Annotated in this window: 41 protein-coding genes, 4 tRNA genes and 1 pseudogene (1 of these 46 running past the window's edge); 31 read left to right on the top strand and 15 right to left on the bottom strand. The window is 62.8% G+C overall.

All coding sequences use genetic code 11. From position 1 onward, the window contains the following. Nucleotides 1-247 precede the first annotated feature (247 nt). Nucleotides 248-1,450: a phosphoribosylaminoimidazolesuccinocarboxamide synthase gene (locus CKV91_RS00815; protein ID WP_021105087.1), complete on the top strand. Its 1,203-nt coding sequence runs from the start codon at nt 248-250 to the stop codon at nt 1,448-1,450. 2 nt (nt 1,451-1,452) lie between these two features. Continuing rightward, nucleotides 1,453-2,133: a phosphoribosylformylglycinamidine synthase subunit PurQ gene (gene purQ / locus CKV91_RS00810; RefSeq protein WP_021105086.1), complete on the top strand. Its 681-nt coding sequence runs from the start codon at nt 1,453-1,455 to the stop codon at nt 2,131-2,133. 144 nt (nt 2,134-2,277) lie between these two features. Here purQ and CKV91_RS00805 read toward each other — a convergent pair whose 3' ends face one another. Further along, nucleotides 2,278-3,231, bottom strand: a complete 954-nt coding sequence (locus CKV91_RS00805; RefSeq protein WP_036956949.1) for an N-acetylglucosamine kinase — start codon at nt 3,229-3,231, stop codon at nt 2,278-2,280. Between the two features lie 213 nt (nt 3,232-3,444). On the opposite strand from CKV91_RS00805, the gene CKV91_RS00800 reads away from it, so the two are divergent. After that, nucleotides 3,445-3,882, top strand: coding sequence for a hypothetical protein (locus CKV91_RS00800; protein ID WP_021105084.1), 438 nt, complete (start codon nt 3,445-3,447; stop codon nt 3,880-3,882). A 425-nt stretch (nt 3,883-4,307) separates the two neighbouring features. On the opposite strand, the pseudogene CKV91_RS10045 reads toward CKV91_RS00800, so the two are convergent. After that, a pseudogene (locus CKV91_RS10045) lies at nt 4,308-4,711 on the bottom strand (pyridine nucleotide-disulfide oxidoreductase); the annotation flags it as partial. A 591-nt stretch (nt 4,712-5,302) separates the two neighbouring features. On the opposite strand from CKV91_RS10045, the gene CKV91_RS00785 reads away from it, so the two are divergent. The 8 genes from CKV91_RS00785 (at nt 5,303) to CKV91_RS00750 (ending at nt 18,532) form a co-directional block, all read left to right on the top strand. Beyond that, complete coding sequence (locus CKV91_RS00785; protein WP_021105082.1) at nt 5,303-7,681, top strand: glycoside hydrolase domain-containing protein; 2,379 nt, start codon at nt 5,303-5,305, stop codon at nt 7,679-7,681. 18 nt (nt 7,682-7,699) lie between these two features. After that, on the top strand, nt 7,700-8,389 hold the full coding sequence (locus tag CKV91_RS00780) for a hypothetical protein (RefSeq protein WP_015582095.1): 690 nt from the start codon (nt 7,700-7,702) through the stop codon (nt 8,387-8,389). Continuing rightward, a complete protein-coding gene (locus CKV91_RS00775) occupies nt 8,386-8,823 on the top strand; it encodes a hypothetical protein (protein ID WP_015582096.1) in 438 nt (145 codons plus the stop codon). The genes CKV91_RS00780 and CKV91_RS00775 overlap by 4 nt, the downstream gene beginning before the upstream one ends. A 139-nt stretch (nt 8,824-8,962) precedes the next feature. Then, on the top strand, nt 8,963-11,527 hold the full coding sequence (gene pepN, locus CKV91_RS00770; RefSeq protein ID WP_197691354.1) for an aminopeptidase N: 2,565 nt from the start codon (nt 8,963-8,965) through the stop codon (nt 11,525-11,527). Nucleotides 11,528-11,948: 421 nt separating this feature from the next. Then, nucleotides 11,949-13,433 (top strand): amino acid permease, encoded by a 1,485-nt coding sequence (locus CKV91_RS00765; RefSeq protein WP_065860401.1) that lies wholly within the window; start codon nt 11,949-11,951, stop codon nt 13,431-13,433. Between the two features lie 9 nt (nt 13,434-13,442). Continuing rightward, nucleotides 13,443-14,447 (top strand): asparaginase, encoded by a 1,005-nt coding sequence (locus CKV91_RS00760; RefSeq protein ID WP_021104137.1) that lies wholly within the window; start codon nt 13,443-13,445, stop codon nt 14,445-14,447. 113 nt (nt 14,448-14,560) lie between these two features. After that, entirely contained in the window at nt 14,561-16,816 is a 2,256-nt protein-coding gene (gene purL / locus CKV91_RS00755) for a phosphoribosylformylglycinamidine synthase subunit PurL (RefSeq protein ID WP_036956945.1), read from the top strand. A 372-nt stretch (nt 16,817-17,188) separates the two neighbouring features. Then, a complete protein-coding gene (locus CKV91_RS00750; RefSeq protein ID WP_021105078.1) occupies nt 17,189-18,532 on the top strand; it encodes a dipeptidase in 1,344 nt (447 codons plus the stop codon). A gap of 322 nt (nt 18,533-18,854) precedes the next feature. Here the strand turns inward: CKV91_RS00750 and CKV91_RS00740 are convergent, their stop codons facing one another. Next, entirely contained in the window at nt 18,855-20,168 is a 1,314-nt protein-coding gene (locus CKV91_RS00740) for an anaerobic C4-dicarboxylate transporter family protein (RefSeq protein ID WP_065860403.1), read from the bottom strand. A 511-nt stretch (nt 20,169-20,679) separates the two neighbouring features. On the opposite strand from CKV91_RS00740, the gene CKV91_RS00735 reads away from it, so the two are divergent. The 6 genes from CKV91_RS00735 to CKV91_RS00710 all read left to right on the top strand — a co-directional run bounded on the left by CKV91_RS00735 (nt 20,680) and on the right by CKV91_RS00710 (nt 28,078). After that, on the top strand, nt 20,680-21,924 hold the full coding sequence (locus CKV91_RS00735; RefSeq protein WP_021104144.1) for an MFS transporter: 1,245 nt from the start codon (nt 20,680-20,682) through the stop codon (nt 21,922-21,924). A 736-nt stretch (nt 21,925-22,660) separates the two neighbouring features. Next, entirely contained in the window at nt 22,661-24,157 is a 1,497-nt protein-coding gene (purF, locus tag CKV91_RS00730) for an amidophosphoribosyltransferase (RefSeq protein ID WP_021104145.1), read from the top strand. Between the two features lie 6 nt (nt 24,158-24,163). Then, nucleotides 24,164-25,231: a phosphoribosylformylglycinamidine cyclo-ligase gene (gene purM / locus CKV91_RS00725; RefSeq protein ID WP_021104146.1), complete on the top strand. Its 1,068-nt coding sequence runs from the start codon at nt 24,164-24,166 to the stop codon at nt 25,229-25,231. Nucleotides 25,232-25,364: 133 nt separating this feature from the next. Continuing rightward, complete coding sequence (locus CKV91_RS00720) at nt 25,365-25,568, top strand: DUF3073 domain-containing protein (RefSeq protein ID WP_021105074.1); 204 nt, start codon at nt 25,365-25,367, stop codon at nt 25,566-25,568. A 100-nt stretch (nt 25,569-25,668) separates the two neighbouring features. Further along, a complete protein-coding gene (locus CKV91_RS00715) occupies nt 25,669-26,670 on the top strand; it encodes an alpha/beta hydrolase (RefSeq protein ID WP_065860404.1) in 1,002 nt (333 codons plus the stop codon). 100 nt (nt 26,671-26,770) lie between these two features. Next, nucleotides 26,771-28,078, top strand: coding sequence for an ABC transporter substrate-binding protein (locus tag CKV91_RS00710; protein ID WP_021104150.1), 1,308 nt, complete (start codon nt 26,771-26,773; stop codon nt 28,076-28,078). Nucleotides 28,079-28,097: 19 nt separating this feature from the next. Here CKV91_RS00710 and CKV91_RS09295 read toward each other — a convergent pair whose 3' ends face one another. Continuing rightward, nucleotides 28,098-28,235: a hypothetical protein gene (locus CKV91_RS09295; protein WP_155942650.1), complete on the bottom strand. Its 138-nt coding sequence runs from the start codon at nt 28,233-28,235 to the stop codon at nt 28,098-28,100. 215 nt (nt 28,236-28,450) lie between these two features. Between CKV91_RS09295 and CKV91_RS00705 the strand changes: the two genes are divergently transcribed. Next, complete coding sequence (locus tag CKV91_RS00705) at nt 28,451-29,347, top strand: carbohydrate ABC transporter permease (protein WP_065860405.1); 897 nt, start codon at nt 28,451-28,453, stop codon at nt 29,345-29,347. Continuing rightward, nucleotides 29,347-30,294, top strand: a complete 948-nt coding sequence (locus CKV91_RS00700; protein WP_095140902.1) for a carbohydrate ABC transporter permease — start codon at nt 29,347-29,349, stop codon at nt 30,292-30,294. The genes CKV91_RS00705 and CKV91_RS00700 overlap by 1 nt, the downstream gene beginning before the upstream one ends. A gap of 313 nt (nt 30,295-30,607) precedes the next feature. Here CKV91_RS00700 and CKV91_RS00690 read toward each other — a convergent pair whose 3' ends face one another. The 5 genes from CKV91_RS00690 to CKV91_RS00670 all read right to left on the bottom strand — a co-directional run bounded on the left by CKV91_RS00690 (nt 30,608) and on the right by CKV91_RS00670 (nt 35,307). Next, on the bottom strand, nt 30,608-32,089 hold the full coding sequence (locus CKV91_RS00690) for an MFS transporter (protein ID WP_157738694.1): 1,482 nt from the start codon (nt 32,087-32,089) through the stop codon (nt 30,608-30,610). 375 nt (nt 32,090-32,464) lie between these two features. Then, nucleotides 32,465-32,541, bottom strand: a tRNA-Phe gene (locus CKV91_RS00685). A gap of 58 nt (nt 32,542-32,599) precedes the next feature. Further along, nucleotides 32,600-32,673, bottom strand: a tRNA-Asp gene (locus CKV91_RS00680). A gap of 451 nt (nt 32,674-33,124) precedes the next feature. Continuing rightward, nucleotides 33,125-33,200 (bottom strand) — tRNA-Glu (locus tag CKV91_RS00675). Between the two features lie 322 nt (nt 33,201-33,522). Beyond that, nucleotides 33,523-35,307, bottom strand: a complete 1,785-nt coding sequence (locus CKV91_RS00670) for an SH3 domain-containing protein (RefSeq protein ID WP_065860406.1) — start codon at nt 35,305-35,307, stop codon at nt 33,523-33,525. 1,018 nt (nt 35,308-36,325) lie between these two features. Here CKV91_RS00670 and CKV91_RS00665 point away from each other — a divergent pair. After that, on the top strand, nt 36,326-39,172 hold the full coding sequence (locus tag CKV91_RS00665; RefSeq protein WP_157738692.1) for a vWA domain-containing protein: 2,847 nt from the start codon (nt 36,326-36,328) through the stop codon (nt 39,170-39,172). Between the two features lie 385 nt (nt 39,173-39,557). Next, a tRNA-Lys gene (locus CKV91_RS00660) sits at nt 39,558-39,633 on the top strand. Between the two features lie 87 nt (nt 39,634-39,720). Here CKV91_RS00660 and CKV91_RS09905 read toward each other — a convergent pair. Then, nucleotides 39,721-40,245, bottom strand: coding sequence for a methylated-DNA--[protein]-cysteine S-methyltransferase (locus CKV91_RS09905; RefSeq protein WP_021105065.1), 525 nt, complete (start codon nt 40,243-40,245; stop codon nt 39,721-39,723). A gap of 421 nt (nt 40,246-40,666) precedes the next feature. Between CKV91_RS09905 and CKV91_RS00650 the strand changes: the two genes are divergently transcribed. Continuing rightward, on the top strand, nt 40,667-41,446 hold the full coding sequence (locus CKV91_RS00650) for an HAD-IIA family hydrolase (RefSeq protein WP_021104161.1): 780 nt from the start codon (nt 40,667-40,669) through the stop codon (nt 41,444-41,446). A 91-nt stretch (nt 41,447-41,537) separates the two neighbouring features. On the opposite strand, the gene CKV91_RS00645 is transcribed toward CKV91_RS00650, so the two are convergent. Continuing rightward, complete coding sequence (locus CKV91_RS00645) at nt 41,538-43,157, bottom strand: patatin-like phospholipase family protein (protein ID WP_065860408.1); 1,620 nt, start codon at nt 43,155-43,157, stop codon at nt 41,538-41,540. Between the two features lie 268 nt (nt 43,158-43,425). Between CKV91_RS00645 and CKV91_RS00640 the strand changes: the two genes are divergently transcribed. Beyond that, nucleotides 43,426-44,346 (top strand): cation diffusion facilitator family transporter, encoded by a 921-nt coding sequence (locus CKV91_RS00640; protein ID WP_065860567.1) that lies wholly within the window; start codon nt 43,426-43,428, stop codon nt 44,344-44,346. 385 nt (nt 44,347-44,731) lie between these two features. Then, nucleotides 44,732-45,166 carry a deoxycytidylate deaminase gene (locus CKV91_RS00635; RefSeq protein WP_036903328.1) on the top strand — a complete coding sequence of 145 codons (435 nt, stop codon included), beginning with the start codon at nt 44,732-44,734 and terminating at the stop codon, nt 45,164-45,166. 7 nt (nt 45,167-45,173) lie between these two features. Here the strand turns inward: CKV91_RS00635 and dhaM are convergent, their stop codons facing one another. The 4 genes from dhaM to CKV91_RS00615 form a co-directional block, all read right to left on the bottom strand. After that, nucleotides 45,174-45,590: a dihydroxyacetone kinase phosphoryl donor subunit DhaM gene (gene dhaM / locus CKV91_RS00630; RefSeq protein WP_065860409.1), complete on the bottom strand. Its 417-nt coding sequence runs from the start codon at nt 45,588-45,590 to the stop codon at nt 45,174-45,176. 26 nt (nt 45,591-45,616) lie between these two features. Further along, complete coding sequence (gene dhaL, locus CKV91_RS00625; protein ID WP_065860410.1) at nt 45,617-46,267, bottom strand: dihydroxyacetone kinase subunit DhaL; 651 nt, start codon at nt 46,265-46,267, stop codon at nt 45,617-45,619. Beyond that, nucleotides 46,255-47,256 carry a dihydroxyacetone kinase subunit DhaK gene (dhaK, locus tag CKV91_RS00620; protein ID WP_065860411.1) on the bottom strand — a complete coding sequence of 334 codons (1,002 nt, stop codon included), beginning with the start codon at nt 47,254-47,256 and terminating at the stop codon, nt 46,255-46,257. The genes dhaL and dhaK overlap by 13 nt, the downstream gene beginning before the upstream one ends. A 343-nt stretch (nt 47,257-47,599) precedes the next feature. Next, a complete protein-coding gene (locus CKV91_RS00615; protein WP_065860412.1) occupies nt 47,600-48,886 on the bottom strand; it encodes an MFS transporter in 1,287 nt (428 codons plus the stop codon). A gap of 316 nt (nt 48,887-49,202) precedes the next feature. Here CKV91_RS00615 and CKV91_RS00610 point away from each other — a divergent pair, with 316 nt between their 5' ends. The 7 genes from CKV91_RS00610 to CKV91_RS00580 form a co-directional block, all read left to right on the top strand. After that, nucleotides 49,203-50,084, top strand: a complete 882-nt coding sequence (locus CKV91_RS00610; protein ID WP_065860413.1) for a 1,4-dihydroxy-2-naphthoate polyprenyltransferase — start codon at nt 49,203-49,205, stop codon at nt 50,082-50,084. Between the two features lie 266 nt (nt 50,085-50,350). Continuing rightward, nucleotides 50,351-51,679, top strand: coding sequence for an N-acetylmuramoyl-L-alanine amidase (locus CKV91_RS00605; protein WP_021105056.1), 1,329 nt, complete (start codon nt 50,351-50,353; stop codon nt 51,677-51,679). A 707-nt stretch (nt 51,680-52,386) separates the two neighbouring features. Next, complete coding sequence (locus CKV91_RS00600; RefSeq protein ID WP_157738690.1) at nt 52,387-54,072, top strand: SpaH/EbpB family LPXTG-anchored major pilin; 1,686 nt, start codon at nt 52,387-52,389, stop codon at nt 54,070-54,072. 310 nt (nt 54,073-54,382) lie between these two features. Then, the gene (locus tag CKV91_RS00595) at nt 54,383-55,189 is read left to right on the top strand and encodes a class C sortase (protein ID WP_197691353.1); all 807 of its coding nucleotides are present in this window, start codon (nt 54,383-54,385) and stop codon (nt 55,187-55,189) included. A gap of 38 nt (nt 55,190-55,227) precedes the next feature. After that, nucleotides 55,228-55,959 (top strand): isopeptide-forming domain-containing protein, encoded by a 732-nt coding sequence (locus CKV91_RS00590; protein ID WP_157738688.1) that lies wholly within the window; start codon nt 55,228-55,230, stop codon nt 55,957-55,959. Between the two features lie 125 nt (nt 55,960-56,084). Continuing rightward, on the top strand, nt 56,085-57,602 hold the full coding sequence (locus CKV91_RS00585; RefSeq protein WP_065860416.1) for a hypothetical protein: 1,518 nt from the start codon (nt 56,085-56,087) through the stop codon (nt 57,600-57,602). Continuing rightward, nucleotides 57,595-57,671, top strand: the start of a protein-coding gene (locus tag CKV91_RS00580) for a class C sortase (protein ID WP_021104176.1). It continues 754 nt past the right edge of the window; the window shows 77 of its 831 coding nt (coding positions 1-77); its start codon is at nt 57,595-57,597; the stop codon falls past the right edge of the window. Before CKV91_RS00585 ends, CKV91_RS00580 begins: the two co-directional genes overlap by 8 nt.

Here is a 57,671-nt window from a genome sequence, read left to right as displayed (position 1 = left end):
GTGGTTGGTCGCCCCAGATCACCGTGGTGACACGCGTGATGGGTTCGTGGCTGGGATCCGTGCGAGCGGCGGTTCTGCGCAGCAGCACGGGTTCTGCGCAGCGGTGGTGGGTGCTCACAGCGGCGAAGAACGAACCTGTCGAAGTGTCCTGAAACCGTTGATCTCCGGGGCTGCTCGCGACCTGACGGTTCGGCGTCCCCCGTGAGAGATTGAAACGTGACGGGGTGAAACGTGGCATGATTCGACCATGGCCACTTCTGTCGATGCCCTCGATCTGCCTCTCATCGCCGAAGGAAAGGTGCGCCGTCTGTACCGCCTTCCCGAGCCGGGGCGGCTGCTCATGGTCGCCACGGATCGCATCAGCGCCTACGACCACATCCTCAGCCCCGAGATTCCCGACAAGGGCAAGGTGCTCACCGGGATCTCGCTGTGGTGGTTCGATCAGCTCTCCGACATCGTGCCCAACCATCTCGTCTCCACCGACGTGCCACCGGTCGTGCAGGGCCGCGCGATGGTCGTCGAGGAGCTTGACATGTTCCCGGTCGAATGCGTCGTGCGCGGCTACCTCACCGGTTCGGGGTGGAAGGAGTACCAGCACAGCGGCACGGTGTGCGGCATCAGCCTGCCCGAAGGACTGCAGGATGGCTCCAAGCTCCCCGAACCGATCTTCACCCCGGCCACCAAGGCCGAGTACGGCGAGCACGACGAGAACATCGACTTCGCCCATCTGGTCGCCATCGTCGGGGCCGACGCCGCCGAACAGCTGCGTGACCTGTCCATCGCCATCTACACCCGGGCCGAGGGGCTGGCCCGTGACCGGGGCATCATTCTCGCCGACACCAAGGTGGAGTTCGGACGCCGTGCCGACGGGACCATCGTCCTGGCCGACGAGGTGCTCACCCCAGACTCCTCACGGTTCTGGGAGGGATCGACCTGGGCCCCCGGAGGTGCCAACAAGTCATTCGACAAGCAGTACGTTCGTGACTGGCTCACCGGCCCGTCGGGGTGGAGCTCGTTCTCCGACCAGGAGCCTCCTCGACTGCCCGATGACGTCGTGGCCGCCACTCGCGCCAAGTACATCGAGGCCTGGTCCCGGCTGGCCGGGGTGGAGGACCCGCTCGGTGACGCCTCCACGCTGTCCGATGTCGAGGGTTCCCGCGGCGCAACGATGGGGAGTGCGCCGCGCAGCCCACAAACCGATAGGATCGGTGACATGACACGTGTTGTGGTGGACGTCATGCCCAAACCCGAGATCCTGGACCCGCAGGGAAAGGCCATCACGGGTGCCCTGGGACGTCAGGGTCACGAGGGTCTGACGGTACGTCAGGGCAAGCGATTCGAGATCACTGGTGAGGGTGTCGAGAATCGGCTTGACGAGGTACGCACCGTCGCCGAGGAGATGCTCGCCAACACCGTCATCGAGTCCTACGACATCCACGTGGAGCAGTGATCATGGCACCGAGGATCGGAGTCGTCACCTTTCCCGGCACCCTTGACGACCAGGATGCCGTTCGCGCCGTGCGCATCGCCGGGGCCGAGCCCGTGAGTCTGTGGCACGCCGACGCAGACCTGCACGGTGTGGACGCCGTCATCCTGCCCGGCGGGTTCTCCTACGGCGACTACCTGAGGGCTGGTGCCATCGCGGCCCTGTCGCCGGTGGTCGGCGAGATCAAGAAGGCTGCCACCGCGGGGATGCCGGTGCTGGGTATCTGCAACGGCTTCCAGGTGCTGTGTGAGGCACATCTGCTGCCCGGCACCCTCATGCGCAATGAGCAGCGCCGGTTCCACTGCACGGTTTCCGAACTCATCGTTGCCAGCAACGACACGGTGTGGACCTGCGACATGACGGCCGGACGGGGCCTGCACATCGCGGCCAAGCACGGTGAGGGCAACTACGTCGTCGATGCCGAGACCCTTGCCCGGATCGAGGAGAACCATCAGGTGGTCTTCCGGTACCGGGACAATCCCAATGGTTCCGTGCACGACATTGCCGGTGTCACCAATGCCGCAGGCAACGTCGTGGGTCTCATGCCGCACCCGGAGCACTCGGTGGAGATGCTCACCGGCGGCTCGGTGGACGGTCTGACCTTCTTCGCCTCGGTGCAGAAGTTCTTGGCTGCCCAGTCCGCGTGACGCTGACCATCTGGGTGCACGGTCTCCTGGTGAGGTCGTCGCGGACGGACATCGCTCGACCGAAGTCGCTGGTGGCCTGACCAACGTCCTTGCGTGTCGGGATTCCTGCGTGTCGGGATGCCTGCGTGTCGATGATCGCGCGGCTCAGCTGACGTCTGCCCTGCTGACACGCCGACCCAGTGCAGACCGTGGATCCACGGCAGGCAGTGCAGCAGCTCCGTCCAGCCCCTCCCCGATCGGCTCGACGATCCGGGCTCGTGGTGCCAGCCGATCCAGCCCGATCTCGAGGGACTCGCGGATGAGTGCCGAGCGCATGACCCCACCCAACAGGGCGACGGGGGAGTCCTCGTCCCCAAGCCCCACGCGGCGCAGGCCGGTGGCCGTGGAGCAGGCGAGCTGTGCGCCGGCCCGACGACAGATCCCCATCGACACGTGGTCGCCTGCTTCGGCCGCCAGACTCACCTGGGCCGCCCAGCCTGCGATGCGTGCCACCTTGTTCGGGTCGGCGTGCAGCTGCAGGTAGGCCTGCTCGATGTCGTCGAACTCGGTGCCGATGGACTCGGACAGAACGGTGGCGGGGCCGCGTCCGTCATGGGCGCGCAACACGGCCCGCATTGCCTCGCGTCCCAACCAGAAGGCCGAACCGTCATCGCCCAGGAGCCATCCCCAACCGTCCACCCGGGCCGCCGCAGTGGGCCCGACGGCGAAGGTGATGACTCCGGTGCCAGCTGCCGTGACGACACCCAGCTGATCGCCCAGGGCGCCGAGGTACGACGTGATGGAGTCGTGGGCCAGCAGCACTCGACCGACTCCATAGGGCTTGAGGGCCGCAAGAACTGGAACGGGGTCTTCGTCGTCGCGGGCTCCCGATGACCCGATGGCCACTGTGCAGTGGGAACCGGTGACTTCGGGGTGCGCCGCCACGACGTCCGCCATGACGGCCGCAAATTGCGGGGCGAGGGGGAGAGCAGTACGTACACCGGATGAGGTGACCATCCACCCTGGCCCCCAGGGGCCAGGTTCGCAGCGGACTCGGGTGCTGGATTGTCCGGCGTCAACAGCCAGGAAGGGGGACTCACTGCGCACGACATCACTCATGGGTTCAAGATTATGAGGCAGATTCGAGGCAGCGTCTGATACGGCATCCCAGGCTTTCCACCTTCTGCGGCGATGTCACTCAGGCTCGAAGTCCTGGCTCGCAGTGACGAGGGCGTCGGGCAAACCAACGAGGCTGCCTGTTGACGAGGTGCTGGTACCATAGATGCGTACGGAGCGGTGTGCGGTTGCTCGGCGAGAACTGAGGGGGCGCCGATGAGGGGTCTTCGGTTCGGGGCCGTCATGACTTCGTGTGTGTTGCTCTGTTTCGGCGGGGCGGGTTGCAGCACGATCCAATCTGAGGCGGATGTGCAAGCAGCGGATAGCGCCGACGTTGCCGTGCCCCGTGCGCTGCGCAAAGAGTTGGACTCGCGGGGGCTTGCCTCCCCGGCTGAGCGTGCGGACGCCGCGCAGGTGTGGTTTAACGAGACCAGGCCGATAGACATCTCTCTTGGTGGCCATTGGGTGGTGCGTAGTCGTGAGGGGACCCGGTTGCGTGTCGACTTCTACGTCCGTGTGGAGTCAGGCTCTCTTCTGCCACCTGACGGGGGGAAATCGGCACACTCGGTTGCGTGTCGGGTTTACGACGTGGCCCATGGGGTGACGGTCCAGCAGGTCGATTGTCCAAAGGAATCGCTGGATGACCTACCCTGACACGGCTGCCCTTGCCCGGGCTGGGTCCTGAGACCCCCACCTGCCGTTGTGAGGCCAATCATCACGGCGACGCCTTGCAGGCGGGGGCAAACGTCGGTGCCAACGACGAGAAGGGGTACCACAACACTTTCACCGACGTGATATCCATGAACCCCGGTGGTCGATCGTCCCTCAACCCTCAAGGCGTACCGCGCACCCATGGCCTACGGTATGGACACAGCCTCCGTCCATGGTGGTTCACAGCTGCGGTCGTGCTGCCGGGCGCTGAGAAATTGCTTGGGACAGCGTTAACGACGCTACTCCAATGATCAGTGCTATCGGGATTGGTGCGTAGCTGGTCGTCGACGGTGATGTAACCGCGCTCGTCGGTTGCCACTCCGGCGGCCTCAAGATGGAGGTCCTCGGTGGCGGGGGATCTGCTAGCTGCCACCAGACACCTTCACGCTGTGAGGCCCGGTGAAGCTGGCCACCCCGTCAAGGAGGAGTACTTTGCCTTTCAGCATGACGTGGTTGGCGTGGTTCAGTCTGGCGATGAGGGTGTCCCGGTCGGCGACGGCTGAGGTGAAGTAGGAGACGGGGTCGCGCTGTCCCGCTTGGATGCCGAGTCGATGAGGTCCTTGGTGGGTACGTACGCGTCGTTGATGCAGCTGCCCCCGTACATCTGTGCTGATCTCTCGACGAGGGCGTCTTTGCGTTCCTCCGCCGCCAGACGTCCGGCGATCGTTTTGCCGGCCTTGCCCCATCCGATGACCAGAACATCGGCCGTGGACTCTTTATTCAACAATGGTTTGCCCTTTCGTATATACGCGATTGGTGACCGGTGGTTCATCAAAGCGCCGACGATGCTTTGTGAGCTGGTTCAGCAGGGCACTCGGCTTGCTGAAGCTCGACTCATGCTTGGGTGAGGCTTAGGGAGTCCCTTTTGGTCGATGATCACGGCTGGCTTGTTGTCGTTGTGATTACCGGCCTGACCACGGTATTGTGTGAAGACACACGGCTAAGGGCCAGTAGAATGATACGAGACTATGTCGGGTAGGCGTGATGTCCACGATGATGTGTTCTTCATGCAATATTCATTGACACCGATCATGCTTATGCCATCGAACCGGGCGAGGTCGTCGATCAAGACACGCTCGCCCTAGACAGTACTCTGTTGATCGCGGTGCGTTGCGCGATCGCGGGTGCCCCCGGGGATCGAGGTGATCCTCGGTTCCGAGTAACCATGACGATTTTGATCCCGCAGTTGTCTGGAAGGGCTTCGACTATGGGGGATCTTAGCTTCGTATCTGGGCAAAGATGCTATACTCTGATTTACGAGGGGCGTGTTTGTATTCTATCCGTGTTCGAGGGTTGGTTTAGAAACATGAAGATCGTAATAATTAAAATTAGGTAGCCTACGGCTAGCACAGATAGGGTATGTATGGACGAGCGGGTGCTGGATGCCCAGAGGTGGGTCAACACGACCTATTCGGGGGTTGCAGGGTATGAGCGTTGCCCCGAGAACGGCAAGACGAACTGGGCGACGATGTACTCGCTTACCGAAGGCTTGCAGCACGAGTTGGGAATCCAGAAACTGTCGCATGCGTTCGGTCCGACCACGATGTCCAAGGTGGATGCCCGTGGTGGTGTCGGGCCAGGTGAGCGGAACAAGAACATCGTCAATATCATCAAGTGTGCCTTCTACTGCAAGGGCTATCCCGGTGGGAATTTCGATGGGATCTGGAATAGTTCACCCCCTTTTGGGCCAAAGCAGGATGCAGTGGCGGGGTCCTTGTATACCATGACCGACAACATGGGTATTGGGAAGCAGGAGAGACTGAATGCCAAACTGTTCAAGGCCTTGCTCACAATGGATGCTTACGTCCTAGTCGCCGGAGGTGATCCGGAAGTTCGTAAGATCCAGCAGTGGTTGAATGGCCGGTATTGGCGGCGTAGTTTTGCAACGCTTATCCCTACGGAGGGACATTATTCACGTGACGTTCAGAAATTACTAATGAAGGCCCTTCAGTCTGAGTTTGGGATAGCGGACGCCTCGGTGAATGGGAATTTCGGGCCGGCGACCCAACGGCAGTTGGCAGCCCATAGTTTGAAGCCCGGTGATAGTGGCGTTCTTGTCGAGTTGCTGTCTGCGGCCTGCGTCTTCAACGGTGCTGTTCCAAGTGGTGAAGACATGGTTCATACGGTGTTCAAGGCTACGTTTGATGACAAGTTGGCCAAGTATATTCAGGCATTTCAAGCATTTAGTTTGCTGCCAGTTACCAATCGTGTGGACTACGCTACTTGGTGTCAATTACTGGTATCCACGGGCGACCCAAATCGCACGGCTCATGCATGTGATACGCGGTTCACAATCACTGAGTCTCTTTCACATTCGCTGGTCAAATCGGGTTATACGGTGGTAGGTCGGTATCTTGATGAACCCCCAGGCGGCACGTTAGACAAGAGACTTAAAGATGGTGAACTCCAGGCCATCTTCGCTGGGAACATGAGGATGTTCCCCATTTGGCAATACAATTCACGCCGGCTGATCGATTTCTCTTTCGACTCTGGGTGGGAGCACGGGAACAAGGCACATGACCGTATGGTCCACTACGGTTTCAACCCAGGTGCCATTGTCTACTTCGCGGTGGACTACGACGCGACCGATCCTGAGATTGACAGCAACATTATCCCCTATTTTCGGGGAGTTCAGGCGGCCTTGGCTAGCCGAGGCCATGCCTATCGCGCCGGCGTCTACGGTTGCCGCAATGTCTGCTCGCGCGTGTCAGAGCAGACCTACACGGTCAGCTCCTTCGTCTCGGGGATGTCGTGGGGCTACTCCGGTAATCTCGGATTCCCCCTCCCATACAATTGGTCATTTAACCAGATCCAGGAGATCCGCTACTCTGCTGACTTGGACAAGGAAATTGATTTGGACCGCGATGTGCACCGTACGAAAATTGATCCGGGGATTGGCCCGGATGGAGTGGGTGGGCATACACCGTCAAAGTTGGAGGACACCTTGGCTAAAGTTGACCAGGTCCATGACATGGCGGCGAAATTCGGTGGGGGCACCAGTGACGTCGCCCTTATCAACAAACGGGTGCTGGAGTTCCTTCGACACCCGAAGTACACCCGTCTCTACAGAGGTTGGAGAGTCTTGCTCGGGGCTCCCGATGAGGACTGGCTTGCGGCAGCTACGAGCGAATTCCACTGGCCTCTGATCACGTTCACGGATCCTATTTACAATGAGACCGTATCAATGGATCATCTCGCCGCGACTGCCAACGCCGTCATGCTTATGGGCTGGGGCGACGAGAAAAATGCGAACCGAGGCGATTTCGGGGGCTGGGGTGGTGACCTCTCGACCTTCTACGCCGACTGGATGAACAATGAGAGGAGTTATGCATCGGGCTATGCGTTCTGTATGGATCGGCTTGCTCATCGCGGCGTCGAGTCGTCCTTCGGTTTCTCGGACATGATCGAAGATGTGGATGGATATCTTCTGGGTCGGGCAATCCGGGCCGGTAGGCCCTTCAAGACAGTGCTGAGAGAATACGTGACTGGCCAGGCAATCACGACCCGCTTCCGCGACTTCTACCAACTGCGGTTCAACTCGTCGTCCGATTCTGTTGAGAAATCGGCTCGGGCTATGTTTTTCGATTCATCCGATTCCGTCCTACACAAATTGCAAGTAGCAGCGGTGGAGATGCAGATCAGAGATAAAGCTCTGTTGCCGGAAGTACTGCCGTCGGAGAAATTGTCCCCATTTTTTGAAGGTTTCGCCAAAATTGTCAGCCAGCTGGCGGAAAGCGCGTGAAAGGAAAGGAGCGCGGCGATGACACGCAATTCCCACAAGATTCCCCGTCGTGCCCTGCTGGGTGGTATGGCCGCAAGTGGACTAGCGGTCGCTCTGGCACCCGAAGCCTTTGCCCTGCCACAGGTCCCGGCATCGCCCATCCAGCCTTCCCGCGCGCAACGATGGTCTGGGATGCGCAGCGTCAACGACTGGCCGATCGGTGCCGCTGCTGCTGCGCAGACGGTCGAGGGTGCAGGGATCGACGTGACTCTGACGACCGGTGCACCGTCGGTCGTGCTACTGCACGCTTTGAGGCGCATCAACTACGAACTTGTCTCATTGCGTCCCGGTGACGTGGCAGGGCTCCAGCATGACCGGAATGTTGCCTCACCGCAACGCTCCAACCTTCTGTCCGGGACGGCCTTCCTGTTTCGTGAGAGCTTTCTTCCCTACGGGTCAACGGGTGATCTTTTCCCCGATGAGATCGTTGTGCTGGAGGATATCGTTGCTGAGTCTCGAGGGGTCCTGGCCTGGGGTGGACATCTCAAGGTGCCTGACCAGTCCTTGATCTACCTCGCGAAGGGGCCGACTTCACCCGAGGTGGGACGGTTGCAGAGCCATTTCGACATGGTCGATCACGTGGATGCTTCAGGAGGAGCTGGTACCATAAATGCTTACTTACCTGAGCGGCGTGCGGCTGCTGTGCGAGAACTGAAGGGGCGCCGATGAGGGGTCCTCGGTTCGTGGCCGTCATGACTTCGTGCGTGTTGCTCTGTTTCGGTGTGGCGGGTTGCAGCACGATCCAGTCTGAGACGGATGAGGATGCCGCGAAATGCGCCGACTATGCCGTGCCCGATGCGCTGCGCAAGGAGCTGGGTTCACGGGGGCTCATCTCTCCTACTGCGCGTGCGGACGCCGCGCAGACATGGTTCAGCGAGACCATGCCGACAGACATCTCTATTGGCGGCCATTGGGTGGTGCGTTGGCGTCGGGGGACTCGGTTTCGTGTCGACCTGTATAGGCATATGAGGTCTGGCTCCCTGCTGCCACCTGACGCGGGAAAATCGGCATCCTCGGTCGCGTGTCGGGTTTACGACGTGGCCCATGGGGTGACGGTCCAGCAGGTCGATTGTCCAAAGGAATCGCTGGATGACCTACCCTGACACGGCTGCCCTTGCCCGCCGGCTCGTACCCGTCAACAGCGGACATGAGACACCCTGATCGGTTCGAGGTACAGCTTCATCCGGAGGAACTGCTCGGTTTGGATGCTCATGGCACGCGCCACTGCCATACTCTGGTGGTGTGAGTACGAAGAATCTGACCCGCGACGAGGCCCGTCACCGCAGCGAGAACATCGCCGTCCATCGTTACCACGTCACCCTGGACATCCGGCAGGCTACCGATCCGCACACCAGCCGGTTCCGCAGCACCACCAAGGTGCGGTTCAAGTCACAGGTCACCGAGACCTTCCTGGACCTGCTCGACGCCGAGGTCGAGTCCGTCGTCATCAATGACCAGCCGGTTCCGGTCGAGTACGACGGGGCTCGTGTCATGCTGCGCGGGCTGAATCGGGGCAAGAACGTCGTCCAGGTCACGGCGAGCCTGCCGTACTCCCACTCCGGGCGAGGACTGCACCGATTCGTCGATCCCGCCGACGGCAACACCTACCTCTACACGCATTTCGAACCTGCCGATTCCCGGCACGCCTACGCCGTTTTCGAGCAGCCCGATCTCAAGGCGCACTTCGACGTCGACGTCATCGCCCCTGAGAACTGGAGGGTCATCGGAAACCAGGTGCACGACGACTCCGAGACCCTGGACGATGGCAGCGTCCTGCACGACTTCCGCCTCACCCCGCGCATGGCCTCCTACCTCACGGCCATCGCCGCAGGACCCTATGTGCGACGCACGAGCTCGTGGACCTCCTCGGACGGGGCAGAGACCATCGAGCTGGGCCTGCTGTGCCGCGCGTCGATGGAACAGTACCTGGACGATCATGACATCTTCCACATCACCCGCAAGGGGCTGGAGTTCTACCACCGGGCATTCCACTACCCCTACCCGTGGGGCAAGTACGACCAGATCTTCGTGCCGGAGTACAACCTCGGAGCCATGGAGAACCCGGGATGTGTCACCTTCACCGAGCGGTACCTGTTTCGTGAGAAACCGACCCGCGCCGAACTCTCCCAGCGTGCCAACACGATCCTGCACGAGATGGCCCACATGTGGTTCGGAGACCTCGTCACCCCCAAGTGGTGGGACGACAACTGGCTCAAGGAGTCCTTCGCCGAGTACATGGGGGCCCATGCCAGCCAGGCAGCCACCGAGTTCACCGACGCCTGGGTGAGCTTCGCAGTGGGACGCAAGGCGTGGGCCTACACCGCCGATCAGCTCTCCACCACCCATCCGATCAGTGCCGACATCACGGATCTGGACGCTGCCAGTCAGAACTTTGACGGCATCACCTACGCCAAGGGCGCAGCGGTGCTCAAACAGTTGGTGCACCACGTCGGGGTGGAGAAGTTCTTCGGTGGGGCACGCAGCTACTTCCGCGAAATGGCCTACGGCGCGGCAACTCTCGACGATCTGCTGCGCCACCTGGAGAGGTCGTCGGGTCGGAGCCTGAGCGACTGGAGCGACGCTTGGTTGCGCACCTCGGGTCTGGACACCGTGTTGCCCGAGTTGCACGTCGACGACGGTCGGATCACCGATCTCACCATCGTACGGGACTCAGTGGATGCCCGTACCGGGCAACCCGCCAATCGTCCGCACACCTTGGCAGTGGGGCTGTACAACCTCGATGACGACATGCTCACCCGTAGCGAACTCGTCGAGGTGGACATCACCAGTCCACGGACCCCCGTCAAGGCGGTCACCGGCCATCGTGTTCCCGACCTCGTGCTCATCAATGACGAGGACTTCTCCTACGCCAAGGTCCGGCTGGACGAGGGCGGTACCGATGTCGCCCTGGACCATCTCTCCGATCTGGACGAGCCGTTGACCCGTGCCCTGCTGTGGTCCGTGCTGTGGAACGCCGTACGCGATGCCAAGCTGTCGGTTGACAGCTATCTCAAGGCCGTGGCCAGCCATGCCGGCAAGGAGACTGATCCTGCCATCCTCGGTCAGGTCCTCGGCCAGGCGCGCCAGGCCGTGTCCAGCTACCTGCCTCAGCAGGCCGTGCCACATGCCCGCCATGAACTGGCTGAGCTGGCATGGCGGGAACTTGATGCAGCCGAAGCTGGTTCCGACGTCCAGATCGTCTGGGCCCGCCACGCCCTCGTCGTTGCCGCTGGGGATCCGGCCAGTGCGGCACGGGTCCGTGCCATGGTGGATGGTTCCACGCTGCCCGACGGGTTGAGGATGGGTCCCGATCTGCGATGGGACGGCTGGATCGCCCTGGCGGCCGTGGGGCAGGCCAGCGAGGAGGAACTGGATGCCGAACTTGATCGCGACCACACCAAGAACGGCGTCAACTCCCACCTGTGCGCCATGACAGCACGTCGTGACAACGGTTACGTCCGCGACATGTGGCGCCGACTCATGACTCCCGGCGAACTCACCAACGAACACGTCGACGCCGTCATCGCCGGACTGCGCAAGCCACTGGGCGCAGACCTGTTCTGCGACCTCGACTCCGGCTATTTCGACGATCTGCAGCGGATCTGGGAGCAGTTCCCCATCGAGATGGCGACTCGTCTGGTTGTTGGTCTGTTCCCCTCCGATGATCCGGAAACCAATGCCGAGCAGGCTCAGCAATGGTTGCAGGACCACCCGGAAGCCCCTGGTGGGTTGATCCGCTTGGTGCGGGAACGCCGTGACCTGGCTGCCAGTGCCGCCACGGCTCGTGCCTTCAACGCCGCCTGCTGAAGCTGAGGACGAGGTGTCCTGGCCCCAACTTTCTGGGAGCCGCGCACCGTCCGAGGCCAGAGAGCTTCTGGGCCACACGCCCTTCTGGGGTTCGCGTCGCCGGGCCTGCTGGGAACTGGACCCTCTGAGTCCGCGTCACCGGGCCTTCCGGGAATCGCGTCGGGCTGGCGTGAGAACCTCTGATACCTGACAATGGTTTTCGCACTGGGCGATGATCCCGTGCCGAGCGATGACGCTGGAGCTGACGATGGCTCCAGATGACGGTGACTCGCACTCACCGCGATGCTTGGTTCTGCCGTCCTGCGGCTGACCAGCAGGTCGGCAGGGGGCTGGTGAATTTTTCGTTCTCAGGGAATTCGCCGTAATGTCTACTCAAATGTACCGGCGCACCAGTGCGGCTCGTGACCGGTGAAAGGAGATCATGGTGGATGCACCACAGCCGAACAGGCACACTGGCACCCATCTCGTCGACGCAGCTGACGAGGGTTATCACAAGGGGCTGAAGAATCGCCACATCCAGATGATTGCCCTGGGTGGTTCGATCGGGACCGGGTTGTTCCTGGGTACCGGCGGTCGTCTTGCCCTCGGAGGCCCAGCCCTGGCGTTCTCCTACGCCATCTGCGGCCTGTTCGCCTTCGTCATGGTGCGTGCCATGGGGGAGCTGTCCATGCATCGCCCCTCATCGGGCGCTTTCGTGTCATATGCACGTGAGTTCATGGGTGAGAAGGGGGCCTACGTCACCGGGTGGTTGTTCTTCATCGACTGGGCCACCACCGTCATGGCCGACATCACCGCCGTCGCCCTCTACCTGCACTTCTGGACGTTCTTCCAGCCAGTGCCGCAGTGGGTGCTGGCCACGATCGCCCTGGCGATCGTCTTCTCCATCAACATGGTCTCGGTGAAACTCTTCGGAGAGGCCGAGTTCTGGTTCGCCGCCATCAAGGTGACGGCCATCCTCCTCTTCATGGTGGTGGCGATCTGGGCCGTCGTCACCGGTCACGCCGTGGGCAACTCCCATGCCGGATTCTCCAACATCTCCCAGCACGGTGGCTGGTTCCCCAAGGGCGTGGCTCCGATGCTGACGCTGTCCTTGGGCGTCATCTTTGCCTTCGGTGGCACCGAGATGGTCGGTGTGGCTGCCGGTGAGGCCGAGGAGGCCCGCAAGGTGCTTCCCAAGGCCGTCAACTCAATGATCCTGCGTATCTTCGTGTTCTACGTCGGCTCGATCGTCCTCATGACCCTCGTCCTGCCGTGGACCGCCTACTCGTCCACCGAGTCGCCGTTCGTCACCTTCTTCGCGGGGATCGGCGTGCCCTACGCCGGCGACATCATGCAGATCGTCGTGCTCACCGCAGCACTGTCCTCGCTCAATGCTGGCCTGTACGCCACCGGACGCACACTGCGTTCCCTGGCGGTCGCCGGTGAGGCCCCCAAGGTCGCTGCCAAGCTCAACAAACACGGAGTCCCCGCCGGTGGCATCGCCATCACCGCCTCACTGGGCCTCATCGGAGTGTTCATCAACTACCTGTACCCGTCGAGGGCCTTCGAGGTCGTCATGAACCTGGCTGCGATCGGCATCGCTGGTACGTGGATCTCGATCCTCGCCTCCCACATGGTCTTCGTGCTCAAGGCCCGCAAGGGGGAGGCCACCCGCCCGTCCTTCCAGCTGCGCGGTGCTCCGGTGGCCAATGTCGTGACGATCCTCGTCCTGCTGGGCACGATCGTCGCCATGTGGTTCGAGCCCGAGGTGGGTCGCCCGACGATCTTCCTGTTCCTCGGGGTGTGTGTCCTCATGGTGCTGGGATGGTTTGCCGTGCGCAACCGTATTCGTGGCGATCTGCTCGACGAATTCCTCGACGACGAACTTGACGACGTCAACGATTCCGCGGACCACGGCGAGAGGTGAGGAGGCCAGATGCGTATCTCGGTGCTGTACACGGGTGGCACGATCGGCATGGTGGAGACTCCCCAGGGGCTGGCCCCCGGGGCTGATCTGCAGGGTTGGCTCACCGACCTGCTGGCCGGCACCGATCTGGCCGGACAGGTGGCCGTCACCACCATGGAGCCGCTCGTCGACTCCTCGAACGTCACTCCACTGCTGTGGCAGCGTATCGTCGATCAGATCCGCCGGGACGACGAGTCCGACGGGTTCGTCGTCCTGCACGGTACCGACACCATGGCCTACACCTCGGCAGCCTTGTCCTACGCCCTCACCGATCTCGACCGGCCGGTCGTCGTCACGGGATCGCAGCTTCCGCTGGGCACCCCGAACTCCGATGCCGATGCCAACGTCATGGGGGCACTCGAGGCTGCCAGCAGTGGGAGGCTGCACTCGGTGGCCGTCTTCTTCGACCACGAACTCCTCGACGGTGCTCGGGTGACGAAAGCCTCCTCGTACGACCTGCGGGCCTTCACGTCTCCGAACGTCCCCCTGCTGGCTCGGCAGAGCCCGACGTGGCAGTGGCTGCGTACCCCACAGTCCGGGCAGGGTTGGGGCGAGCCGGGTTCCAGCCGCCCTGCACCATATCGACGCTGTGACGTCCCGGTGTTCTCCATGGTGCCCGGCATGGGGACTGACCGGTTGACGTCCATGCTGCGTCCGCTGCCCCAGGCAGTGTTGCTGCGCGCCTTCGGGGTGGGCAATGTGCCCACTGAGGAACCGGGGCTCATCACAGTACTGGAGCGCACCATCGCTGCCGGGGTACCGGTCGTCGTCGCCTCCCAGTGCTACCAGGCCGACGTCGACCCCAACAGGTATGCCGCCGGTCGTGAGCTGGCCGAGGTGGGAGCCGTTGGTGCACGGGACATGACGGTGGAGGCGGCCTATGCCAAGATCTGTTTCCTCATCTCCCAGGGGTTGCGGGGCGGTGAGTTGGCACGGTGGATTGGTGTCAACATTGCCGGGGAACTGACGAGCTGAGTCGTCGTCCCCATGCCCGCTCGGTGCGACATCTGATTCTTCCCCGTGCATGAATGCATCGGAAAAGCACCCTGCCTTGTGCCAGTGACGTCAATTTTCGATAGATTTGATCCGTGGTAGACACAGTGGATAACGCCGTCGCAACTCCTGACGAAGCTCAACCTTGGCAGGAACTTGGTCTCACCGGTGACGAGTACACCCGTATTCGCGAGATCCTGGGCCGCCGTCCCACCGGTGGCGAGTTGGCGATGTACTCGGTGATGTGGTCCGAGCACTGCTCGTACAAGTCGTCGAAGATCTACCTCAAGAAGTTCGCCGCGCTGCCCCAGCAGACCCCGCGCGGCCCGTTGTTGGCCGGTATCGGCGACAATGCCGGCGTGGTCGACATCGGCAACGGCCTGGCCGTCACCTTCAAGGCCGAGTCACACAATCACCCCTCCTACGTCGAACCCCACCAGGGCGCGGCCACCGGTGTGGGTGGCATCGTGCGCGACATCATGGCGATGGGTGCCCGCCCGATCGGCGTCATGAACGCCCTGGCCTTCGGGCCCCTGGACGCTCCCGACACGGCGCGGGTGCTGCCCGGAGTGGTGTCCGGCATCGCCGACTACGGCAACTGCCTGGGTCTGCCGACCATCGGTGGCCAGACCCTCTTCGACCCCACCTACTACGGCAACCCACTCGTCAACGCCCTGTGCGTCGGTGTGCTGCGTCACGAGGACCTGCAGTTCGCCAAGGCGTCCGGAGCAGGCAACCTCGTCGTCCTCTTCGGAGCTGCGACCGGTGGCGACGGCATCGGCGGCGCATCCATCCTGGCCTCCGACTCGTTCGCCACGGAGGGGGAGTCCAAACGTCCCAGCGTGCAGGTCGGCGACCCCTTCATGGAGAAGCTGCTCATCGAGTGCACCCTGGAGCTGTTCAACGCCGGGGTCTGCGAGGCCCTGCAGGACTTCGGTGCCGCCGGGATCTCGTGTGCCACCAGTGAGCTCGCCAGCGCCGGGGACGGCGGCATGCACGTCGAGCTGGACCGCGTCCCGCTTCGTGACCCGAACCTCGCCCCCGAGGAGATCCTCATGAGCGAGTCCCAGGAGCGGATGATGGCCATCGTCACACCGGCCAACATCGACCGGTTCATGGAGATCTGTGCCCGGTGGGAGGTGCAGGCCACCGTCATCGGCGAGGTCACCGACTCCGACCGGCTGTTCATCGACTGGCACGGCGAGCGAATCGTCGACGTCGACCCGCACACTGTCGCCCACGACGGCCCGGAGCTTCACATGCCCACGGCCCGCCCCGACTGGATCGACGGGGTCAACGCCAATGACGCGAACGCCCTGCCGCGCGACAACTCCGGTGCGGCGATTGCCCACGCCATCACGGCTCTGGCCGCCTCCCCAGCCCTGTGCGACCGGTCCTGGATCACCGACCAGTACGACCGGTTCGTACGCGGCAACACCGTGCTCGCCCAGCCCGAGGACGCTGGCATGATCCGCGTCGACGAGAGCACCAACCTGGGCATCGCCCTGTCACTGGACTCCAACGGACGCTACAGCCTGCTCAATCCGTACCTGGGGGCGCAGCTGGCGCTCTCGGAGGCATACCGCAATGTTGCCGTGAGTGGCGCCTGCCCGATGGCGATCACCGATTGCCTCAATTTCGGTTCCCCGCTGGACCCGGCGGTCATGTGGCAGTTCTCCGAGGCGATCCTGGGGCTGCTGGACGGCTGCCGGGAACTCGAGGTTCCGGTCACCGGAGGCAACGTCAGCCTGCACAACCGTACTGGCGATGAGTCCATCCGGCCCAACCCGTTGGTGGGTGTGCTGGGCGTCATCGACGACGTGCACACTCGTATTCGTGCGGGATTCAGGCACACGGGCGATGCCGTGCTCGTGCTCGGTGAGACCAAGTGCGAGTTGGGTGGCTCGGTGTGGGAGGACGTCCTGCACGACGGCCATCTCGGCGGAATGCCTCCGATGCCGAACCTTGCCGCCGAGAAGGCTCTGGCCACGGTGATGGCCGCTGCGGCGCAGGAGGGGTTGCTCTCCTCGGCACACGACCTGTCCGAGGGTGGCCTCGCCCAGGGGCTGGTGGAGTCGTGCCTGTACGGCGACCACGGCGTCTCGCTCACCTTGGAGGGTGAGCCCACCGTTGAGCTGTTCTCCGAGAGCCCGGCTCGTGCCGTCGTCTCACTGCCCGCCGCCAGCTATGGCCGCTTCGTCGAGCTCTGCCATGACAACGACGTGCCGGTCAACCGAGTGGGCGAGGTCGTCGCCACCGACAAGATCGAGATCCAGGGGCTGTGCACCGTCGATCTGGACGAGGTTCGCGAGGTCTGGGCCGCGACGATTCCTGCCGCGATGGAGCACTGATCTTCCGAGGCCACCGATCCTCGACGTCTCGGGGGATCACGCCCTTTCGGCTCTGGTTTCCGGTGATTCGGCCCGACAGGTTCAGGTTTTGCGCCGTGACGTCTTGAGGATGCACCCGGGACTCGTGTCGCTCCTTCATCGAGTCGAGCATGCGGTCCCCACGTGCAGCGGACGTCAGTCGTAGCCCTCAGCCATGATCAATGTGGCAGACAGTGAGTCGGTCGATGCCCCAATTCCCGTTGCGGTGCAGCAGTTCTTCGTGCGTGTCATGTGTGGCAATCGGTTCAGACTCCTCGTCCCACACCTGCATGCCAACGGCGTAGCCCCTGCGATCAGGTCGTGCAGCACATCGCGGACAACTAAGCTGGCGGCATGGATTTCACTTCTGATCTTCCCGTTCTCCGGGCCAAGGTGGACGAGCTCGCCGACGGGGCCGTCGAGCAGCTGAGCCAACTCATGGCCATCCAGTCCGTCAGCTCCCTCAACCCCGACGGGGTGAACGAGCATGCCCAGGCAGTCGCCGATGCTGCTCGGGCCGCCGGCGCTGCCGACGCCACCGTCGTCAGCGAGGCCGGGGGGTTGCCTGCCGTCATCGCCCATTGGCCGGCCCCCCAGGGTCAGCCGACCATCCTGCTGTACTCCCACGGTGACGTCCAGCCCACCGGGGACGTCTCCCAGTGGCACTCCGAACCATTCGTCGCCACCAAACGCGGGGAGCGCCTGTTCGGGCGCGGAAGTGCCGACGACAAGGGCGGAGTCGTCTCCCATCTCACGGCGCTCAAGGCCTTCGACGGCAACCCGCCGGTGGGTGTCACCCTCTTCGTCGAGCACGAGGAGGAGATCGGCTCGCCGTCCATGACCTCCATCATCGAGGCCCACAAGGACGAGCTCGCCGCTGACGTCATCGTCGTCGCCGACTCGGTGAACTGGGACCAGGGCGAACCCTCGGTCACCACCACCCTGCGTGGAGTGGCCGACTGCGTCGTCGAACTGCGCACCCTGGACCATCCGCTGCACTCCGGGCAGTTCGGTGGTGTCGTGCCCGACGCCCTCACCGCCATGTGCAAACTGCTGGCCACCCTGCACGACGAGAACGGTGACGTCGCCGTGGCGGGCCTGCACAGTGCGGAACCGGCATCCGTGGAGTACCCCGAGGAGCGGCTGCGCACCGAGACCGCGATCCTGGACGGCGTCGACTGGCTCGGCACCGGCAACCCCGCCGACAAGATGTGGACCCGCCCCTCGCTGTCCGTGCTGGCCATCGACGCCACGCCGGTGGCCGAGGCCATCAACATCCTGCCCTCGGTGTGCCGCGCCAAGGTGGGCCTTCGGGTGGCCCCCGGTGGCGATGCCACCCAGGATCTTGAAGCTCTCATGGACCACCTGCGCACCCACGTCCCCTACGGCGCCCAGGTCGAGGTCACCCCGGGGGAGGCGGGCGCTCCCGGCGTCGTGCCGTTCGAGGGGCCCTACGCCGAGATCGCCAACCAGGCATTCAAGGCGGCCTGGGGAACCGAGCCGGTGCAGATGGGCACCGGAGGCGCCATCCCGCTCATCACCGACCTGCAGCACGCCTTCCCGCAGGCCACTGTGCTCGTCACCGCCGTCACCGACCCGGACTCGCGCATGCACGGACTCGACGAGTCACTGCACCTGGGCGACTTCCGCAAGGCGATCCTCACCGAGGCCCTCATCCTGGCCGGCATGGCCAAGTGATCCTGCCCGGGTGATTCTGGATCAGGCTGATCCTCTGACGATTCTGACTCAGGCGGCTCTGATCCAGACGGCCTTGGGTCGCGTGTCACGCGACGAGGTGGCCCAGTGGACCCGCGGGGCCACCAGCCCGGGGCAACAGTGCGGAAGGTCGTCGAATGCAGATGACCTACGACCCCACGGGATCATCGGTCCGACGTCCGTTCTCGACTGGCACCAACCCCGCGACGGGCGTGTCCCATGACTCGTCTCGCTCTTCGCAGGGTGGGGTCCTCGGCACTGGCTGATGATGGTGGTCACACCCGCGTGATGTGTTCACCGGTCGTCACAGCACCAACGGCGCCAACAGGAACCCCAGGATGATCGTTACGATGATCGACACCGTTCCGGGGATGACGAACGGGTGGTTGAGCGGGAACTTGCCCGCCCGAGTCGACCCGGTGTCATCCATCTCGATCGCTGCGACCGTCGTCGGGTAGTTCGGCAGGAGGTAGTAGTTGGCCACGGCGGGGTAGCAGGCGACGAGGGCCACTGCCGGCAGGCCGAGCTTGACCATGAGCGGCATGAACGCCGCCGTCGTCGCCGCGTGGGAGAACATGAGTGGGGCGGCGAGATAGAAGAACACCCCGAGCAGCCACGGCTGCGCCTGCAGCGGACCCTGCAGGGCGGACTTGATGGTGTCCATGTACGCGGTGACGAAGGTGTTGCCCAGCCACGCAAGGCCCATGATGCTGATCGCCGCGCTCATGCCCGAGCGGAAGGTCGACTGAGTGGTGATCGTCGAGGTTGGCTTCCTTGCCAGCAGGCAGACGACGACGGCACATGTGAGCATCATGAGCATGATGGCGGGGCTGGAACCCATGGGCGGATCCTTCACGAGACCCACCTCGGGGCTCGTGAACGTCGCGTAGAGCACGACGAGGATGAGGGTGACGAGGAAGGCGACGAGGCTCGCCACGGCCCCCTTGGGAGCCTTGTAGTCGGCGTTCCCAGTGCCGGGATCCCTCACAAGTCCCTTGGCCATGCGGTCCTTGTATACGGGATCGTCGGCGAGCTCCTTGCCCATGTGTCCGGCGACGGCGGCACCTACGATGGTGCCGATGAAGGTCGTCGGGATGATGATGGCCAGGCACTGCAGGTACCCGACGTGGATCGGTTCGAGGATGGTCGTCAGGGCGATCATCGCCGCGGAGATGGGTGAGGCGGCCACGGCCACCTGGGAGGCCACGACAGCGATGGACAGCGGTCGTGACGGACGCACACCGTGCTGCTTCGACACGTCGACGATGACTGGGATGACGGAGTACGCCGTGTGGCCCGTCCCGCACAGCAGGGCCATGAGGTAGGTGACGACGGGCGCGAGGAAGGTGATGTGCTTGGGGTGCTTGCGCAGGAGTTTCTCGGTGAGGTGGACGAGGTGGTCAATTCCTCCGGCGAGCTCCATGGCGGCGACGGCGCAGATGACGGTCATGATGATCCCGATGACCGACCACGGAATGGCCTTGGTGGAGTCGGTGTGTACTCCCGTTGCGGCCAGTACGAGCACACCTGCCCCGCCGGCGAGGCCGATTCCGATGCCTCCAAGTCTTGACCCGAAGACGATGAACGCGATGACGATGAGCAAGTGGACCCAGAACACGGTGAGTGTCTCCTGACCGTTCGGACGTAGCAGGTGAGAAGCTTCGCAGTGGTGCAGCTCGGAGGTGCCGGGTCTGGCTGCAACCGAAGCAAGTTTCGCGTATAGATACTAGTGGTAGGTACCTGCAGTGCGGCAAGTTGGTTTCGCGCGTTGCCAAGTACGCCTCCCAAGTCGGCTCAGCCCCGCAGGGGGGAAGATGCCCACCTTTGCCACCGATGCCTCGGGACGATTCCGTGTCATGAGTCGGGGCGATCCGCCTCATGGTCTGGGAGATCTACCACGACCGTGGCGGGTGTCCGCGGGGTGTTCGGCGTCAAGGACGATGGCGGGCTCCTCGATTCCAGCGGAGGCGTGTCGGCAGCTACCATGACGACGTCGCCGTAAATTTTGGCGGCAGGGGTGCAGCTGCACATGCGCCAGATCCTCAGCAGGGCGCGGGCAGCAGACTGCACGAGGACGTCAGCAGGGTGGGGAGACGTCGTGCCCACCTCGTCGTCTCGAGAGGACTGCTGTGACCTCCCTGTCGTACCCTGACCTGTTTCGTCTCACTGGCCGTGGATTCGTCGTCACCTCGTTACTGGCTCGGCTGCCGTTGGCCATGAGTCAGATGGGAACCATGTTGCTGGTGTCCAGCCCCTTGGTGGCAGGGCGCATGGGTCCCGGGGGTGCTGCCGCCGGGGCCGTTGCTGCTGCCATCGCCGTCGGTTCCCCGATCGTGGGGGCACTCACCGATCGGCACGGGCAGCGCACCACCCTGCTCGTCCAGTCGATCGTCGCGGGCCTGGGCCTCATCGGTGAGGCCGGGGCCGCCCTGTACGGGGCGGCCTGGCCGGTGATCGCCGCGATCGGCGTCGTCATCGGCCTGTTTCTGCCCCAGGTGGGCACGATGGCGCGCGTGCGGTGGCGTCAGGTCGCAGCACACCATCCGCCAATTCGAGCTGGGGTGTTGGAGACCTCGTTCGCCTGGGAAGGAGCAGTCGACGAGGCCTCCTTTGCCCTGGGGCCAGCCCTGGTGGGCATCCTCGGAGTGATCTTTGGACCGGTACCCGCGCTCATCACCGCCGGTGTCATCCTGCTCGTCTTCGGCAGCTGGTTCGCGGTGCATCCCACCGTTCGGCTCGTCGCACCGCACCCTGCCACCACCGAGCACGCCCAGGGGCGTCTGCTCACCCTCGGCACCGTGCAGACGACGATCGGCATCCTCTTCATGGGGCTGGTCTTCGGCACCGTCCAGACCGGTACGACGAGCTTGGCGACTCAGGCGGGCCAGCCCGGGTATGCCGGACTGCTGCACGCCCTGCTCTCGATCGGGTCGGCCAGTGCGGGTCTCCTGCTTCCCCGGCTGGCCAGGCGTCTTGACATGGTGCGACGCTGGCAGATCTTCGCCCTGGGGCTGGCCGTGCTCTCAGTGCCGCTGCTGTTCGTGCACACATTGGGCAGTGCCGCCATCGTCATGGTGATACTCGGTCTGGCGGCCGCTCCCTACATGATCACCCTGTACTCCAGCGCGGAACGGGTGACTCCGGCCTCCCGGCTGGGCACGGTGATGACCCTGCTCGCCGCGACGACCTCGCTGGGATATGCGGTGGGGGCGGCAGCAGCCGGCCGAATGACCGACCTGCACGGCCCCATGGGCGGCTATGGCCTCACGGTAGCCGTGGGTGCGATGGCATTCATCCATGCCTTGTGTGCTGCCCGGCCGGTTCTGGCGCGGGCCGAGTCCCCGGTGCACATCGACGTGTCGGCGCAGGATTGATCATCCTCGGGCGCAGGCGCCACTCCCGTGCCCGGCTGCGTTGGGTGACGATTTTTGTCAGCTGGTCCCTCGGTTCCTCACTGTGGTGCCTGGCCCCGCTGTCTGGTGTCATTTTTGTCGGTTGAGGTGTTGCATCGTCGCTCATGTGGTCCGTGCTGGAGCGTGGCGTCATTTTTGTCAACCCGTGAGTAGGGGGTTGGCGTGGTGCGCCCTGTCTGGCCGATCCGAGGTCTGGCTGCCCCGGGGTGCGACAGTGGTCCGGGGGTGCGACAGTGGTCCTGAGGTGACGATTTTTGTCGCCACGGGCTCTGTGCTGCTGTGGTGTGTCGAGGCTTCTCGGGCTGACATTTTTCTCATCACGGGTCTTGTGTCGTCGCTGCAGTGCCGAGGTACTTCAAGTTGACATTTTTGTCAGTTCGAGGACCTGTACCGCTGCTACGGTGCAAGACGGCCGTGGGGTGACGATTTTTGTCACAGGATGTCATGAATCATCACAGGTGTGGCTCGGCCGTGTGTCTGGTGACAAAAATGTCGCCAGACACACGAACCTCTGCCTCGTGGTGTCCAGTTGTTCCAGGCAGGGGCTGCTTCAGTCAAGACTGCTCCAGTCAGGGGCTGCTCCGGAGCCGGGCAACTTCCGACAGGGCTGATCCGGAGCCGGGCCCGGTCGTGGCTGTTCATCGGTGGCTCGCGGCCTACCGGCGCGAGAATGGTGCAGGTGCGATAGGGTGGACAGGTGAACCGTGCTGACGGAAGGCTCACTGCAGACCTCGATCCCTTCGACCATGGCCCTCAGGACGAGTGTGGTGTCATCGGTATCTACGCCCCCGGTGAGGACGTTTCCAAACTCGTCTACTTCGGCATGTACGCCCTGCAGCACCGCGGGCAGGAATCTGCCGGTATGGCGGTCTCGGATGGTAGACGAACCATGGTCTTCAAAGACATGGGGTTGGTCTCGCAGGTGTTCGACGAAGCGACCCTGAACTCCTTGGCGGGGCACCTGGCCATTGGCCACACCCGCTACTCCACCACCGGCTCGAGCGTGTGGGACAATGCCCAGCCAACGTTCCGGTCCATGCCAGACGGCGGTGGACTGGCTCTGGCGCACAACGGCAATCTCACCAACGCCGATGAGCTCGAGCAGCTCATCGCCCAACGCAATCCGGAGGGCACCGTCCCGCACAAGGAGCGCATGGACTCCTCCAACGACACCTCCTTGGTGACGGCACTCATGGCCACCTACGACGGTTCGGTCGAGCAGGTGGCCGCGCAGGTGTTGCCCAGGCTGCGTGGTGCCTTCAGCCTCGTCCTCATGGACGACAACACCCTGTACGCCGCCCGCGACCCCCAGGGCATCCGCCCGCTCGTGTTGGGGCGTCTGCAGAACGGCTGGGTCGTCGCCTCCGAGACGGCAGCCATCGACATTGTCGGCGGCACCTTCGTGCGTGAGATCGAACCCGGCGAGATGGTGACGATCGACGAGGCCGGGCTGCGCACTCGGCGATTCGCCGAGGCCCGACCCAAGGGCTGCATCTTCGAGTACGTCTACCTGGCTCGCCCCGACACGGTCATCTCGGGGCGCCGGGTGCACAACGTGCGCGTCAAGGTGGGCAAGATCCTTGCCCAGGAGGCTCCGGCAGACGCCGACCTCGTCATCCCGGTGCCGGAATCGGGCACGCCGGCGGCGATCGGGTATGCCGACGAGTCGGGCATTCCCTACGGCATGGGACTGGTGAAGAACAACTACGTCGGGCGTACCTTCATCCAGCCCTCCCAGACCCTGCGCAACCTGGGTATTCGTCTCAAGCTCAACCCGCTGCGTGACGTCATCTCGGGCAAGCGCCTGGTCGTCGTCGACGACTCGATCGTGCGTGGCAACACCCAGCGTCAGCTCATCCGCATGCTGCGTGAGGCCGGTGCCAAGGAGGTGCACGTGCGCATCTCGTCCCCGCCGGTGCAGTGGCCGTGCTTCTACGGCATCGATTTCGCCACCCGGGCCGAACTCATCGCCCCCGGCCTGAGCATTGACGAGATCTGCCGGTCCATCGGCGCGGACTCCCTGAGCTACATCAGCCTGGACGGGCTCACCCGTGCCACCCACGTGCAGCCCGACGAGCTGTGCCGGGCCTGTTTCGACGGCGTCTATCCGGTGGACGTCCCCAAGGGATCGCAGGCCATGCTCGCCGACGCCACCCTTGACCCCCATCAGCCCACCCCGAAAGACGAGGACTGACCAGTCATGACCCACGAAACCGCGTATGCCCGCGCCGGCGTCGACATCGCTGCAGGTGACCGCGCCGTCGAGCTCATGAAGGAGCATGTGGCTGGTACCAGGCGCCCCGAGGTGCTGGGCGGTCTGGGGGGATTCGCCGGCTTCTTCGATGCCGCGGCGTTCAAGGACTACCGACACCCGGTGCTGGCCACCTCGACGGACGGGGTGGGCACCAAGGTGGACATCGCCCGTCGGATGAAGGTCTACGACACCATTGGTTTCGATCTCATGGGCATGCTCGTCGACGACCTGGTCGTGGTGGGCGCCGAGCCGCTGTTCGTCACCGACTACATCTCGTGCGGCCACGTGGATCCCGAGGTCATCGCCTCGGTCGTCAAGGGGATCGCCCAGGCCTGTCAGAAGGCTGGATGTGCCCTGCTCGGCGGAGAGACCGCGGAACATCCCGGGTTGCTCGCTCCCGATGAGTTCGACGTCGCTGGAGCCACCACAGGTGTCGTGGAACGCGACGAGATCCTCGGCCCCGAGCGTATTGCCGAGGGCGACGCGCTCATCGCGGTGGCCTCCTCGGGGCTGCACTCCAACGGCTACTCCCTGGTGCGTCACGTCCTGCTGGAGCAGGCCGGCTGGACGCTGGACCGTCACGTCGACGAGCTGGGACGCACCGTGGGTGAGGAGCTCCTGGAACCGACGATCGTCTACGCCGCAGACCTGCTCGCCCTGGCCCATCACAGCGAGGTGCACGCCATGTGCCACGTCACCGGCGGCGGACTGGCCAACAACCTGGCCCGCGTCATGCCCAGCCACCTGACGGCCACGATCGAACGATCCACCTGGTCCCCGGCCCCGATCTTCCGGCTCGTCCAGGAGGTCGGAGCCGTCTCACAATCTGATATTGAGGAAACCCTCAACATGGGCGTCGGAATGGTCATCGCCCTGCCGGACGATCAGGTGCCCGAAGCCCTGGAGTTCCTGGCAGGACGTGGCCTCACCGCATGGCAATGCGGCACCGTGGCCTCCCGCGAGAGCTCCGACGTACCTGCTGTCTCGCTGCTCGGTGGGTATTCCATGGACTGATGCGTCAACCTTTTGCGCTCAGGTGAGGGGTGTGCTTTGGCACTGACCCGTCGCCTCCGGTAGCCTGTGTCTCACGACAGTAATAGGACCTACGGCGGCAATGCCGCGATGACAAGCGAGGGGGTCGACCCATATGGGGCGCGGCCGTGCAAAGGCGAAACAGACCAAGGTCGCTCGCGATCTGAAGTACCGTTCGGTGAACATGGATCTGGAATCCTTGGAGAGAGAACTTCGAGGTGATCGAACCCATGAACAGACTCACCACGACGATGACGGATTGTCCGACGAGTACGCCGATCTTGCCGAGAAGTACGCACACTACGGTGAGGACGACTGAACTCAACCAGCCATGACTGGTGCTCAGCAGCGGTTGGCCCGACAAGGCCAACCCTGCTCTTTCACTGTGGTGAACCTATTCCTTCAAGTGGGTGAGCGTTGTGGACTGGCACCCGGATCGTGTTGTTCCGGGGTTCCACTGCGCCGTCATGGGTCTGCCCCATGCGCGCAAGGTCCCCGGTGATCCGGACGGTGAACTGACGGCCACCATGGTGGCCAGATGCTCCCAGCCACAGCAGCAGCGTGCAGTGCTGTACATCCATGGCTGGTCCGATCTGTTCCACCAGGCCCAGCTGGCAGCTGAGGTCGAGTCATGGGGTGCAGACTTCCATGCTCTCGACCTGCGTCGGTACGGACGCAACATCGTGGCGGGGCAGCGCTCTGGCTGGATCGACGACCTCGGCGAGTACGACGAGGAGATCGACGCAGCGATGGGCGCCATCCTCGCCGATCATGACTCCGTGACCCTCATGGGACACTCCACCGGCGGCCTCATTGCCTCGCTGTGGGCAGATCGACACCCACACACCGTCGACGGGCTCATCCTCAATTCCCCGTGGCTCGACATGCAGGGGTCGGCCATCACCCGATCAATGATCAGTGCCGCGAGCAGAACCATGTGCCGGGCAGATCCCGATGCGGTGATCAGACACTCCGAGCGCGACAACTTCGGCCGGTCGATACGCAGGGCCGATGGGGGAGAGTGGGACATTCCCGAGCTGAAGAATCCCCAGGACGCGCCATTCAAGGTACGAGCTGGGTGGCTCGCCGCCATCGTCTCCGGGCAGGAGCGAGTACGTGCCGGGTTGAGCATCGACGTACCGGTGCTGTGCCTCATGTCGGCGCGCAGCGACCTGTCGACGACCTGGAACGAGGACATGCGGCACGTTGACACCGTTCTGGACGTGGAGCGGTTGGCCAGCGCAGCGGTACATCTGGGTGCCCACGTCACCGTGGCACGCATCGACGGTGGCCTGCACGACCTCGTCCTGTCCGAGGAGCCTGTCCGCGCCGAGGTGTTCGAGCAGATGCGCACCTGGCGAGACGCCTGGGTGACTCCCCATTCTCGGACCCGCGCTGTGGACCATTGCAAAAAGGATTGAGCTCTGCGAGAGTTGATCTGCTGGACGCAGGGGTTCAGAGGCCGTCCGTGTGCGTGGATGCTCACGATGAGGACGGTCCCACTGCTGATGTGAGGTAACGATGAACGGTAAGAAGATCGGGGCACTGGCTACCGCGGCAGCCATTCTGCTGACGGGTTGCGGCTCCAACGGCGACGGGAGTGCTGACGACAAGTCGTCGGATCAGGTGGCGTCGTCCCCCAAGGCAGGCGGTGCCGGCGGCGAGGTGGGCGTGTTCACCTGGTGGGCCGACGGATCGGAGAAGAAAGGCCTGGACGCTCTGGAGAAGTCGTTCAAGAAGCAGTACCCGAACGACACATTCGTCAACCTGGCGGTTGCTGGTGGATCCGGGTCCAACGCCAAGGCCAAGCTGGCCTCCGACCTGCAGAACGGCAACCCGCCCGGCTCCTTCCAGGGACACGCTGGTGCCGAGCTCACCGACTACATCGACAACGAGCAGATCGAGCCGGTCGACGACCTCATCAAGGAGCTGGGTGGCGACTCCGTGCTCCCCAAGACCCTTCTGGATCGTCTCACGGTGGACGGCCACATCTACTCCGTGCCCGTGGACATCCACCGCTCCAACGTCGTGTGGGCCAACACGGCGGCGCTGAAGAAGGCTGGCATCAAGGACACCCCGTCCGACGTCAAGAGCTGGCTCGCCGACCTGCAGAAGGTCAAGGATTCCGGGGTGGCCACTCCGCTGTCCATCGGTGGTACGTGGACCCAGACCGAGTTGTTCGAGTCGATCCTCATGGCCAACCTCGGTGCCGACGGCTACTCGGCACTGTTCACCAAGGACGGCAACTGGGGCAGCCCGGAGGTCAAGGCCTCCATCGAGGACTTCAAGAAGGCTCTGAGCTTCGCCAACACCGCCTCTGACGGGGACGACTGGCCAGCTGCCACCGACATGGTGTCCGACGGCAGCGCTGCCTACAACATCATGGGCGACTGGGCGGTGGCCGAGTTCGACTCCAGGAACAAGACCTTCGGCAAGGACTACACCGCCTTCGCCCTGCCCGGCAAGGAGGACGTCTACGGGTTCCTGGCCGACTCGTTCACCCTGCCCACCGGCACCAAGAATCCGGAGGCCACCAAGGACTGGCTGCGGTTCGTGGGTTCCAAGGACGCTCAGTCCACCTTCAACCAGATCAAAGGATCGATCCCCGCTCGTACCGACGTCTCCCCAGATGGTTTCAACGCGTACCAGCAGAAGGCCATGAAGGATTTCAAGGAGAAGAAGATCGTCTCCTCGATCGCCCACGGGGCTGCCGTTCCCCTGGCCTGGAGCTCAGAGATCAACACGGCGATGAGCAAGTTCCACCAGGACAAGAACACCGACAACTTCGTCTCGGCCCTGGTGGCTGCGCACGACAAGTACGCCATGTGAGTCTGCTCGCTGGACAGCTTCAGGCAAGAGCCAGGCCACGTGAGGCGGACTCGTCACACATGGGTGAGTCTTCGCCCCGCAACCAGTCGATCTGCGGGCCAGCCTCGTGGTTGACGGTTGCCTGCCAGCCACCGACCGGGATCCCGTGGCGATTCACGCTCTGGCGACCTCGTCACCGGGGCAGTGGGAGAATCGATCTGTTGGTGGTGCCTCGGGCATCCTCGAGGCACCACCTGATGAGTTCTCAGCCCGGCTTGGCTGGTGCGGGTTTTGCCGATCCATGACGGTGCCGGTCCAGGGTGCCCGAACAAAGACGTTCGCAGGGTCCGTGATGTGTTGTGGACGCAGGTGTCCACGAGGGGAAAGAGTGTAATGCAAAGAGTGAAACGTTGGTTGCCCAGTTTCCTGTTCGTTCTGCCATCGATCATTCTGGTCGGTGTCTTCGTCTATGGATTCATCGGCAAGAACATCGCCACCTCGCTCGCACGAGTGACGACGCGGTCAGGTCGGGTGAAGGCACCAGGGGGTTGGGGCAACTACGCTGCCCTGTTGTCCGATGATCGCTACCTGCACTCGTTGTGGAACCTGTTGGTCCTCACCGTGGTGTTCGTCGTGGGAACGATGATCTTCGGTCTGCTGTGGGCCTTGCTCCTGGAGAAGGGAATACCGGGGGAAGGGCTGTTCCGCTCGATCTTCCTCTTCCCCATGGCAGTGTCATTCGTGGCGGCCGGCGTCATCTGGCGGTGGCTGCTCTCGCCGGCCCAGGGGGATCAGGCAGTCGGACTCAACCAGTTGTTCCAGATCATGGGACTGCCCGGACTGCAGTCCACGTGGTACTCCGCCGGCAAGTTCAACATGGCGGCCATGGCGATCCCGGCCATCTGGCAGCTGTCGGGTTACATCATGGCTTTGTTCCTTGCCGGGTTCCGGGGAATCTCGGAGGATCAGCGTGAAGCGGCTCGCGTCGATGGAGCCAGCGAGTTCAAGCTGTACTGGCACGTACTCTTTCCGCAGCTGTCGCCGATCGCGTTGAGTGCACTCATCATCGTCGGCCACATGTCCATGAAGATGTTCGATCTCATCTACGCCATTGCCGGGCAGAGCTCGTTCACCACCGAGGTGCCCGCCACCTTGATGTGGGTGCAGATGTTCCAGCTCAACAACCCGACGATGGCGGCCGTCAATGCAACGCTTCTGCTGCTCATCGTCGCCGTGGTCGTGGTGCCGTACCTCGTCTACACCAACCGCACCGAGAAGGGAGGACGCTGATGAACACCGCCGCTGTGGAATCTGAGACGCTCAGTCCCGCGTCTGACCGGCACACAAGCAGCAAGGCTCATGGTAAACACAAAAACCACGGACCGGGCAGGGTACGCAGCTCCACCACGGCGCACCGAGCATGGACCGGGCTGCGGTACGTGCTGCTCGTCTTCTTCTCTGTGCTCGTGCTCACACCGCTGTACGCACTACTGGTGACGAGTTTCAAACGACCATCGGAGTATTCCCAGTCCACGGCCTGGAAGCTGCCCTCGACGTGGTCGGTGGAGGGCTGGCAGTCTGCTTGGCACGTCCTCGCCCCGGCGTTGGGACGTTCCCTCGTGCTGGCAGTCGTCGCTGCCGTGCTGTCGGCAGTCCTCGGCTCCCTCAACGGTTACATCTTCGCGAAATGGAAGTTCCCGGGATCGCACGTCATCTTCGTGCTGTTCCTGTTCGGAATGTTCATCCCCTACCAGGCGATCATGATCCCGCTGTCCGGCATGATGCTCGACGTCCAGGCGAGTGCTCCGTGGTTCGCAGGTATCCCGACGTTGATCCTGGTGCACATCGTCTACGGCATCCCGATCTGCACGCTGATCTTCCGCAACTACTACGCGACAGTGGTGCCCACCGAGATCATCGAGGCGGCTCGGGTGGATGGAGCCAACACTTTCTCGACGTACAACAGGGTTGTGCTGCCGGTGTCGGTTCCGGGGTTCATCGTGACGTTGATCTGGCAGTTCACGAGTGCGTGGAACGACTTCATCTTCGCGTTGTTCCTCACCAACCAGAACAATGGCCCGGTGACGTTCGGGCTCAACGCCCTGGCATCGGGCCAGAACCCCAACTACCCGCAGATCATGGCAGGTGTGCTGGTGGCGTCGTTGCCCACCCTCATCGTCTACATCGCCCTGGGCAAGTACTTCGTGTCCGGGCTCATGAGTGGCTCGGTGAAGTGATGTGGACGAGTTTCATGTTTTCCAGCACGGTGAGAAGATCGTAGCGGTGATGTCACATGTCTGGCAGATTGGATTGCGCAAACCATCGGTGAAGAAGTCGGTCAGGGCACGCACCACGGGACGCGTCAAAAGGTCTGTGAAAGGCGCTGTCATCCCGTGGTACGGCAAGAAAGGCGTTGGGTTCGTCAAGAGTCCCAAACGATCGGTGAAAGGTGCGATCTACCGTCGCACGACGTTCGGGTGGCGCGACCCGTTCAGGTGAGTCGAGTCTGAGCTTGATGCAATGTGTCTGCCTGCGTCGATCCCACGGTGCTCACCGGGTTCTTCTTCCGTAGTCGTTGAAGAAGAGTGTTGCCGAGAATGCGATGAGGGCACCGATCATCGGCACAAGCATCGACTGCCCGAATCCACGGGCGAGGTTCGGAGCTGCCGAGGTGCGCCAGTCGAGGGTCGTGGCAATGATCGCTGAGCCGATGACCTGTCCGATCTGCCGTGTCGTGTTGTAGACGCTGGAGCCTGCCCCAGCGTCCTCGTGAGCCAGATCATGGCTCGTCGTCCACGAGATCGGTGGCCACACGAAGGCGCTTCCCACTCCCATGAGGGTGGTGACGAGTAGGAACACCCGCAGGGGCGTCGCATCCGTCATGAGAGCCAACCACAGCAGGCAGACGGTGGCCACGGCGCTCGTGCCGAACGCCCCGACTCGCCCGGAACTCCTGCGCTGGACGATACGTCCGGCCACGGGGGAGAGCAGTACTGAGAACAGCGAGGCCGGGATGAGCAACAGAGACGCCTTGGTGGGCGTCAACCCACGTGCCTGCTGCAGGTACATGGTGGGGACGAGGGTGACGGCTGGCACGTAGGTGCCCACGAAGGCCACCGCCAGGATCCCCAGACAGAAGTTGTGTTCCCGAAAGAGCCGCAACGGGATGAGTGGCTGACCTGCAGTTCGCCCTAGGTGCCCCTGCCAGAGGAGGAAGACGATCATGGTCACCACTCCGAGACCAATGAGCAGTGGTACGGAGATGACGCCACGGATGGCTCCCCAGTGGTAGGTGCGTCCTTCCTGGATGCCGAAGACGATGAGGGTCATGGCGATGCCCGACAGCGCCACTCCCACCCAGTCGATGCGGGTGGTGGTGTGCGGCAGTCTCGGCATGGCGCGCATCGTCTGCCACAGTCCGATGGCGGCGATGGGCAGGTTGATGAAGAAGATGGAGTGCCAGCCAAAGTGGTCAATGCACACCCCGCCCAGGATGGGGCCGATGAGGGTGGCCGCCCCCGACGTGGCGCTCCACAGCCCCAGGGCACGGCCGCGCTCCTGGGGTGGGAACAGCTGGGTGATGAGCGTCATCGACTGCGGTGCCATGAGCGCCGATCCGAGCCCTTGGCACACCCGGAAGGCGATGAGCATGCCGACGTTGACGCACAGCCCACTGCCCAGGGAGGCGAAGGTGAAGACGAGCATCCCGATGACGAAGATACGACGGGTGCCGAATCGATCACCGAGGCGTCCGGAAATGATGAGGGGGATGGCATAGGACAGTAGGTATGCGGTGTGTACCCACATCGTGCCGACGAGGCTGGCGTGCAGTCCCCGCGTGATGGCAGGCATGGCTGTCGCGACGGTGCTGAGATCCACCAGACGCATGAACAGGGCGATGAGCAGGGCGCTCAGGGCACCCCAAGCTCTGTGGGTGGTGACGACGTCGCCGTTGACGTCATATGGTCTGGATCCCGGTGCAGAACTGTGTGCCTGGGTTGAGGATTCTTGCTGGGCACAGGTCATGGCCATGTGAAAAACTCTTTCAAAGAGGCGCGGTACTGGCGTGGCGCACTTGCCAGGCTGCTCACCCGTGTGAGCAACGCGCATCAGCATACACATGGTTGTGCGAATGGTGCTGGTCGTGGTGCGCACCGGATGATGGTGCGAGCGGTGAGTGTGGTCCGCCGCTCACCGGGGTGGGGCTCGCCGGAACTTGCCAGGGCTCATCCGGTTGGCATGTTCTGACAGCCGTCATTGATGTTCCGAGATCGGTGTCTCTCGGCTGGCGGCACCTTTTTGGGCCGGTCCTCCTTCGGACTGCTCTTGGCGCCTTTGCTTCGCAAGTGCACATTCCTCGTCACGTCGGGGCGTGCCAGACACGAAAAAAGCCCCGACACGGGGCTGTGGTGGCCGGGACCGGGATCGAACCGGTGACCTTTCACTTTTCAGGCGAACGCTCGTACCAACTGAGCTACCCGGCCATCTGCATCTCGTGGAGACCACTCAACACAAAAGCGGTGACTCTCATCACCGCTTCCGCGACCCCGATGGGACTTGAACCCACGACCTCCGCCGTGACAGGGCGGCGCGCTAACCAACTGCGCTACGGGGCCTCATCTCTCCGATGTCCACGAGGACTTCGAGGAGTTTCGACCGCTGCTCTCCAGCAGCTCGAATAGCTTAGCAATAGGGAGGCGTAAAAGTGAAATCGAGGGAACGTGTTGATAAAAAATTGCTCTGACTAGGCACTTTGCTCTCCTGGAGCGAGTCTCGTGGCGGCCGCGCAATTCGCCAGAAGCGAACTTCCTGTATCGGCGCATCTCGGGACCGAACAGTAGGGAAGGTGCAAACATCGTCAGATGTCTGGGTGAGCCGCATGGCCACTGGATGGGGGCGCACCGTCATCACCCCATGCCCTGAGGTGGGTGGCACGGTGCAGCGAGGTGGGTGGCACGGTGCAGCGAGGTGGGTGGCACGGTGCAGCAAGTTCTGGGTGCATGGCCTGCCGGGGCAGTCCCACCCTGGTCAATGTGAGAAAAACCGCAGCGATCGTGGTTGCGGCAGTGGTATCCCGAACGGGATTCGAACCCGCGTTGCCGCCTTGAAAGGGCGGTGTCCTAGGCCTCTGGACGATCGGGACAAGGCGCAGGACCTCATACTAGCGGTCGCCGAGCATCCGTGCGAAATTCCAGACGATGGTCTCCTCGTGGGTCTCGTCGTGCAGCATCATCGTGGCCGTCGAGGTCCTGGCTCTGTGGGGTGTCGCTGAGACCCATGTGTCCGGCCGACCATTTCCATGGGGCTCTGGGCTGTGCGAAGGCTGTGCGGGGCTGGTGGCGCGCTCGCAGCCTTCGCGAGTGACGAGCATGGGAACGGTCGGCTCGGCCAAGCGCATTCTCACGGCCAGTACGGGGGCAGTACGGGGGTGGGGGCACGAGTCGTGCCTCCACCCCTGCGAGGCATCAGTCCCAGATCGTCGTGATGTGTACGTGATCCATGTGGTTCGCGGTGTCCCCACCACGATCCTCCATGTGACGCCATCCCTCGGAGTCGCGGGCGACACTCCAGATCTGCTGGTGGAAGATGATGTAGCTCACTCCCAGCTCACTGGCGTGAGCCTGGTAGTACTTGGCCATCTTCCAGCCCAGCGCCTCATTGCTCTTGTAGTTGGGGAGCATGAGGTCGATTGCGTGACCACTGGGATGATCCGGGTAGGGATCGTGGGGCCGCACACCGTAGATCGTGGTGATCTGCGAGAAGTTCTGGAGCACGTTGTTGACGATTCCCTTGGCGCTCGGACGCAGTCCCGACAATCCCTCGGATCCACCGGCCATGAGCTTGTTCCAGTTGCCCGGGCTGCTCGGGGTGCTGGCTTTGCCGGACTTCGCCTTCTTGGGGGCAGCAGGTTTGGTGGCGCTGGGTTTGCTGGCCGTGCCGGGCTTGTTGGCGGACAGCCACTTGCTGGTGACCCAGCGGGTCTGCCCCCGGTAGACGATCTGGGAACGACCATTGGCGGTGACCCCCGTGATGCTCAGGGCAGTGCCGGTTGCCACCTCGCCCACGGTCCGGGAGGAGGATCCCGAAGCGGTGCGGATGTCCAACGCAGTGGTGGCGTAACGCACACCAGTGACCTTGGGGGTGGCAGGGGTGCTCGGTTTTGCCGGTTTGGCCGGTGTGGTGGGACGTGCGGGCTTCGCGGGGGTGCGCGGCTTGCTTGGTTTCGGCTTGGAGCTGCCGACCGGTGTCAGGTATTTGGCGTTGACCCAGCGGGGGCGTCCTCGCCAGATCACCTCAGCCATCCCGTTGGCCCTGCGGCCGGTGACGTCGAAGATGGTGCCGGAAGGAGCGTCACCCTCGGTGCCGAAATGGTTGGTGAACGACGTGCGGATCATGAGAGCCGTCGTGCCGCGGGCCTGCCCGACCACTGGACGTACCACGGGTTTGGCCGGGGTGCTCGGCTTGGTCGGCGTGGCGGGGTGTGCGGGCTTCGCTGGTGTGCTGTGCTTCGCAGACTTGGTCGGCGTGGGCTTCGCTGGTGTATTGGGCTTCGCAGGTTTGGCTGGTGTGCGTGGCTTGGCCTGCCTGTTCGGCTTCGTCGACTTTCCAGGTGTACTGGGTTTGGTCGTTCTGCCGGGCTTGGCCGGAGAGTTGTGCCTGGCTGGACGGTGGGCATTGACGGACGTCAGGTATTTGGCGTTGACCCAGCGGGGGCGTCCCTGCCAGATCACCTCGGCAAGACCGTTGGCGGTGCGGCCGGTGACGTCGAAGATGGTGCCGATGGGGGCGTCACCCTCGGATCCGAAGTGGTTGGTGTAGGAGCTGCGCACCATGAGCACTGCCGTGCTGCGCTTCTGCCCGATCACCGGACGCACCACGGAGTTCGACACCGGGGCAGCCTTGGGCACTCCGGGTGATGGGCGCAGGGTGACGTGGGTGTTGCTTGGGCTGGCAGCAGAGGAGTCACGCAGGTACCGGGTGGCGACGTAGGCAGTGTGTCCTTTCCATGTCACCTGGGTCCAGCCGTACTTGGTACTGCCAATCTGCCGGGCAGTGTGTCCTGGGTACAACACTCCCAAGATCTTGTAGGAGGTTCCCGGGCCGGATCGCACGTTGACGGCCGTGGTTGCCATGACGGTTCGGCCCTCGGCGTGTGCCAGTTGGGATGTTGGGAAGCCGAGCCCAGTCGTGACGAGCCCTGCAGATGCAAGTGCGGTCGCGCTGAGTCGGACGGGGCGAGACAAACCCATGAGCGTGCTCCTCCTTCATGTAAGGGCGTGGATCCTGTGTCGCGATGCTCCTTGGGTCTTCCTCGGGTACACGACCCACCCAAGGTGTGTGTCGTCGGCGGGACCAAATGTAAATCGTGTGTTGCGCCATGGGGAGTCGAGGTTGAGGGTTGTGGGCAGGTTGTCAACTTGACGCGCCGTGGTCTGACGTGACGGTTGTCCAGATCATGCTGCTGACTGGGCGGGGAATGTGAAAGCCGCTGACTAGGACAGATGTCAGCCGAATGTCGCGCAGGGTGTGCTCCAGCGGAACATGGAGAGGCAATGACACGAAGATATTTCGCTATTAGAGGAATGCGGTTGTGGTTGAGGGTTTGTCGAGTCGAGGGCGTAATCGGGCAGGTTCTCGTGTCACCCATCCCCCGGGCTGGGCTCTGTGTGCGGTGGGGCTGGGGGCCGTGGTGAGGATGCTCCTGCTGCTTTCGTTCGAAGACGTGATGTCGTCTCGTTGCTCGCACGATCCGCCGGTGTGTATCCACCTGCGGAGGGAGGCAGAGGTGTCACACGCGTTTCGCCGCGCGGAAGATCTCGAATACTTGTCATATTTTGTTAGGAGACTTGAGTACTTCGATGGTTTTGAGGCAAACTATGCTCCGGGAGGTGCATCGTGGACATTCAGAAAATCTCACACCGAGTACGCGGTGCTGGTGCTGGAGTGGTGGCGTTTGTCGTCGCCATGGCGGGAATCACGACGAGCGCCGCATACGGGCAACAGGCTGACACCGGTGAATCGGGATCTGCAACATCGAATGCCGTGACCAGCGCTGCGCCATCTGCGAGTGCTGGTGTGTCATCCCATGAGCTCGACGTGACGCCAGCGCAGGCTGACCGGATGCTCAATCCCGATTGGTCGACCACCGGGGCGATGCCAACTCCGAGGGGAAGGGCGAGTTCCAAGCCCTTGGTGAGCACGAGCAGTGCTGGGGCATCTGCTTCCTCTACGCCCCCCGCGTCTGCGCGTAATGGTGCGGAAAGATCGGTGGCAAGTCACCCGAGCACTTCCCCGGTGGCCGGGATGCGCGCTGCAGCCAGCCCAACCGAGGAAGTGGAGCACGTGGTTGCGGCAAATGCGTATTTCGGTGGTTACCGCTCCCAGGACAGGAACGACGCCTACAGCTGTGATACCGGATCATGGCAGATACAACCAGTCGAGCAGAACACGTCAAGGATTCCCGAAGATACCGATGTCCGGGCGTTCTCCATGGTCGTCTACGACGCATCCGGCATCTCCTTCCCACAGATCGATGGTGCCTCCGTGCGCGTTGAGGGCAGGGGAGCCGATATCGATTCCCACACCACCGTGACGGTGGAACGTAAACACGATGATCAACTGAAGGCTGAGGTCATTACCTTCAGGTTCAACCCGGCATTCCAGCTCTCCGGTACCCGACTTACCCCCGAGAGCAAACTTCGGATGTACTTGGATGTCAAGGCACCGTTGTCCGGTTCGTGTGCGCAGCAGAGCGCGGCAAGCAAGGCAATCGTCGACAAGGCCACGTCTGGTGCGTCCGCCGAACAGGGGATCGGGGCCTACTGGGCCTACGTTGATCACCCCGCTTCACCTGTGGATGGTATGGATCCCGATGACGTCCCCGCCGGCCAGACGGCTACGTTGCGGGTACACGTCGCTGGGGTGCGTAGTGCAGGTGGGGATGCACAACCACTGGCGGGTGTCAAGTTGCATCTGTACCGCAACGACAACCCGAAGGTCATCCAAGATCCCGGGGTAGTCCAGCAGGCTCCGGGCAGTTACCACTGGGGAGTCCCCGGGGCACGTCTTGAGCGTCCGTACGCGAGTTGTGTGTCGGACGCCAGCGGATACTGCACCTTCACTGTGCCCGCCCCGGCTGAGGGGGGACAGGGCACCTACTACTGGGTGGGCCAAGAATCAGCTCCGGACGGCTGGCACACTATCGACACCTTGCGGGTGGGCTTCTCGGGCGGTACTGTCCCCGGCTGGCTCGGTTCCCATGGACCAAGTGAGCTCTTGGACTATGCCTATCGCACACCGGAGATGTTCGCAGGCATGACGGCCACTTCGGGCGATCAGAAGAAAGGTCTGGATTCGTTCGAGAACAGGAACGGATTCATGAATTACGACTCGGCGTCGTACGTGAATCCACTCATTTTTGGTGACGGTGCAGAAGGCATCACCAATGCGCGATCGTCCTCCACCCACATGGTGGTGGTCAAGGACAATCCCGAGCTGCGTTCCAAGTGTGGGTTGAAGATCCAAGTTCTTGCGGACTACTCAACGAGTCTGGACACCAACAAGGCGATAACCAGATACAAGGACGAGTTGGAGACGTTCGTCAATTCGTTGGTGGGTACTGGAACCCAGCTCAGCTTCATCCCCTTCACAGGTAGCGCGCACACGGGACCACAGGCCGTAGTAGATCCCGTGGAGGTCAATGAGGCCAATGCCAAGAAGATAAGTGGGAAGATCCAGGGCCGTGGGACCTCTGGTGACACGAACTGGGACGATGCGTTGCGTCAGACGGTTGACTACAACTCGTCCCACCCCGATGCGCCCTACGACGCCGTGTTGATGATCACGGACGGCAATCCGACGCGTTCATCCGAGAAAGGCCAACGAGGTGAAGGGAACTCGACCGATTTCGCCGTCGTTGAGAATGCCATGATGACTGCAAATGCCATCAAGGCGCAGGGCACGCGTGTGTTCGCCATTGGTGTGGAGTCCATAGTCAACGGTGGTGGAGCGGATTCTGCTTTCAACATGAAGGCGATCTCCGGTGAGACTGGTAACTCATACAGCAACATTCCCCAAGGTCAGGCTGCCAAGCAGGATTACATCATGGCCAGTCATCTGGATGATCTGAGCAAGACTCTTCGGCAGATTGCGCTGGACGGGTGCACGGCTCGTGTGACCGTTGAGAAGCAGCTCAACGACAACGGAACCTTGGTCACAGGCCAAGACGTGAACAAGGTGACACCCGGTGGATGGGTCTTCGATGCCACCAGACCGACCAACGATGCCATGTCGTACACCGGTGCGCAGATTGACGGCAAGGTGTCCTTGGCTCCTGATGGCGGTGCGCAGGGGCGCACCGGTGACAAGTCTAGGGTTACCTTCGACATCGGCATGAAGAACCCCACCGACAGGGGAGACGTCACCATCAGTGAACGCACCCAGGATGGCTGGACGTTGCAGAAGGACCCGCAGGTTGCGGTGTGTACCAATGACAACGTCAAGGGCCCCGACGGTCGACCTCAGCCAGTGGCGATCAAGGCCGTGGGCGCAACTGGTTTCACCGTACCGAACCTGGGTCAGGGTTCCCATGTGAGCTGTGTCGTCGTGAACAGCAGGGTCACCGCGAATCCTGAAGGCATCATCAAGGTGGTCAAGGTCGATGAGGATGGTCACACCAAGCTCTCTGGTTCGCAGTTCGTCCTGCGGAAGGGCACGACTGCAGGGCCGGACTGGTCTGGGGACCCGCTTGAGTTCACCACCGGTGACAGCGGTCAAACTTGGACCTCTGGCAAACTCAAGGAGGGTATCTACTACATCGTGGAGACGCAGTCCCCGCGCGGTCACAGCCTCCTTCCCCAGCCGGTTGGTCTCAAGTTGACCAAGAGCGGGTCCGACAGCCTGACAGCTTCCCTGCTCAACCCCAAGGATGCTGCGATGGTCCGACTCGACATGAAGGACAATGTCGCCACGCTCATCGTGAGCAACGTCCGCTCCGGCGGAACGTTGCCACACACCGGTGGCAATGGAGTGATGTGGTACCTGCTCGTCAGTATGGCCCTCATCGGCGGAGGTCTGGGAGCTGGTTCGCACATGCGACATCGCAGGAAGGTATGAGACACGCTGGTGACTCGCTGAGTTGATCCTGGCACAGATGAGTCGTTCGGTGACGAGGGCGGTGTGGTGGACACGTTGTGTGTCCACCACACCGTGGTCGTTCTCTCACATGGTTGTGCGGCCAGACATTCGTGATGGGCACACGAGGGGACTCCACGTGTCGGGGTTGGGCGCACATGGGGCCGTTGTGGAGCCGATCAGGTGTCCTTGACCGTTGATGCAGATCTGCTGGGTGAACGTCCAGCGACAAGCATCAGTTCACACTGGGGGTGGCTGACTCATGCGGCAGGCGATGAGCGGGCTGGCGTGGACTTCAAGTTTTCGCGGTGCCTTGCGTCGGCGAGGAGACATGTTGGCCTCAGCCCGCTATGATTGAGCAGTGCTGGCCCCTGTAGCTCAGTTGGCAGAGCAGCGGACTTTTAATCCGTGGGTCCTGGGTTCGAGCCCCAGTGGGGGCACCAACACACTGCTGACGCGTCCGTGGGTGCTTGGCGGTCACCCATGTGTGATGCTCGTATTGCTGTGTCGCGAGCTGGCGATCTTTGGAGTCATCTCCTCCCATTGGCTTGTTCCTGGACCGCTTCAAGCTCCAGCAGAAAGCGCTTGACGGTGCCCCCGCCCCGGTATCCACCCATCGAACCGTCTGCATGCACCACTCGGTGACACGGGACGATGATCGGGATCGGGTTGCGGCCACAGGCCGACCCCACTGCCCGTGCTGCCCCGGGGTGCCCCAGTTCGGTGGCGAGTTTCCCGTAGCTCCACCGTTGCCCGTAACCGATCTGCAGCAACCCGTGAAGCACCTGCATGGTGAAATCATTGGGCGTGTGACCGTTCCTCTGTTGGGCAGAGCGTGGACACGTCAGTGCGGATCCTGTGTCCGCCGACCAATCCAGTGGGATGTCAAAACTACGGCGCTGCTGGGCGAAATATTCCTTGAGTTGACGTTCGGTGTCGTCCAGAACCGCAGTGGCTGCCGGATCCATCCGTTCCTCACCGCCTGGACCACTCAGTCCCGGGTTCTTGCGTCCCGACCCAGCGTCATGGTCGACCAGCTCGCCGGCGAAGCACACGCGTGCCAAACCCCTTCCGGAGACGATCAACGTCAGGAGGCCAACCGGGGAGGAAACGGCCCTGGAAAGGCGCACACTCGAACACTCCTGGTCTGTGGGTACAGGTCGTGAAGGCACAAGTGGATCATCGCACACCCCCATCGAGTCCACGGAGGCGGGGCCGGCGTGACAAAAAGTGTCAGTAGACGTTCCCGAACGACACGACGGTGACGAGAGTGCGTCCCCACGGGGATTTTTCGTCAGTGAGGATTCTCCATCGACAAACTCGATCTTGAGAACCCCCGCAGAGCCTCCCCGTGCAGGAATGGTTCGCCAGGGTGGGAGGTGGCGTTCCAAGCCAAGACCGCTGCCCACACATGACGCGACTTCAGCTGTGGGCCGCCCAGCCACGCGGTTGGGCCCGGCCCGCTAAGCTTGAGCCATGCGTAATCCGGCTGACATCGAGTGCTGGCTCACCGACATGGACGGCGTCCTCGTGCGCGAGAACCACGAAATCCCTGGAGCGAGCAACCTCATCGAGCGATGGGTGGACACTTCACATCGCTTCCTGGTGCTGACGAACAATTCCATCTTCACCCCGCGAGACCTGTCAGCCCGGCTGCAGATGTCCGGTCTGACAATCCCCGAGGACAACATCTGGACCTCCGCTCTGGCCACGGCACGATTCCTTGCCGACCAGCAGCCGGGTGCCCGACTCTTCGTCATCGGTGAGGCGGGTCTGACGACGGCTCTGCACGAGGCGGGGTTCATCCTCACCGACACCGAACCCGACTACGTCGTCCTCGGCGAGACCCGCACCTACTCCTTCGAGGCCATCACCAAGGCCGTCCGATTCATCGTCGACGGGGCTCGATTCATCTGCACCAACCCCGATGCCACCGGCCCCTCCAAAGAAGGCCCGCTGCCTGCCACCGGTGCCGTCGCCGCGATGATCGAGTCGGCGTCACGTCGCAAGCCCTACGTCGTCGGCAAACCCAACCCGATGATGTTCCGCTCGGCCCTCAACCGTATCGAGGCCCACTCGGAGAACACCGCCATGATTGGAGACCGGATGGACACCGACATGGTTGCAGGCATGGAGGCTGGCCTGTTCACCGTCCTCGTACTCTCCGGGATCACCAAGCGCGAGAACATCGACGCCTACCCCTACCGGCCCAATCTCGTGCTGGACTCGGTGGACGATCTCATCGACCTCATCTGAGAGACCAACTTTTCGCCTTGGTCAATGCCGGAGCCCGTGACAGCCAAGGTGGAAGCGTCAGCGGTGATCTTCCTCGGCGCTCCCACCCGCCTCACATACGAGGGGTCTCCAGCTCGGGCACCGGCTGCTCCAGGTGGCTGTGCCGTTCCATCCGTTCTGACCAGCTGTGCGGGTCTGAGGTGACGAAACCATCGTCCCGAACGAGCTGGCCACCGGACTCCAGGAACTCGTCGGGGATCCGTGTCACCGTGCTGGCGATGGCCGACCGTGCGTGCTCCAATCTCATGCGCACCTCACGTGTCGTCTCGCCAGCCAGCCAGGTCTTCTCCAGCTGCCAGCTCTGCATCCGCGCCGTGATGACCGTGTCGATGGCCGCGCAAACGTCCTGGGAGGCGTCCTGGCACACGGCTGCCGCCCGCATCCAGCCATAGTCGCGGTTGATCGCGAGCAGCCCCGGGTCGACGACACGTGAGCCGTGCACGTCGACATTGGGCTCGATGATCGTCGCACCGGCGCTACGTGCGTAGGACAACTCGTCGCGGGACGTCTCATTGGTGAGGATCGAGACCGTTCGGGACGCCAGATCGAGCATGTTGCGATCGGCGAAGTCAGCTGCCCGTTCCATGTCGGAGGGTGCCGCAGCGATGACGTAGGGCTGGGTCACCCCGAGTCGCTCGATGGTGATCTCCACCGGAATGTTCTCACGCACCCCGCCGTCGACGTAATGCTCCCCGTCCAGATCCACCGGACGAAAGACACCGGGGATCGAACAGGACGCCAGCACCCCCTTGGACAGGTCGAAGGTGGAGGAGCCGATCGGGTCGTCGTTTCGATCGACGAGAATGCCCTGTTCCGTCATGTACCGCAGCTGACCGGACTCCAGGGCAACCGTGGCAATACGTAGCTTGATCCCTGACGATGACACCATCTCGGCGCGGAAGAACTCCCGATCCAGCAGCTTGGCGAGAATGGGGCCGGCCCGGTGGGTCGACGAGGTCTGGTCGGCTCCGCGCAGCACCCCGGCAATGTCGGAGCCGTCGCGGGTGAGGCGTGAGAGGATCGACAGGGCCTGCACCGTGGCGGTCGGCGTCCAGCTGGCCGTCTTGATCGTCTCGTCGGAGGTGGCCAGGGCCAGGGTGGCGGCCTGCCCGGTGAGCTCCTGCTCATCTGCCACACTTTCTGCCGCACCATCACAGGCATCGGCTCGTGGTGGCGTGGTGTCACGGGGCTGTGCGGCGGTGGTCACGTCCTGCCCCCGCTCATCGCTCCCAGCGCCATGGAGGTTCCCGTTCCCGGTGAGCCAGCGCGGTAGCAGGGAACGGTGGCCTGGGGACGACTGCTTCTTCTGCTCCTTCTCGAAGAGCTTGGACCAGTGCGGTGACATGGCCTCGAATCGGGTGTACCAGGCGCGCGGGGTGAACATGTCCTCGGGTTGCTGCATGGCCAGCCACATCGTTTCCAGATCGTGCAGTGCCTGCCGTTGGTGCGCGACGTCGGGCCACTGGGCCAGGGCGGAACCGACGATCGACCCGGCTGAGGTGGCAGAGATCACCGACGGGTTCATTGCGCAGCGGTCGTACAGGTAGCTCAACGCGCCGATCTGGAAGGACGCACGTGCCCCGCCGCCTGCCAGCACCAGCCCCTGCCTGGGGGTGCGACTTCCGCGCCCCAGATGCAGGGAGTGCAGTCCGAACCATGAGGACAAATCCATGAGGTCATGGTATTGGTCCTCCGGGGGGGCAGCGCCCGTCGACATCTGTCAGGCACGATCCGCCCTGATCTGACCGTATGCCTCAACCCACCTGGCTCAGAATCACCTCAACCCATGAGGCGAGAGTCGTCGAGACGATTACAGAGAGGTGGCGGCCGAGGCGGCCATGCCTGATGGGGAGGTCTGTGGAGAAGTGAGGAACAATGGAGGAGTGAGTAACCCCGAAACCTGCCCTGACTGCGATCAGGAACCCAGCTCGGCCGACCCGCTGCTCGAGACGGCCGTCCCCAGACACCGCCCGCCGAAAGACCTGTCGAAGTACGCTTGGCTGTCAATGGGGGCAGCCGTCGCAACGATCGTCCTCAAGGTGGTCGCCTGGCGACTCTCCGGCTCGGTGGGGCTGCTCTCCGACGCCGCCGAGTCGCTGGTGAACCTGGTGGCGGCCATCGTCGCCCTCATCGCCCTCAAATTGTCGATCACCCCGCCCAACGAGCGATTCAACTATGGGCGATCCAAAGCGGAGTACTTCTCGGCGATCACCGAGGGGGTGCTCATCTTTCTGGCTGCAGCGGCGATCCTGTACTCCGGCGTCAAACGGTTCATCCATCCCCAGCCCCTCGACAATGTCGGGGTGAGCCTGCTGGTCTCTGCCGTGGCATCGGTGCTCAATGGGGCAGTAGCCTGGGTGCTGCTCACCCGCGGCAGGAAGGAACACTCCGCCACCCTGACCGCCGATGGCAAACATCTGCTCACGGACGTGTGGACCTCGGTGAGCGTCATCGTCGGCGTCGGGCTGGTGTGGGTGTCGAAATGGGATCGTTTCGACGCCCTCGTCGCCATCGCGGTGGGCGTCAACATCCTCGTCACGGGCTACAAACTCATTGCGTCCTCCGGCGCCGCCCTCATGGACGTCTCGTTGCCGGAGGAGGATCGCAGGCAGATCGAGGGCTTCATGCGCGGCTACTGTGGAGCCGAGGTGAAATTCCATGCCATCCGCACCCGTGAGGCCGGGTACCGTCGATTCGTCGACTTCCACATGCTCGTGCCCGGGGAGTGGACCGTGCGTCACGGCCACGACGTCATGGAGGACCTCATCGACGCCATGCTCGCCAAGTGGCCAGACCTGCGCGTCATGGGGCACCTGGAGCCCGCCGACGATCCCCGCTCGTACGAGGATCTGGACGTGTGAGCGAGACACCATCGCCACGCGGGAACGTTTTTCGGCGCGCCACATCGGGGCGGATCGTGCAACGCACCAGCACAGCGAGGATCAGGAGGTGCACATGACCGACGAACACGGCAACGAGGAGAATCGACGCTGGCAGGCCGACGCCCAGACGGATGCCACGACTCCACGGATCGGCAAAACTCCACGGACTGGCATACACGAGTGCGGATCCGCCGGGTTCGACGCTTCACAAGGGCGACGGGTCCCCTCGTCAGCGGATCAAGGTGCTTCGAACAGGGTGCCGATGGATGAGAACCCAGATGAGGGGGATCCGGGCCACGGGGATCGAGGGGGTGACCGGCCAGCACCTGGCCATTCCCACACTGGGCAGGCCCCGGACTCGCCCATCACCGTGCCGGGCTGGGACGAGTACTTCCTGGGTATCGCCGCGGCGGTCTCGGCACGCGCCAAGTGCACGCGTCGCCGGGTGGGAGCCGTGCTGGTGCACGAGCATCGAATCATCGCCACCGGGTACAACGGAGCCGCTCCCGGGCGCCCGGACTGCCTGGAAGGCGCCTGCCCACGTGGACGTCTGGGCTACGCGGAGGTGCCTGCCTTCAGCGACTACGACGTACCGGGGGCGCCGGGATTCTGCATCGCCATCCATGCCGAGGTCAACGCGCTGCTCTTCGCCACGCGTGACACCGCAGGATGCACGGCCTACGTCACCGACCAACCCTGCCCCGGATGCCGCAAGGCGCTGGCCGCTGCGGGGGTCGTGCGAGCCGTGTGGCCCGATGGACAGTTCGACGCCGACGAGCTCGTCGACTGGAGCAGGTGAGCTGGCCTCAGTCAGCCAGTTGTGACTGCTTGGGAGACAGGGCGTTGGCTGCCTCGGAGGCCACGGCCTCCAGCGGAGCGCCGGTGGACGCCGTGATGAGCGCGGCGAACAGGCCCTCCACCAGCGGAGCAGGAGAAATCGTCACCGTGGAGGCGAGTTCAGGATCGACGAAGTCCAGAGCCATCTGGGCCGAGAGGATCGCTGATCCCAGATCGACGAGCACGAGGATGCCCGGGCACTCCGAGAGCTCCTCGATGGCTGCCGACACGGCCGCGGCATCGGTGCCCAGGGTCGTCTCGTCCAGCCCAGCGGCAACTCGGACCGGTGGACGGGTCTCCTCCGAAACCATCTGTGCCACCAGATCCACGGCGGCGGTGGCGAGTTCGTGGCTGTGCGAGACGATGACGATGCCAACCTGCGACATCTGCGCTCCCTTCCTTGATGACGTGCTCAGGACTGTGCCGGCAGGCAGCGGGCGGCGGCCTCGATGAACAGCGTCAAGGAGGTGGCACCGGGGTCCTGGTGCCCCTTGCTGCGCTCACCGAGGTAGGAGGCGCGTCCGCGACGGGCAATCATGCCGACCGTGGCGTCACGCCCCTGGGCGGCGGCCTGTGCAGCATGGTCCAAGGCTTCCTGCAGCGTCCTGCCGGCCTCGGCGTCGGTCTGCAGGGCCTCCACCGCAGGTGCGAGGGCGTCAACCATTGTCTTGTCACCGGGTTCGGCCTTGCCGCGGGTCATGATGCCGTCCAGACCAGCCTTGAAGGCCTGGGCGAGGTTCTGCACCGACAGCTCCTTGTCCGGGCCCAGGAACGCTCCCAGTCTCAGGAACAGCGTGCCGTACAGCGGCCCGGAGGCTCCGCCCACGGTGCTTACCAGCGTCATCCCCGCCTTCTTGAGCAGGGCGCCGGTGTCTGCGAAGGACTGCGGGTCCAGGGCTGCCACGGCGCTCATGCCGCGAGTCATGTTGGAGCCATGATCGGCGTCACCGATCTGGCGGTCCAGATCCGTCAGCATGGCGGAATTGTCGGTGACCACCTTCGCGTAGTCCGCGAGCCAGGCAAGGGTTGTTTCAACAGGCAGGTTAGACATCAGCATCCCCAACGAAGTCCGAGTGTGTTCACAGGTGCGTCCCACAGTGTGATGAGGTCGTCGCTGGCCCCCAGGAGGGTCAAGGAACATCCTGCCATCTCCAGGGAGGTGATGTGGTTGCCGACCACGGTGCGAGCAACACGCACTCCCTTGGCCTCGAGGATCTTGGCGACCTCACCGAAGACGATGTACTGCTCGAGCAGCGGGGTGCCACCCATGCCGTTGAGCATGGCGATGACTGGTTGGTTGGTGAAGTCACGGTCGGCGAGGATGGGCTCGATGAGCTGTTCGGCAACCTCGGCGGCCGATCCCAGCCGCACCTTCTCACGTCCGGGCTCACCGTGGATGCCGATCCCCAGCTCCATCTCGTCCTCGGCGAGGTCGAAGGTCGGTTTTCCGGCTGCCGGGACCGTGCACGAGGTGAGTGCCACACCGAAGGAACGTCCAGCCTCGTTGACGTGCTCGGCCAGGCTCACCAGGGCGTCCAGGTCCTGGCCCTGCTCGGCGGCGGCACCCAGGATCTTCTCCATGAGGACGGTGAGCCCCACGCCGCGGCGGCCAGCGGTGTACAGCGAGTCCTGCACGGCGACGTCGTCGGCCACGACGACCGACTCCACACGTACCCCGGACTCGGCATTGGCCATCTCGGCCGCCATGTCGAAGTTCATGACGTCACCGGTGTAGTTCTTGACGATGTGCAACACGCCGGCCCCACCGTCGACGGCATGGGTGGCAGCCATCACCTGGTCGGGGACCGGTGAGGTGAAGACCTCGCCGCAACACGCGGCATCCAACATGCCTCGCCCCACGTAGCCGCTGTGCAGTGGCTCGTGGCCAGAACCGCCACCGGAGACGAGCCCCACCTTGCCGGGAACTGGTCCGTCGGAACGGTAGACGACCTTGTTCTCCAGATCGACGCGGATGCTGCCCGGGTGCGCACTGGCCAGACCCGTCAGCGAATCGGAGACAATGCTCTCAGCGGCATTGATGAGCTTTTTCATACCCCCAGTCAACCACCTTTTCGCCACGCGCCAAGTATTGGAACACCACAAAAATCATTTCCTGGCGTGGTGCGGGTTGAAATGCATTCATCTGCCACTCGTGGGGGTGGTGATGCACAGCGTCGTGGACGCATCCCGGCTGGGGGAGCGGCAATTCGGCGATTCTCGGCACGCCCAGGGCGACGCGACGTCAGTGCTGAGGCCAGTGGCAGGGTGCGGGCTGGCGAGCTGGTGCGGTGCCACGTGACACCGCACCATGTTGCTTGGTGCCGAGACCGTTTGGTGCTGAACTGGGGGCAGCGCCCACGGCCCGCAGCGGTTGAGGCGAGCCGCAGGCAATTCCTCAGCGAGTCTCCTGGGTGTAGTTGACCGTCACCTGGCCACGCTCAATGCGTAGCCATGGGGCCTTCTTGTGCGGGTCGAAACGCACCTTGAGGGAGTCGTTGTGCATGATGGTGGCCGTCACACCGACGAAGAGCATCCCAATGATGATCGCCGGTATCCCGACCGTCCATCGCGGTCCCCACTGGTCACCTATCCACCCCAGCACCGGGGAGACGAATGGTGTACCCCCCAGCAGGAGGGTGGACCACAGGCTCATGACACGCCCACGCATCTGCGGTGACACCGAAGTCTGCACCATCGAATTGGCGACGATGAGTGTGGAGACCGCTCCCCAACCCACCGGGACCTTGAGCAGCGCGAAGAGAAAGTAGTTCGGTGCGATGGCCGACAGCCCCATGCTCACGGTATAGACGACGAGGGCCAGCTCCACCCAGCGCATCCGTGGCTTGCGGCGGGCCGATCCCAGGGCGGCTGCGATGGCACCAAGCCCCATGATCGAGCCCAACAGGCCGTATTCGCCGGAACCACGACCGAATCCCACCGTTGCCATGAGCGAGTCGGAGAGGTTGAAGTTGAAGCCGAAGGTGCCCATGACGAAACCGATGGCCAGCAGCACCTTGAGATCGAACCGCACTCTGACGTACTTGACGCCATCACGCACGCTCGACTTTCCCTGGACAGGCGGTGAGGGGTGCAGCTGGTCGGCACGCAACATGATCAGAGTGGTGATGAATCCGATGAAGCAGGCCACGTTGATGACCATGACCCATCCGGTTCCAATCCCAGCGATGAGCAGACCGGCAACACCGGGGCCCAGGATGCGGGCACCATTGAAGGAGGCGCTGTTGAGGCTGATGGCATTGGGAAGCTTCGACAGCGGCACGATCTCCGAGACGAATGCCTGCATCGCCGGGTTGTAGAAGGACGTGGCCGTACCATCCATGGCCACCAGGGTGAAGACGTGCCACAGCCGTACCGTTCCAGTGAGGACGAGCGTTGCGAGGATCGCGGCATCGACGCACATGACAATCTGGGCGAGGACCATGATCCTGCGCTTGGGATACTTGTCGGCCAACGCTCCGGCCCACGGGGTGATGATCAGCAGCGGAGTGAAGGCCGCAGCCATCAGCCAGCCCAGGGCAGAGGCATTGTGGTCGGTGAGAACCACCAGAACCAGCCATGACTGAGCAGTACGCGACATCCACTGTCCGGTGTTCGCCAGGATCGTTCCAGCAAAATATCGTCGATAATTCGGGACGGCCATGCTGGCAAACGTCTTGCTCATCAGTCGGTTCCTTCAATGAATGCGCGAGTGATCACCATTTACGGTGCAACATTACGTCATTGCCGGGCGCTGTCCGAGATACTCCTCTCACTGGAGAATTCTCCAGCGCAGGACGGTCGAATGCGGACCGTGACATCAACTCTGTTCCAGGCATGGGGTTGAGACTTGGCGGTATGTCAGGTGCCCTCCGATGGGCCAGCGCGCTTGGTGACTTTCCCCCCAGGGAGGATGATTGTCGTCCTGAAGACATGCTGTTCCGGGGAACCATTGGGCCCCGGGTGTCACATTCCCGAACCGGAATGGGTGAGGAGACGTCATGGCGACGAAGGCACAGTGGATCGAGGGTGCCCGGCCCAGAACGCTGCCGACGGCGATAGCACCAGTGGTGGCAGGATCCGCCATGGCCTCGGCCATGGACGGATTGGTTCTGTTGCGGGCATTTCTTGCCCTGCTCGTGGCTCTTTTCCTGGTGATCGGCGTCAATTTCGCCAACGACTACTCCGATGGCATCCGTGGTGCCGATGGTGCGGGCCGGGTGGGGCCGCTGCGTCTGGTCGGTTCGGGGGTGGCCAACCCGCAGCACGTCAAGGCGGCGGCCTTTGGCTGTTTCGGTGCAGCAGGAATCGCTGGCCTCATCCTCGTCGTGCTGTGTGGACACTGGTGGCTCTTGACCGTCGGGGTGGCCTGCGTCGCAGCCGCTTGGTATTACACCGGTGGTGAACATCCCTACGGATACCTGGGGCTGGGTGAGATCTTCGTCTTCGTGTTCTTCGGCCTGGTGGCCGTCACGGGAACGACGTACACCCAGACCGATCGGGTGAACACGGCGACCTGGCTCACAGCCGTACTCATCGGTGCACTGGCCTGTGCCGTGCTCGTCTCCAACAATCTGCGCGACATCGACGGGGACCGCGAATCGGGCAAACGCACCTTGGCGACCCGGCTCGGACACACCGGCACCCGCGTCCTCTACTTGGCGCTCATCGTTGTCGCCCTGGCAGGGGTGGTGTGGGTCGGTGCCCTCACGACGTGGTGGTGCCTGCTCGCCCTCGTCATGGCCGTGCCGCTCGTGGCCCCGGTCAATGCCATGCTCACCAGGGCAACGGGGATGGCCCTGGTGCCGGCGCTGCGCAATACTGGGATCGCCGAACTGGTGTGTGCGGTGGGTCTGGCGGTGGGTGTCACCGTCGGTGCGTGAGGCTGCTACAACACAGCGCAGCTCGTCTCCGATCCTCGCAAGGTCCGGTGTAGGGGGCGCTGCCAACGTGCCCCTGCCAGAGTTCAATCAAACGGAGGCTGCAGGGTGCGGTCCGAGATACCAAAGCCATTTCGCGGGGATGCTGCATGAGTTTCGTCGGATGGTGGACGTATCGATACCGTCAACATAGAATGAATAACAAGTACTGTGAACACTTCATCAGGTTGGGTTCACGAGCGGCTTAACCGATAGTAGGGGGTACTCCGATGACTGACATCAGCCGCCGTTCCTTCACCCTCATGACGATACTTTCCTCCCTCACGGGTCGTGTGGCACGTCTTGGGCGCGACATCACTCCCGCAGGGTCGCAGGTGTCTGCGCCGCCGATCGACGGTCCCGACGATCTGCCGATCGAGTGGATCCCCGCTCCGTATGAGCAGTACGGTCCGGGACTGGCCAAGTACGGGAACCATGACATCGCCCACCGGCCCTCCAGCCCCCTGTTGACAAGGGTCGTCATCCACGACACCGAGGAGACGTACGACACCACCATCAAGCTCGTCCAGACGCCGAGCTACTTGGCTTGGAACTATACGCTGAGATCTTCCGACGGTCACGTTGCGCAGCACCTGGATCCCCAAGACGTCGGCTGGCACTCGGGAAACTGGTACTACAACATGCACGCCACTGGCTTGGAGCACGAAGGCAGGGCCGTTGAGGGGATGAGCTGGTACACGGACGCCATGTACCGCTCCAGCGCGGCACTGGTCCGGCACCTGTGCCGTAAGTACGCGGTACCGATGACGCGTGGTCACATCATCGGTCATGACGAGGTCCCCGGGATCGACACCGAACACATCAAGACGATGCACTGGGATCCGGGTCCCTACTGGAACTGGGCCCGGTATTTCGAGCTGTTGGGCTGTCCCCTCACGGACGGCACGACCGATGCCGAGCCCCAGCCCGGTGACGTCGTGAGGATCCTGCCGGACTTCGCGAGCAACACCCAGGTCTACGACGGTCGGGTCGTCACAGGACTGAATTTCGTGACGGCCCGGCAGGCCCCATCGCAGGATGCTCCTGCCGTTGTCGACATCGGCATCAGACCGGGGCCGGCGACGACAGAACCCTCCGACGTCGGTGCCCGCCTCAACACGGGGGCCGAGTATGTTGTCGCCGAGGTCGGAGGTCAGGACGACGAGTGGATCGCAGTCTGGTACCTCGGTGCCAAGGCATGGTTGCACAATCCGGTCGCACAACCCGTGGTACGTGTCGTACCGGGGGCGCGGACGGTCAGGGTGGTCTCTCGCACGTCAGGCTACGGACGAGCCTTCCCGGAAGCCTCCGCCTACCCGGACCCCGGTTGGGTGCAGCCGGACGCCACCCTGCCGTACGTGCTGGATCCCGATCAGCGCTATGTCGTCATCGATCCCGAGCCTCCGACGGACTACTACCGTTCCAAGACCTTCGGCTCCCCGCCGCCCACGGATCACGTGGACGTCATCGGTCAGGATCGATACGTGTGTGTCTTCCTGGGTCATCGCCAAGGCTACCTGAAGGTCACGGACGTCCGATCTGACTGGCTGGGCGCTTGAGAACGTTACAGCTCAAAGGACTTGCAGCATGACGCGATCAGGGAGTCAAGTGTACCGCCGTCGTCACGAGCACAAGGCGAGCAGTGGGGGAGGGATGGCTCGATCGACTTTGCCTTGGTGGGGTCAGGAAGGTGATCGCGGCTGGCGACATCATGGGTGGTTTGTCGTCGCCTGTCAGTGATGTTGCAGTGGGTCAAGTCAAGGAGCCCGGTCATGGTCAGGTTCCCGCCATGGAATGCGCATACCCTTCTTACCCTTGGTAGGGCTTTTGTCGCGACGTAGGGTGATTCCTGCCCCGAGGTTTGCGGATTCCTCGTAGTGTGGTCTGGGTTTGGCTACTGTTGACAGACGACGTGCATTGCTTCGTGGCCAGTCCGTAATCCGACACCCTATGGGGCCGACGGCCGCGATGTTTTCGTTCAACCGTGTGCGTGCCATCTCTCGTGATCTCTACGCGTGCGGTCAGATCGACAACTCATTTGCCATGCCAAGGAAATGAGTCGTTTCACGGGCAAACTCACACGGGCAAACTCATTCGAGGCACCACAATCTCGGGAACATTGCTGTTGAATGTCGTCGTAGTCTTGCGCATTGCTCCCCTGCTGCCGTAAAGTCTCGACTGCACACTGCACGGTGCAGGGTACATGTGCTTGCAAAATCTCGTGAGCCTCACGGGGGCATGTGCCCGGGAATTGGAGGAGTGCACAATGGTTGCAAAACTTCGGCAAGCTGGGGTGCTGACCTTGGCTGCCCTTCTGATGCTGGCGGGGGTGCTTGCCATCGGCGGACGGGCGTCCAGTGCCCAGGCGGCCGACCCCGACTCGGAGAAATCGGTTGTCAACACCAGCTACCAGGGCAACATCCACCTGACCAAGTATGACGATTCCAAGGGATCCACGGCCCCGACCGGGACTCCCACGGAAGTTGGTGCCAACCCGGTTGAGGGAATCACCTTCAAGCTGAGCAAGGTCACCAAGGATGCCGACGGCAAGGCCATCGACCTGACCACCAACGAGGGGCTCAAGGCTGCTGCCAAGCTCCAGGCCAAGGACATCAAGGCGGACCCGGCCAAGTACGGTGTCGAGGAAGTCAAGACCGAGAAGACCGACGCAAACGGTAAGATCGACTGGAAGGATCTGGACCTCGGTGTCTACCTGCTCCAGGAGACCGACAGTCACGGCAAGGTCGACGGCAAGGCCCAGACCTTCAACGCCGCTGCACCGTCCCTCGTGTTCCTGCCCACCACCGATCCCACCAATAACGACAAGTGGATCGAGGATGGTGCCGGTCACTACGGCGTGTGGGTGTACCCGAAGAACTCGGTGAACTCCAATGAGAAGGTCGTCGAGGACAAGGGCAAGCAGGTCGGTGACAAGATCACCTACAAGGTCACCTCTTCGATCCCGGCTGTGGCCAAGGACAAGGACGGCAACTACAACCTCAAGGACTTTGCCTTCTACGACCAGCTCGATCCGAAGCTGAGCCTTAACGCCAAGGACGTCACGGTGAAGGTCGGCAAAGAGAAGCTCGTGGCCGACACCGATTACCAGGTGAAGGTGTACCCCAAGGCCGATGGCAAGGGTCAGTTCCTGTACGTCTACATCGACAAGTCTGGACGTGACAAGATTGCGGCGGCCAAGGTTGCCGGTGTTGCGGATCAGGTTGAGCTGAGCTTCTCCCCGAAGGTCGAGAAGTCCGGCCTCATCGCCAACCAGGCCCAGGTCTTCAAGAACACAGGTGAGGGCAAGGGCGAGACCGAGCCCCCCACCCCGGACAAGCCGAATGTTCCCAAGGGTTCCGAGGATACCAACATTGTCGTCTCCGGATGGGGCACGGTGAACATCACCAAGACTGATGAGGATGGCACGCCCCTCCCGGGTGCTACTTTCAAGCTGTGCAAGGATGATGGAAACGACACCACCAAGTGCACCGGGATCAAGGTCAACGGCGAGGACACATGGACCTCCAACGACAAGGGTCAGATCGTCATTGACGGTATCCATGTTGGTGACTACGTCGATGACAGTGCGCTCGACCAGAGCCAGAGTGTGAAGTACAAGCTGGTCGAGACCAAGGCCCCGGAGGGCTACGAGCTCATTCATCAGCCGATCCCCTTCGAGGTCAAGGTCAACAACATCAAGAAGATCAAGACCAAGACTGTGGATGGAAAGGAAGTTGATCGCACCGTTGAGGAGATCTCGACCGAGCCTGGTGAGGCTGACAAGAGCTTCGGCACCAACTTGGTGTTTGGCAAGGACGTTGTCAACATCAAGGTGAAGCCGAAGCTGCCGCTCACCGGTGGCAAGGGTGTCCTCACCTTTGGTCTCATCGGCTTGGCAGTGATTGCCGGTGGTCTGACGATCACCGCCCGTCGCTCCAAGAACGAGGCCTGATTCACCCCTTTGGGTTGATCGAAAGAAAGTATTGTTTCCCTGCGTGGTGCATACCGGGACATCCGAAGGTCTGTGCATCTGAGTGATGCCCCGGTGCCCCGCCCCGGTGAGGTCTCCCTTGGATCTCGCCGGGGCGGGGGCACACTGCTTCGGTCGTGATGGGAGTCGAAGTGTGCGCGTGGTCAATTTGCCGATGATGAAGTGACGGTGTCCGATGGGTCATCAAAAGCCGAGGCGTGCGTTGCCAGATCCCGTATCGGGTTCAACCGGGAAGGCCAAGGGCCAGGTACGGCGACGTGTGATATCGGTGGTGATCGTTCTCGTCGGTATCGCGATACTTCTGTACCCCGTCGTGTCGACGGCGTTCAACAACTGGATGGAGAAGCGTGCTGCCGATGAGTACTCGCGTCTGGTGGACAAGGGTGACATGTCTGCCATGCATGCACAGCTCAAGCGGGCCGATGAATACAATCGGCACCGTGCTGGCGTACCGATTCTCGATCCGTGGAGCCACGACGACACGGGTGCCAACACTGCCTACCGGGACTATCTGTCACAGCTCAACCTCTTCGACGTGATGGCTCGGTTGCGGATCCCATCGATTGATGCCGATCTGCCGGTCTACCACGGCACGAGTGACGATGTGCTGGCGAAGGGGATAGGGCACCTGTACGGCTCGGACCTTCCGGTGGGGGGTAAGGGAACCCACGCAGTGCTGACCGGCCATACTGGTCTCAAGTCCGCGACACTTTTCGACAACCTCAAGGACGTCAAGGTTGGCGATTCCATATACATAGACGTCTATGACAGAAAACTGCGTTACAAGGTCTACAACATCGAGGTCGTGCTGCCAGACAAGATTGACAGTCTCAGGGCACAACCTGGCCAAGACACGGTGACACTCATCACGTGCACGCCATATGGGGTGAACTCGCACCGACTGCTCGTTCACGCCAAACGAGTGCCCTATGATGCACCTGAGAAGGCCAGTGGTGGACGGGGCTTACCCGGCCAGCTGTGGATGTGGCTGTTCGGCCTCGGAGCGATGGTGGCACTTCTGCTGCTGGTTCTGGCGATGAGGGCGTCCAGGAAACGCTCCGCCAAGAGTTTGAATTGATGAGATGGGGAAGAGTGATCGGGATGAATAGGTACCGATTGAGCAGGCGCCTCCTCGCAGGTTGCCTGTCGCTGGGTTGCGTCGTCGGTGCGGCGACGTCGGCCATCGCTGCGCCAGTTGGTGGGGCGGATGACACGGACCCCAAGGACATTTCCTGTAAGACGGCGAATTTGAGGATTGTGTTACCGGAGCACAATCCCGATCCTGCTGCGGAGGGGACGTATCCGTATGGTGATGGCTCTGGTTACACGTTCAGTCTCTCGCGCGTCAAGGGTCTTGACGTGAAGGATCCCTCACAGTGGGACACAATCCAGAAGCTCACCCCCGAGTCCGCACGCAAGGCCGGTGTGTCGCCGCTTCCCGAGAAGCACGTCACCGGCCAGGACAAGACCGTCCGGTTCAACGGTCTCTCGGTTGGTGTGTACTTGGTGACGGTCACCCCGCCGCACATTGCAGGTCAACTGAACCCGGGCGTGGCCGACTTCGTGGTCACCGCCCCGATGGCCGATGTCGATGGCTGGAAGTGCGACGCAACCATCTGGGCCAAGACGGTTCCCAGCGTCAGCGTTGCACCCACTCTGCCACCAACCAGTCCCGCTGCCCCGCCATCCATCCCTCCTGCGCGACCGAACCTGCCGCGCACCGGCTCCGATCTCATCGACACCCTCGGGATTGCCGGTACCGGGGTCCTCGGTGGCGTGCTGGTCCTGTTGGGGATTGGCGGCACTCTTGCGGCCAGGGCTCGACGCAAGAATCAGTTCGGTGAGTGAGAACTGTCAGGAAGACTTCGATGCGGGGGAACGTCATGAAAAGACAGTTAGGACAGAAGAGCTCATTCCTTCGACACTGCGCGGGCGCGTGCAGCCTCGTGCTTGCGGCGACCATGTGTGCCGTCGTGCCGCCGACTGCTTACGCAGAACAGGATGATGACTCGGCCTACTACTACTGGGTGAACACGGCGACTGGTAGGGTCAAGGACACCAGTGAGGTTGGTGCCAACAAGGTTGCACTGATGAAAGTCGCCCCCGACTATTCGAGCGTCGACTTCGTTCGCCAGTTCGACGCCGGTGAGGACAGAGGCTTTGGTGACATCGCGGTCGACTCCGACAACAAGTACATGTACGGAATTCAGTACATTGGTGGATGGAAACCTAACCCGAAGAAAGACGGCTTCCCGAACCTGACGAAACATGACGCCGACACTGGTGAGGTGATCTGGCGCAAGCCTCTTCGTACTCCGGACGGTGAGAACTTGCCCCACAGTGCTTTTGACGCCGCGGACTTGGCGGCTCCCCAGGCAAATGCCCTCAGTTTCGACAACCAGGGTAGATTGCTGCTTGCGAGCGACAAGGCGTCGCACGGTGAAATCTTCCGCGCCGACCTGAACAATGTCGGCGACTTCGTTCCGGTCGAGCAATTGGAGATCCAATTCCCCAAATATCACGGAACTCAGCTCAGATCGGCCGGTGACTTTGTCATTGGCCCGGACGGTGCCCTGTACGGATTGGCCAGCAAGGACGTGATGGATGCCGGTGGACGCTCCTACTTGGTGCGCTGGATGCCGAATGCCGATGGTACCGATTTCGTGGGGCCCGGCGTCGTCGTCGGGGCAACGGAGAAAGCTGGTTATGGGTTGGCCCGTGTCGGCGACAAACTGCTCATGGCCCTTACCAATGCCACCTTCGACAACGGCAAGTCCAACGAGACTGGGGTGTTCGACCTGTCCGATATGCGGGAGTACCCCGACACGACCAGGCTTCAGGATATTGATCTCCTTCCCCTCGATAAAGCCACCATGCCCCGGTTCGAGATCGCGACGTGGGGTGCGACCTCGGCCGGTGAGGGAGGGCCGACACCCGATGAGGGCTATTTGGTGGTGAAGAAGGACTTCGTCGATCGTGAGGACCCCACCGATCAGGTGTCGCTGTGGTCGTCCACCACCAGAGGCAGCCATCTGATGCCAGAGGTCACAACCTCAGGAGCCGCCAAGGGGCTCCAGCCCGTCGCCCACCGTGAGTACGTCCAGAAGGGATCGACACACCAACTGCACGAGCAGCTCGTGGATGGTGCAGCCTCCACGTTCGACAAGTACCAGGTCTCGGTGACATGCAGCGCGATTGACGAGCACGGCAACCCCACTGGGGAGAAATTGACCCCGGCATCCCCCACCACCAGTGGCGACAAGAAGTCACAGCAGAGCCAGGTCGTGGTCTCCAAGGTGAGCCGCGCCACCACGACCTGTGTCTTCCGGAACGATCCGACTCCGCCAGAGCCACCGGTGCCGTCAAAGGGTGAACTGCCCTTCACGGGTTCCGAGCTCAATTGGTGGGATCTCTTGGGCGTTCTTGGTGTGACCGCTGCACTTGGAACACCAGTCATCGTGAGGAGCTCACGTTCCCGTCGGAATGATTGAGTGGTCGGCGCGATTGCCGTCCGTACTGTTCTACGTCTTCGGGACTGTCCTGTGTGTGTTCATCGCACT

Source organism: Cutibacterium granulosum, assembly GCF_900186975.1.
Classification (GTDB): domain Bacteria; phylum Actinomycetota; class Actinomycetes; order Propionibacteriales; family Propionibacteriaceae; genus Cutibacterium; species Cutibacterium granulosum.
Note: the sequence above shows the minus strand (reverse complement) of the source record. Positions and strands in the feature narration are given on the sequence as shown.

Coding starts and splice junctions, on each gene's coding strand:
- dhaK (WP_065860411.1), bottom strand. CDS start 47,256: ATGAAAAAGCTCATCAATGCCGCTGAGAGCATTGTCTCCGATTCGCTG.
- CKV91_RS00645 (WP_065860408.1), bottom strand. CDS start 43,157: ATGGATTTGTCCTCATGGTTCGGACTGCACTCCCTGCATCTGGGGCGC.
- CKV91_RS00780 (WP_015582095.1), top strand. CDS start 7,700: ATGACACGCAATTCCCACAAGATTCCCCGTCGTGCCCTGCTGGGTGGT.
- CKV91_RS00690 (WP_157738694.1), bottom strand. CDS start 32,089: ATGGCCATGACCTGTGCCCAGCAAGAATCCTCAACCCAGGCACACAGT.
- CKV91_RS00760 (WP_021104137.1), top strand. CDS start 13,443: ATGCGTATCTCGGTGCTGTACACGGGTGGCACGATCGGCATGGTGGAG.
- purQ (WP_021105086.1), top strand. CDS start 1,453: ATGGCACCGAGGATCGGAGTCGTCACCTTTCCCGGCACCCTTGACGAC.
- CKV91_RS00785 (WP_021105082.1), top strand. CDS start 5,303: ATGGACGAGCGGGTGCTGGATGCCCAGAGGTGGGTCAACACGACCTAT.
- CKV91_RS00650 (WP_021104161.1), top strand. CDS start 40,667: ATGCGTAATCCGGCTGACATCGAGTGCTGGCTCACCGACATGGACGGC.
- CKV91_RS00705 (WP_065860405.1), top strand. CDS start 28,451: ATGCAAAGAGTGAAACGTTGGTTGCCCAGTTTCCTGTTCGTTCTGCCA.
- CKV91_RS00610 (WP_065860413.1), top strand. CDS start 49,203: ATGGCGACGAAGGCACAGTGGATCGAGGGTGCCCGGCCCAGAACGCTG.
- CKV91_RS00775 (WP_015582096.1), top strand. CDS start 8,386: ATGAGGGGTCCTCGGTTCGTGGCCGTCATGACTTCGTGCGTGTTGCTC.
- CKV91_RS00815 (WP_021105087.1), top strand. CDS start 248: ATGGCCACTTCTGTCGATGCCCTCGATCTGCCTCTCATCGCCGAAGGA.
- CKV91_RS00805 (WP_036956949.1), bottom strand. CDS start 3,231: ATGAGTGATGTCGTGCGCAGTGAGTCCCCCTTCCTGGCTGTTGACGCC.
- CKV91_RS00720 (WP_021105074.1), top strand. CDS start 25,365: ATGGGGCGCGGCCGTGCAAAGGCGAAACAGACCAAGGTCGCTCGCGAT.
- CKV91_RS00615 (WP_065860412.1), bottom strand. CDS start 48,886: ATGAGCAAGACGTTTGCCAGCATGGCCGTCCCGAATTATCGACGATAT.
- CKV91_RS00700 (WP_095140902.1), top strand. CDS start 29,347: ATGAACACCGCCGCTGTGGAATCTGAGACGCTCAGTCCCGCGTCTGAC.
- CKV91_RS00670 (WP_065860406.1), bottom strand. CDS start 35,307: ATGGGTTTGTCTCGCCCCGTCCGACTCAGCGCGACCGCACTTGCATCT.
- dhaM (WP_065860409.1), bottom strand. CDS start 45,590: ATGTCGCAGGTTGGCATCGTCATCGTCTCGCACAGCCACGAACTCGCC.
- CKV91_RS00710 (WP_021104150.1), top strand. CDS start 26,771: ATGAACGGTAAGAAGATCGGGGCACTGGCTACCGCGGCAGCCATTCTG.
- CKV91_RS00605 (WP_021105056.1), top strand. CDS start 50,351: ATGACTGACATCAGCCGCCGTTCCTTCACCCTCATGACGATACTTTCC.
- CKV91_RS00750 (WP_021105078.1), top strand. CDS start 17,189: ATGGATTTCACTTCTGATCTTCCCGTTCTCCGGGCCAAGGTGGACGAG.
- purM (WP_021104146.1), top strand. CDS start 24,164: ATGACCCACGAAACCGCGTATGCCCGCGCCGGCGTCGACATCGCTGCA.
- CKV91_RS00800 (WP_021105084.1), top strand. CDS start 3,445: ATGAGGGGTCTTCGGTTCGGGGCCGTCATGACTTCGTGTGTGTTGCTC.
- CKV91_RS00600 (WP_157738690.1), top strand. CDS start 52,387: ATGGTTGCAAAACTTCGGCAAGCTGGGGTGCTGACCTTGGCTGCCCTT.
- CKV91_RS00765 (WP_065860401.1), top strand. CDS start 11,949: ATGGTGGATGCACCACAGCCGAACAGGCACACTGGCACCCATCTCGTC.